Source organism: Pseudoalteromonas sp. TB51 (assembly GCF_000498055.1).
Lineage (GTDB): Bacteria > Pseudomonadota > Gammaproteobacteria > Enterobacterales > Alteromonadaceae > Pseudoalteromonas > Pseudoalteromonas atlantica.
Genome location: NZ_AUTO01000180.1, coordinates 1 through 57,671, shown reverse-complemented (window position 1 = coordinate 57,671; position 57,671 = coordinate 1). Strand labels below are relative to the sequence as shown.

Annotated in this window: 44 protein-coding genes and 4 pseudogenes; 15 read left to right on the top strand and 33 right to left on the bottom strand. The window is 39.9% G+C overall.

All coding sequences use genetic code 11. The features are described from left to right. Window positions 1-119: 119 nt before the first annotated feature. The 3 genes from L650_RS0109780 to L650_RS0109770 all read left to right on the top strand — a co-directional run bounded on the left by L650_RS0109780 (window position 120) and on the right by L650_RS0109770 (window position 2,281). Window positions 120-539 (top strand): MarR family winged helix-turn-helix transcriptional regulator, encoded by a 420-nt coding sequence (locus L650_RS0109780; RefSeq protein ID WP_004586326.1) that lies wholly within the window; start codon window positions 120-122, stop codon window positions 537-539. Window positions 540-620: 81 nt separating this feature from the next. Next, window positions 621-1,034 carry a S24 family peptidase gene (locus tag L650_RS0109775; protein ID WP_004586327.1) on the top strand — a complete coding sequence of 138 codons (414 nt, stop codon included), beginning with the start codon at window positions 621-623 and terminating at the stop codon, window positions 1,032-1,034. Further along, the gene (locus L650_RS0109770) at window positions 1,022-2,281 is read left to right on the top strand and encodes a Y-family DNA polymerase (RefSeq protein WP_029772993.1); all 1,260 of its coding nucleotides are present in this window, start codon (window positions 1,022-1,024) and stop codon (window positions 2,279-2,281) included. The genes L650_RS0109775 and L650_RS0109770 overlap by 13 nt, the downstream gene beginning before the upstream one ends. Before the next feature lies 1 nt (window position 2,282). On the opposite strand, the gene L650_RS0109765 is transcribed toward L650_RS0109770, so the two are convergent. The 6 genes from L650_RS0109765 to L650_RS0109740 form a co-directional block, all read right to left on the bottom strand. Continuing rightward, entirely contained in the window at window positions 2,283-2,750 is a 468-nt protein-coding gene (locus L650_RS0109765) for a hypothetical protein (protein WP_004586329.1), read from the bottom strand. A gap of 145 nt (window positions 2,751-2,895) precedes the next feature. Further along, window positions 2,896-9,195 carry a M4 family metallopeptidase gene (locus tag L650_RS0109760; protein ID WP_029772992.1) on the bottom strand — a complete coding sequence of 2,100 codons (6,300 nt, stop codon included), beginning with the start codon at window positions 9,193-9,195 and terminating at the stop codon, window positions 2,896-2,898. Window positions 9,196-9,384: 189 nt separating this feature from the next. Further along, window positions 9,385-9,900 (bottom strand): DUF4240 domain-containing protein, encoded by a 516-nt coding sequence (locus L650_RS0109755; RefSeq protein ID WP_004586331.1) that lies wholly within the window; start codon window positions 9,898-9,900, stop codon window positions 9,385-9,387. After that, window positions 9,900-10,091, bottom strand: a complete 192-nt coding sequence (locus L650_RS0109750) for a YwbE family protein (protein WP_004586332.1) — start codon at window positions 10,089-10,091, stop codon at window positions 9,900-9,902. Before L650_RS0109750 ends, L650_RS0109755 begins: the two co-directional genes overlap by 1 nt. A gap of 59 nt (window positions 10,092-10,150) precedes the next feature. After that, on the bottom strand, window positions 10,151-10,432 hold the full coding sequence (locus L650_RS0109745) for a hypothetical protein (protein ID WP_029772991.1): 282 nt from the start codon (window positions 10,430-10,432) through the stop codon (window positions 10,151-10,153). Window positions 10,433-10,435: 3 nt separating this feature from the next. Continuing rightward, window positions 10,436-10,648, bottom strand: coding sequence for a hypothetical protein (locus tag L650_RS0109740; RefSeq protein ID WP_004586334.1), 213 nt, complete (start codon window positions 10,646-10,648; stop codon window positions 10,436-10,438). Window positions 10,649-10,737: 89 nt separating this feature from the next. Between L650_RS0109740 and L650_RS0109735 the strand changes: the two genes are divergently transcribed. Beyond that, on the top strand, window positions 10,738-11,565 hold the full coding sequence (locus L650_RS0109735; RefSeq protein WP_004586335.1) for an ion transporter: 828 nt from the start codon (window positions 10,738-10,740) through the stop codon (window positions 11,563-11,565). A gap of 66 nt (window positions 11,566-11,631) precedes the next feature. On the opposite strand, the gene L650_RS0109730 is transcribed toward L650_RS0109735, so the two are convergent. The 18 genes and pseudogenes from L650_RS0109730 to L650_RS0109640 form a co-directional block, all read right to left on the bottom strand. Then, entirely contained in the window at window positions 11,632-12,747 is a 1,116-nt protein-coding gene (locus tag L650_RS0109730) for a DUF748 domain-containing protein (RefSeq protein ID WP_029772990.1), read from the bottom strand. A gap of 475 nt (window positions 12,748-13,222) precedes the next feature. Then, window positions 13,223-14,362 carry an aspartate-semialdehyde dehydrogenase gene (gene asd, locus L650_RS0109720; RefSeq protein ID WP_029772989.1) on the bottom strand — a complete coding sequence of 380 codons (1,140 nt, stop codon included), beginning with the start codon at window positions 14,360-14,362 and terminating at the stop codon, window positions 13,223-13,225. Between the two features lie 367 nt (window positions 14,363-14,729). Further along, the gene (locus tag L650_RS0109715) at window positions 14,730-17,447 is read right to left on the bottom strand and encodes a TonB-dependent receptor plug domain-containing protein (RefSeq protein WP_029772988.1); all 2,718 of its coding nucleotides are present in this window, start codon (window positions 17,445-17,447) and stop codon (window positions 14,730-14,732) included. 95 nt (window positions 17,448-17,542) lie between these two features. Continuing rightward, window positions 17,543-19,144, bottom strand: coding sequence for a hypothetical protein (locus L650_RS0109710; RefSeq protein ID WP_004586339.1), 1,602 nt, complete (start codon window positions 19,142-19,144; stop codon window positions 17,543-17,545). Window positions 19,145-19,444: 300 nt separating this feature from the next. After that, window positions 19,445-20,773, bottom strand: coding sequence for a CDC27 family protein (locus L650_RS0109705; protein ID WP_029772987.1), 1,329 nt, complete (start codon window positions 20,771-20,773; stop codon window positions 19,445-19,447). Between the two features lie 33 nt (window positions 20,774-20,806). After that, window positions 20,807-21,412, bottom strand: coding sequence for an energy transducer TonB (locus tag L650_RS0109700; protein WP_029772986.1), 606 nt, complete (start codon window positions 21,410-21,412; stop codon window positions 20,807-20,809). A 12-nt stretch (window positions 21,413-21,424) separates the two neighbouring features. Then, window positions 21,425-21,812, bottom strand: a pseudogene (locus tag L650_RS0109695) (ExbD/TolR family protein). A gap of 50 nt (window positions 21,813-21,862) precedes the next feature. Then, window positions 21,863-22,390, bottom strand: a complete 528-nt coding sequence (locus L650_RS0109690; RefSeq protein ID WP_029772985.1) for a MotA/TolQ/ExbB proton channel family protein — start codon at window positions 22,388-22,390, stop codon at window positions 21,863-21,865. A gap of 3 nt (window positions 22,391-22,393) precedes the next feature. After that, window positions 22,394-23,761 (bottom strand): MotA/TolQ/ExbB proton channel family protein, encoded by a 1,368-nt coding sequence (locus L650_RS0109685; protein ID WP_029772984.1) that lies wholly within the window; start codon window positions 23,759-23,761, stop codon window positions 22,394-22,396. A 10-nt stretch (window positions 23,762-23,771) separates the two neighbouring features. Further along, a complete protein-coding gene (locus tag L650_RS0109680) occupies window positions 23,772-24,524 on the bottom strand; it encodes a DUF3450 domain-containing protein (protein ID WP_029772983.1) in 753 nt (250 codons plus the stop codon). Window positions 24,525-24,756: 232 nt separating this feature from the next. Further along, window positions 24,757-25,371 carry a DsbA family protein gene (locus tag L650_RS0109675; RefSeq protein ID WP_029772982.1) on the bottom strand — a complete coding sequence of 205 codons (615 nt, stop codon included), beginning with the start codon at window positions 25,369-25,371 and terminating at the stop codon, window positions 24,757-24,759. Then, window positions 25,368-26,465: a GGDEF domain-containing protein gene (locus tag L650_RS0109670; protein ID WP_029772981.1), complete on the bottom strand. Its 1,098-nt coding sequence runs from the start codon at window positions 26,463-26,465 to the stop codon at window positions 25,368-25,370. The genes L650_RS0109675 and L650_RS0109670 overlap by 4 nt, the downstream gene beginning before the upstream one ends. 3 nt (window positions 26,466-26,468) lie before the next feature. Further along, window positions 26,469-28,359: pseudogene (locus tag L650_RS0109665) on the bottom strand (methyl-accepting chemotaxis protein). A gap of 247 nt (window positions 28,360-28,606) precedes the next feature. Then, window positions 28,607-29,860 (bottom strand): sugar MFS transporter, encoded by a 1,254-nt coding sequence (locus L650_RS0109660; protein ID WP_004586349.1) that lies wholly within the window; start codon window positions 29,858-29,860, stop codon window positions 28,607-28,609. An 84-nt stretch (window positions 29,861-29,944) separates the two neighbouring features. Then, a complete protein-coding gene (locus L650_RS0109655; protein WP_029772980.1) occupies window positions 29,945-30,832 on the bottom strand; it encodes a substrate-binding periplasmic protein in 888 nt (295 codons plus the stop codon). A gap of 90 nt (window positions 30,833-30,922) precedes the next feature. After that, on the bottom strand, window positions 30,923-31,435 hold the full coding sequence (locus L650_RS0109650; protein ID WP_004586351.1) for an RNA methyltransferase: 513 nt from the start codon (window positions 31,433-31,435) through the stop codon (window positions 30,923-30,925). Then, window positions 31,435-31,947: a YcgN family cysteine cluster protein gene (locus L650_RS0109645; RefSeq protein WP_029772979.1), complete on the bottom strand. Its 513-nt coding sequence runs from the start codon at window positions 31,945-31,947 to the stop codon at window positions 31,435-31,437. The genes L650_RS0109650 and L650_RS0109645 overlap by 1 nt, the downstream gene beginning before the upstream one ends. Window positions 31,948-32,042: 95 nt before the next feature. Next, window positions 32,043-33,884, bottom strand: coding sequence for a DUF885 domain-containing protein (locus L650_RS0109640; protein WP_029772978.1), 1,842 nt, complete (start codon window positions 33,882-33,884; stop codon window positions 32,043-32,045). Window positions 33,885-34,036: 152 nt separating this feature from the next. Here L650_RS0109640 and L650_RS0109635 point away from each other — a divergent pair, with 152 nt between their 5' ends. The 3 genes from L650_RS0109635 (at window position 34,037) to L650_RS0109625 (ending at window position 38,641) form a co-directional block, all read left to right on the top strand. Continuing rightward, complete coding sequence (locus L650_RS0109635) at window positions 34,037-35,308, top strand: metal-dependent hydrolase family protein (protein ID WP_029772977.1); 1,272 nt, start codon at window positions 34,037-34,039, stop codon at window positions 35,306-35,308. Between the two features lie 209 nt (window positions 35,309-35,517). Next, a complete protein-coding gene (locus L650_RS0109630) occupies window positions 35,518-37,935 on the top strand; it encodes a TonB-dependent receptor (RefSeq protein WP_029772976.1) in 2,418 nt (805 codons plus the stop codon). Window positions 37,936-38,089: 154 nt separating this feature from the next. After that, a complete protein-coding gene (locus L650_RS0109625) occupies window positions 38,090-38,641 on the top strand; it encodes a GbsR/MarR family transcriptional regulator (RefSeq protein WP_004586357.1) in 552 nt (183 codons plus the stop codon). Window positions 38,642-38,694: 53 nt separating this feature from the next. Here L650_RS0109625 and L650_RS0109620 read toward each other — a convergent pair whose 3' ends face one another. Together L650_RS0109620 and L650_RS0109615 are read right to left on the bottom strand one after the other, a co-directional pair. Further along, window positions 38,695-39,711 (bottom strand): lytic transglycosylase domain-containing protein, encoded by a 1,017-nt coding sequence (locus tag L650_RS0109620; protein ID WP_029772975.1) that lies wholly within the window; start codon window positions 39,709-39,711, stop codon window positions 38,695-38,697. After that, on the bottom strand, window positions 39,704-39,991 hold the full coding sequence (locus L650_RS0109615; RefSeq protein WP_004586359.1) for a YcgL domain-containing protein: 288 nt from the start codon (window positions 39,989-39,991) through the stop codon (window positions 39,704-39,706). Before L650_RS0109615 ends, L650_RS0109620 begins: the two co-directional genes overlap by 8 nt. A 155-nt stretch (window positions 39,992-40,146) precedes the next feature. On the opposite strand from L650_RS0109615, the gene minC reads away from it, so the two are divergent. Genes minC through minE form a run of 3 tightly spaced genes read left to right on the top strand, consistent with a single transcriptional unit; the run spans window position 40,147 to window position 41,934 of the window. Beyond that, window positions 40,147-40,854: a septum site-determining protein MinC gene (gene minC, locus L650_RS0109610; RefSeq protein ID WP_004586360.1), complete on the top strand. Its 708-nt coding sequence runs from the start codon at window positions 40,147-40,149 to the stop codon at window positions 40,852-40,854. Between the two features lie 5 nt (window positions 40,855-40,859). After that, window positions 40,860-41,669: a septum site-determining protein MinD gene (minD, locus tag L650_RS0109605; RefSeq protein WP_024031716.1), complete on the top strand. Its 810-nt coding sequence runs from the start codon at window positions 40,860-40,862 to the stop codon at window positions 41,667-41,669. A gap of 1 nt (window position 41,670) precedes the next feature. Further along, window positions 41,671-41,934, top strand: a complete 264-nt coding sequence (gene minE, locus L650_RS0109600; RefSeq protein ID WP_004586362.1) for a cell division topological specificity factor MinE — start codon at window positions 41,671-41,673, stop codon at window positions 41,932-41,934. An 85-nt stretch (window positions 41,935-42,019) separates the two neighbouring features. Here the strand turns inward: minE and L650_RS0109595 are convergent, their stop codons facing one another. Further along, complete coding sequence (locus L650_RS0109595) at window positions 42,020-42,742, bottom strand: outer membrane protein (protein ID WP_085065460.1); 723 nt, start codon at window positions 42,740-42,742, stop codon at window positions 42,020-42,022. 133 nt (window positions 42,743-42,875) lie between these two features. Between L650_RS0109595 and L650_RS0109590 the strand changes: the two genes are divergently transcribed. Both L650_RS0109590 and L650_RS0109585 read left to right on the top strand, forming a co-directional pair. Next, entirely contained in the window at window positions 42,876-43,715 is an 840-nt protein-coding gene (locus L650_RS0109590) for a LysR family transcriptional regulator (protein ID WP_223230561.1), read from the top strand. A 126-nt stretch (window positions 43,716-43,841) separates the two neighbouring features. Further along, the gene (locus tag L650_RS0109585; protein WP_029772973.1) at window positions 43,842-45,527 is read left to right on the top strand and encodes an RluA family pseudouridine synthase; all 1,686 of its coding nucleotides are present in this window, start codon (window positions 43,842-43,844) and stop codon (window positions 45,525-45,527) included. A gap of 190 nt (window positions 45,528-45,717) precedes the next feature. Here L650_RS0109585 and rnd read toward each other — a convergent pair. From rnd to L650_RS0109570, 3 genes and pseudogenes are all read right to left on the bottom strand, one after another. Then, a pseudogene (gene rnd / locus L650_RS0109580) lies at window positions 45,718-46,831 on the bottom strand (ribonuclease D). A gap of 51 nt (window positions 46,832-46,882) precedes the next feature. Next, window positions 46,883-48,535, bottom strand: a complete 1,653-nt coding sequence (gene fadD / locus L650_RS0109575) for a long-chain-fatty-acid--CoA ligase FadD (RefSeq protein WP_004586367.1) — start codon at window positions 48,533-48,535, stop codon at window positions 46,883-46,885. A 115-nt stretch (window positions 48,536-48,650) separates the two neighbouring features. Continuing rightward, the gene (locus L650_RS0109570; protein ID WP_029772972.1) at window positions 48,651-49,502 is read right to left on the bottom strand and encodes an alpha/beta hydrolase; all 852 of its coding nucleotides are present in this window, start codon (window positions 49,500-49,502) and stop codon (window positions 48,651-48,653) included. Between the two features lie 580 nt (window positions 49,503-50,082). Between L650_RS0109570 and L650_RS0109565 the strand changes: the two are divergent. Then, a pseudogene (locus L650_RS0109565) lies at window positions 50,083-51,374 on the top strand (alkaline phosphatase). Window positions 51,375-51,438: 64 nt separating this feature from the next. Here L650_RS0109565 and L650_RS0109560 read toward each other — a convergent pair. The 3 genes from L650_RS0109560 to L650_RS0109550 form a co-directional block, all read right to left on the bottom strand. Further along, on the bottom strand, window positions 51,439-51,768 hold the full coding sequence (locus L650_RS0109560) for a hypothetical protein (RefSeq protein WP_029772971.1): 330 nt from the start codon (window positions 51,766-51,768) through the stop codon (window positions 51,439-51,441). Window positions 51,769-51,836: 68 nt separating this feature from the next. Continuing rightward, window positions 51,837-52,541 (bottom strand): tRNA (adenosine(37)-N6)-threonylcarbamoyltransferase complex dimerization subunit type 1 TsaB, encoded by a 705-nt coding sequence (tsaB, locus tag L650_RS0109555; RefSeq protein WP_029772970.1) that lies wholly within the window; start codon window positions 52,539-52,541, stop codon window positions 51,837-51,839. Window positions 52,542-52,550: 9 nt separating this feature from the next. Beyond that, window positions 52,551-54,467 (bottom strand): ATP-dependent DNA helicase, encoded by a 1,917-nt coding sequence (locus L650_RS0109550; RefSeq protein ID WP_029772969.1) that lies wholly within the window; start codon window positions 54,465-54,467, stop codon window positions 52,551-52,553. A gap of 395 nt (window positions 54,468-54,862) precedes the next feature. On the opposite strand from L650_RS0109550, the gene L650_RS0109545 reads away from it, so the two are divergent. Both L650_RS0109545 and L650_RS0109540 read left to right on the top strand, forming a co-directional pair. Next, entirely contained in the window at window positions 54,863-56,146 is a 1,284-nt protein-coding gene (locus tag L650_RS0109545; protein WP_029772968.1) for a cation:proton antiporter, read from the top strand. Between the two features lie 133 nt (window positions 56,147-56,279). After that, on the top strand, window positions 56,280-57,671 hold a 1,392-nt coding region (locus L650_RS0109540), incomplete at its 3' end, for a c-type cytochrome (RefSeq protein WP_223230560.1).

The following is a 57,671-nucleotide window of genomic DNA, read 5'->3' as shown; positions in this document are numbered from 1 at the left end:
AATCACCTCGTTTAACAAAATAGTTAACTGCTTTTTAAAGCAAGCATTGCACAACGCCCCATTGGTTGATAAAATCAACTATAACAAACTAATTGATATTGTCAACCATTAGAGAGCTTATGAACACGCTTTTATCAAATACCCTATTTGAGCTGATGCAAAATTACCGCGTAACAATTCGCGAGGCTATTAACGCAGGCGACCTTGGTATTAATGCTATGCACGTGCGTTGTATACACATTATTGCCAGTACATCTAACTGTACCGCTAACGACATTGTGACTAAAACACAGCGCGACAAAGCCCAAATTGCCCGCTTAATTAAAGATCTTATTGCGTTAAACCTTATTAATAAGCAAGCAAGTGAGCACGACAAACGTTGCTTTATTTTGTCGCTCACCGAACAAGGCAATACATTATTTGATAAGTTATTAGCCTCTGAGCAGCAAATAAATGATCAAATGTGTAAAAACTTAAACCCGCAGCAAATCAAAGACTTTTTAGATACCGCGCAACAAATGATCAAAAACATGGCGTGATCTGTCTTTCATTTCTTGGCATAACTTACACAAAACGCATATACTGTACACTTATACAGTATATGCGTTTTAGGTTGTGTTATGTTTGTTATTCCCGTTTATATAGAAGCCGGTGTGTGTGGGTTTGAATCGCCCGCGGCGCAATACGCCGAGCTCGGTGTTTCTCTTGATGAGCTATTAATAAAGCACCCCGACGCCACCTTTATTGGTATTGCCTCGGGTAATTCCATGCAAGAGGTGGGGATTTTTGAGGGCGACTTACTGCTTGTAGACCGTGCTGAGCAAGCCGATAACGGCGATGTTATTGTTGCTAACTTAAATGGCTTATTTGTGTGTAAGCTATTAGATAAAACCAATGCGCGGTTACTCTCTGCATCGCCTTTACATAAGCCGGTACAACTAACCTCAGCTGATGAGTTTCAGTTAGAGGGAGTGGTTACACTATCGATTAGAATGCACCGCCCAAGCCCTGAGCTATTAAAATGTACGCCTTAGTCGATGCCGTTGCATTTTATGCCAGTGCCGAAAAAGTGTTCGACCCCGCTATTCGCTCTAAACCTGTGGTGGTTTTAACTAATAACGATGGCTGCGTATGTGCGGTATGCCCGATAGCTCGGCGCTTAAACATTCCTAAATTTGGCCCTTACTTTAAAGTTAAGCACCTGCTTGAGCAACACAAGGTGGTTGTACGTTCGAGTAACTATGAGTTGTACGCCGATTTAAGCGCCAAAATGATGAACGTAATTGGCCGCTTTTGCGACACACAATACATATACAGTATTGATGAGTCGTTTTTGCACTTTACTGGCTACACACCCCTTATACAAAACTGGCACGAGTACGGGCATATAATAAGGCGCACCGTTTGGCGCGAAACTAAACTCCCTGTGGGTGTTGGTTTTGGCCCAACCCCTACTTTGGCAAAAGCCGCTAACCATGCAGCTAAAAAGCTAAGCGGGTTTGATGGGGTGGCCGTTATAAATAACGAGCAAAGCCGCCAAACAATTTTACAAAGAATGAGCTGCGCCGATGTATGGGGCATAGGTAAGCGCCTAGCTAAAAAGCTTAATATAATGAACATACATACCGCGTGGGATCTGGCACAGCAAAACCCTAAAACCATGCGCCGCGCGTTTAGTGTGGTGGTAGAGCGTACCGTAAGTGAGCTAAATGGTATTGCGTGCTTAACATGGGACGATGTACGCCAAGATAAGCGAGAAATATATTCTACTCGCAGCTTTGGTGAGCGGATCAGTGAGCCAACTGCACTTAAAACCGCCCTTATTAACCACGTAACCACGGTTGCCAGTAAACTACGAGGGCAGCGCTCATTAGCAAAACAGCTTTATATATTTGCCGCCACTGGCAAACACGAAGACCGCTATTGTAAAAAGTCGTTTATATATAAATTTGCCACCCCCACTAACGATACCTGCGTAATGGCCAATGCCGTATCAGAAGTATTTACTCATATTTACCAACCCGGTGTACGGTTTTATAAATGTGGTGTAGGCGCTTTAGAGCTTACCTCGGTGCAGTATCAGCAAACTGATTTATTTAACCAAAGTGCCGATAACCCTAAATTAATGCAGTGTCTTGATACAATAAACAACCGCTACGGAAAAGGCATACTCACCCTAGCCAGCAGCAAACTAAATCAAGGCTGGCATATGAACAGAGATTACTTATCGCCCCAATACACAACGCGCTGGCACGATATACCGCAAATTCATTGCAAGTAAGTTAATCAACTTGCCTTGCAAATGTGCACTCTACTGCGGGGGTATTCTGCGTATATTTGAGCGTTGTAACACTGGTAAACTTAATGCTTTGTCTGATGGTTTTTTCATTATTGGGGTCAATACAGCGGCTCATTTTTAAGCTGTTATCGACACCATCACTTTTGTATTTATACGAGCTAGTTACAAAACAAAAATTTGGCTTTTTAGTTGTACGGGTGCCGTTGTGTAAACTTTCAAACGCAATATGCTCGCCTAATTTAAAACCCGCGTCTGGGTAAACTGGGTTAATTAAACTCAACTGACTATCCACACACAGTGGGGAGTTAGCAGTTACCACCTGGTAATCACCAAGCATTGTTTTTAATAACGGTATAAAACGGCTTTTATTACTCGGCGTAACAGTTTTAGCAAAAAGTACATTACTTAGAAATAAACAGCTCATACATAATAAAATTTTACGATAACTCATTAAAATTCCAACTCATTACTAATAAAAATAGCATAACACACTCAACTCTATACTTACTTAAAATACATTTGGTTCATAAAAGAAAAAGCCCCTTGAATACATCAAGGGGCTTTTATCAATATAAGAATATATTTATTAGTAAGTGTTACTTAAAGCACTGCGCTCTTGTGTACACAACAGAAAATGCTAAAAGCAACAACATGAAGGCTAATGAACCACCGCCACTGCCCTTTTCACTACTTGTGCCAGATGCATTAGTGACAGTCACAGCTAAACTTTGCTCAGTCTCACCTTCACCATCAGATACAATAAGCTTGAAGCCCAGCTCTGTAGTTTGCGACACACTCGGCGCTGTAAACTTAAGTGTGCTGGAGTCAACATCGTTAAGCGTCACTTCTACACCCATTGTTTGAACCCACTTAAAAGAAAGCTCTGAGGATTCTTTATCGGTTGCAGACGCTGTCACTGAAACTTCCTGACCTTCTTTAACCGAAACCGCAGATGTACTTAATTCTACACTTGGTAGCTGATTAACATGTAAAAAGCTAACGGTGTATACTTGCGTAAATTGCTCATAGCCATCTGATATCACTAACGTAATATCCGCATCAACCGTTTGCTCAAGCTCACCCACGGTAAGTACCGCTTTACCTTGAGTATCCTCAGCTGTAATGGATAACTGAGGGTGTTCAACACGCCATTCGTAAGATAACGTATCTCCATCAGGGTCAGTAGAGCCAGAAGCATCAAGCTCAATAGTAGCAAGCTCTTCTATTGTGGCCGGCATATCTACATCTAATACTGGCGCCTGATTTAGACTCTCCTGCGCTAGTTTTGCCACAACTTCAATAACCCCATTAACCTCTCCATCAAGGTCGAATGCGCTACCATCTGCGACTGCAAAGCTAAAGCAGCGTGAACACACTTGCTCATATACATTACCTGATAATACAGTGGCCGACTGCCAACCAGCAGCGGTTAGTACTCTTACTTGCATATCTGAGCTTAAAATTGCATTTACATACTCAGGTAGTGCAATTTCTGCGGTGCTTGATGAATTAGATAACGTAACACGAAGGTTAATTACATCACTTTTAGCTTGGAAGTGAGGTTCTATTATATCTAAATCTGAGAAATAAGTGCTTAGTGCTTGTTCAGAAATAGACATATCAGCAATATAACCCGCTGCTAGAGCCTCTTTAATGCTACCTACAGCTAAGTGATTAAACTCATCAATACTGTGAGCACTATCACCTGAAGCTAAGATAGCTGTATTAGTAGTAGAAGTGCTATCTAGGTAATCAGCAATACCATCTTTATCACTATCACCTACCCCTTCCTCAATATCAGGTATACCGTCGCCATCAGTATCTAGCTCAGGGTCATCAAATATAACGCTATCAACAATACGTAAACTAGTTTGCTTAGTTGCTAGTAGTTCATCACCTTGTTTTACACGTAAAGTTAAATCTATATTATTGGTTTGCTCAGAAAGATTTGCGCTAAATGAAACATCCCACTGTGAATCAGCTGTTTTATAAATGTAAAAATCAACACCTGCGGGGCCAATAAGCTCAAGTGATACATCACTACCTGTACTAGGTAAATTTACTAACTTAATTGTGGCATTAAAGTCAGGTAAAGAACGCTGAATAGTTTTATTAACTGCTTTACCATTTTGATAAAAATCAGTAATAAACTGCGCCTGTGCCGCTTCACTTAAGTACACTAGCTGGCTGTTATCATTTTTGTCTATAAACGCATTACCATTAGATAGGACACTAATACTTGCTGCGCTACCTACAAATTCTCGCTCTAACTCAAGCTTAATAGGTCCATACTGATTAGTAGTAAAATACTGGGTGCTATTATTAGCTTGTAAATGAAAGCTAGAGTAACCATATGGGTTAGCGCCGCTAATAAAAACATCTACAAGCACATTACCATTTTGATACACATACGTAGTAGGCTGAATACTGATTTCAGGGAAAATCATAGCCCTTACGTCGCCTGATACATGATTTCCAGCTTCATCAACAGCAGATACAGGAATAGATACATCGCCCGTTCTAAATACAAAGCTATCATCAATTTCCAGAAGCGTTATAGCTGAAACACTATCGTAAATAACACGACTATCTAAAAGTGCATTTTTTATAGCCGTGATCGTGCTGCCATAAACACTAAAAGTATACGGTTGGATAATCGGGGCAGTTGTATCAACAAGTGTGACTGTTTGTATAGCCGATGTTTCGTTACCAACATTATCTCGTGCAATCCATGTAATCTGGTGCTCACCAAGGGGTAAGTAAGACCCTGCGCTTGTGTATACTTGAGGCTCTAAATGGCCGTTATCTCTAGCCTCTGGAGTATATAGACCGGTAATATTAGTATTTTGTGAAGTCGCTTCAAGCGTAATCGGCTCAAGACTCGATATAAACTCAGGCGGACTATTTTCACCGCGGCTTACATCATCTGGGTGGCTATCTTCACTGTCTTGAACACCATCACCATCTGAATCTGAGCTAAGCGGATTACCCGAAAGTTGATACTCTTGTAAATTAGTCAAACCATCATAGTCGGCGTCATAATTAGCGTCGTAGGGTTCTAAAGCATTTAGCCCATATTCAACTTCCCAAAAATCAGGAATACCGTCCGAATCATAGTCGCTGGTGAGGTCTATATCTGCAGACCAGGTAATGTTATCAACTGATAACGGTTGCTGCTGAAGGTATAAGTCCTCATATTTAACTTTAATAATGTTAAAACCATCATCTACCGGTAACAATAAACGAGACTGGCTACCACGATTTACATCTATAGGGCTACCATTTAAGCTTATTTGCAGCGCTGGAGAGTCATAAACCAAATAGTCTAAATTAATAAAACCGGCTTCAAATAACCCCGCAATGGCAAACCCCCCAACCTTGCTAGTAGGCGTTAATGCTAAGCTAAGGCTTGCATCGCCCAAAGTTGACCAACTTGTATTAGCTTGCCAACCCCAAGAGTTAACGGCAAGTTCGGTAAACTTAGTCGGAAGAAGGCCATCTTCAAAGCTTTCATTTAATTGCGTAAAAGATTGCACTAATGATGAAGCATCGTTGGCTAGACTCTGAGAGTAAAACTCCTGAATATTTGTATAACCATCTTCATCGTAATCTAAATTAGCATCTGCAGCATCTAAAGGTAAAAGATCATTACTTACCTCATAGCCATCACTTAGTTCATCACCATCTGTATCTGCTGAGGTTGGATTTGTTCCTAGGTTAAATTCTTCTAGGGCTGAAAGACCGTCAGTATCAGCATCAGATGCAGCATCACTTGCATCAAGGCGATTTAATCCATTAACTAATTCCCAGTAATCTGGCAGTTGATCGTTATCAGTATCTGTTAAATCAGTTGGAGAAAATAAAGCAAAGTTATCAAGCCATACAGTATCGGCACCGAATGAGACAGAACCGTCTTTATAATATTTAAATTCAATATTATGAAGCCCTTCGCTTAGGTTAAGCACAATAGACGTTGCTTCTGTGGTATTTGAATTACCTCGGTCATTACGCTCAAAAACGGGTTGTCCATCAATAGTAATACTTAAAAAATCGCAGCAAGACTCTGATTCAATTTTATAATCGAATGCTAATACACTCTCTTCAAATAAACCTGTTACGGTGAAGCTACTAAACTGTGAATGACTAATAACGCCTGAGCGAATACTTTGTATACCGTCGGTCGCAAAATCATTCGTAATAAACCAAGGAGCACTAGAACCTTCGGCTTCAACCATCCAACTAGGTAGTGCAGAGCCTTCAAAGGAGGTAGTGAGGTTTAAAGCAACAGGGAAAGAAGTATCTGACTGCGGATCAGTGTTTGCTAAATACTCGGTTAGATTTGAAAATCCATCATTATCTGCATCTTCTGCTGCATCAGACGAGCTGGTTAAATCTAAACTATTATTGTACTCCCAGCCATCAGGGATAGTATCACCATCTGTATCAGGGTTATTTGGTAAACCCGCGTTTAAAAACTCTAAAAGGTTAGATAAGCCATCCGCGTCAGCATCAAGTGATGCATCTTCACTATTATTTATATCAAGACCATGCTGTAATTCCCAAGAATCAGACATACCGTCATTATCAGCATCAGGAAAATTAGGCCCTATATATAAATTATCTATATATACAGCATCTGCAGGAGTAGAAACGGACATATCTTTAGAATAAGTAAACTTAACAGTATTTAGCCCAGCAGGAACTTGGAAAGACGCCGCTTTCCACTGGCTTATGCCTGACTCATCTAAAACAACTGAACCATTAATATAAACAGTAAAATAGTCATAACCTACTTCAGTGTCTAATGCGTAGTTAAAGTTTACATAGCCTTGCTCGCTATTTAAAAAGCTAAACTCAACACTGGTTGATTGGTTGTCTGTAATGTCGTTATTAGTCAACACAAAGCCAGAATTTTCATTAATTTGAGTTGTTACCCAAGGCGTTTGTAAATTTGACGAAATAAGCAAATCTGGAACAGCTGCATCATCGAAGTCAAAGGTTGTTTCAGGAAAAACGACCGGCTCAGAGCTTGCGTCTGAAGGGTCACTGTTACCAAAGAACTCGATTACATTACTCCAGGTGTCTGAGTCTAAATCAAGTTGAGCATCATCTGCATTTAATGGGTTTAATGAAAACGAAACTTCCCAGCCATCAGGCATGCGGTCAAAGTCAGAGTCTGCATTGTTAGGTTCAGTAAGGTATACATTAACTTCATCATAATCTGATAGATCATCTGAGTCGGTATCCGTTGCATTAGGGAAAGTATTCGCTAAGTATTCTTCAAGGTTTGTTAAACCATCTTGGTCTAAATCAAGTCCAGCGTCATCAGCATTACTAGGATCTAATCCGTAAAACAGCTCCCAGTTATCATCCATTAAGTCGGCATCGGCATCTATAAACTGAATGTTATCGCAAGTAACGCCTACTTCATTAAATGCTGCAATGACATCGTTAGCTTCATACCTTAAATCAATAGCAGAATTTATAGCACCACAGGCTCCATCAATAAAATCACTAGAGTTAACCCAATAGTTTTGATTTGCAAAAAGCATTATCTCGAACGCTTTTTTAGGGTCCCAACCATCAGTGTTCGAAAGTAGGAAGAAAGCACGATTAAAAACACCACTACTAAAGTGAACATCCATACCTGAGTAATATTCACTTGCGTGATCAATCGAAAGCCCATCTAATGATGGCGTTTCAAAATAACGAAGTGCGGGGCTAGTTTTCGAAATATCAGCGCCAGATAACCAATCAGTCTCTGCGCGTAAAAAATACTCGGCTGTTTCACCCGCCATATCAGAAAAAGATTCGTTTATACCACCAGATTGTTCTGCATAAATTAAATTAGAGTTTTGACTAGTAAAACCATGGCTTACCTCATGAGATACAATATCAAGTGAAACCAACGGGTAAAACCTATCAGCGCCATCGCCAAAGGTCATGGCCTGACCATTCCACGTTGCATTTTCCCAGTTGTTACCACTGTGAACACGCATCAACAGTTGAAAAGTAAGCGGAGCCGTGTTGTACCACTGTTGATACATATCAAACACCGCAGTACCAAATGCATGGGCATCATTTAGTGGGGAGTAAGCTCCATTTACTTCTTTGTAGGTATTCCTATCACAGGCAAAAGAGTAAGCTTCACTTGGCTCAAAACCCGACTCCATGGTGACAGTTTTAACTTTCTCGTTTTCTAAAAAACACATCTCACCACGCTGCGTCACATCCAGTGCTTCAACGTCAGTGCCGTATTCATACTGCCCTGTTTTTGTATTACCGCCAGGGCCTGTACCCTGGGCACTTTTAATATTATTCCACTGTTTAAATACACTGTAATCAGATTCGCTTACTAAACCTATTGGCTTTTTTTCAACACCATTTTCAAATACATTTAATTCAATTAAGCGAACAAAATGTGCGACTCCGTTATCAATATAAACATAACGTTGGTTGTTTAATACTTGATAAGCGGTAAATTCATCAAGTTTAGCGTTTACTAAAATAGATTTAACCGCAGAAAATTCGTCAAACTGATTATTAGCCGTTTTATTTAAAGATATAGCATCGATATTTTTCGCAAAAAAACCACTTATGTGTTGATTGCTAGATTGCACTCGTATTTGCTGCCCCCAAATAGGCACACCTGCAAAAAACTGCTGCATCTTTTTAGCTGATGACCGAGTTTGTTTTGCATTTAAGGCTTGAGGCCTATCTAACTCAATAAAGTAAGAATGGGTGGATGCATGATTAGTTAAACCTACGCTTTGATTTAAAAGTAAGTTAACTTCTGATAAAGATGATTTGTTTACTCGTTGCGAAACCGCCGCGTGTGCACTTAGCGAATTTAAAAAGCAAAACGCTATCAATCCTGATGAGAGTGTTTTATACATAACATTCCTATGTCGTATATTGTTATATTCAGTGTTTGTTCATTTAAAAACACATTAATGTAACATAACTATTAACATAGAGTCATTTGAAAAAGTGAATAAATGGGTACGATTGTGAACAACTGTGAAAGGAAAATTCAAGATGGTGGCATTAAATGCAACCATCTTGAATGTTAATAACGTTGAGTACTACTGCCAGTATTTTGCAAATAATTGCGGATAGCTTTGTTTTAAAAACTTGGGTTTGTCTTTAAAGCGTTTACCTGCAGGTTGCTCGCCTGAGGGTACAAAAGGTAATTCGTCGTCGTTACGCTCTTCAAATAATAAACCGGCTATTAAGTCGTATTCATCAATATAAGGGTAAGGTTGCTCATTTAAATAATACACAGGGGAGCACTGTGCAAGTGAGTCGGCATTGCTTAATGCGTTATTAAATACCGTCTCCCCGCGGGAGATGAGCCAGCACCTAAATTCGCTAAAACCGTATTCGTCGTTACAGCCAGCCATAACAAATGCAGCACCAAATAAATCCCAGGTAAAACATTTGCGCATGTGAATACCAAAAAATTTATCAAAAGCAATGAGCTGCTCGTCGGTTAACTCGCTCAATTTAGCTTTTAAGTTGTCGCTTACGCTTTGTGGGTCGAGCCCTAACTCAGGCGTGGTCACTAAATCCCAAAATTCCTGCTCTGTTAACGCTGTCATTATAAAATCTCTTTTACTCGGCCGACTTGACCATCTTCTAGGCGTACTTTAATACCATGCGGGTGATTAGGTGATTTAGTTAATAAACGCTCAACTACACCTTGCGTTAATGTGCCGCTGCGTTGATCTTCTTTTAATACAATATTTACGGTTGTACCTGGTGTGATTTGCGAGCGCGATGGAACAGCCATGCTTTACATCCTAAAAATAATTTTGGTAATTATAACGTCCATAGCTAGGCAAACCAATGTTAATCAACTAAAAACGCTATTTGCTTAGCCGCTACCGGTAAGTTTATTTTGCTAAGCTCAGCGTGAATAATATCGACTAGCTGAGGAAAATGCGCTTCGGTGTCGTTATAGGCTATATCATCTTCAAAATAGCAGCTTATTTTTAGTGACTTTGCTTCATTTTTTAAATCAATGGTGTGTGTTAAATAAGCAAAACCATAATGAGTCGTTTTTATTTGTTCACAGGCGTTGGTGAGGGCTTGGCGTATTTGTTTATCACGCAATTTTTGTGTTTTAGTCATAAATTATTGTGTTTGTTCACTTTGCTGTTTTTTATACTCTTCAAAATTTTTATCTTGATTTTCAAGGCACTCGTAATATTCTTTATCGGCTTTATAATTACATTCATCTAAACGTGCTGATTGAATTTCGTGAAAGCGAGCGTCGGAGCTACACCCTGCAAGTACCGAAAATCCCACAAACAGCAATGCGCTTTTAGTTATTTGACTGATTAACATTAGAATTCCTTACACTTTCGTTATCGAAAGCAACAATATTATTGTATATTAGCGTCATAAAAACCTGACTTTGCATAGGACCCATAATTATGATGTCGCAGTTACAAAAGCTGTTTCAGCGTATAGACAAAAGCAAGATATTTCAATCATTTGTTATAGCTGTCATTGTTGTTTCTGCCCTCACCGTAGGTGCTCATACATATTCTCTTCACCCCACTGTAGAATTCATTCTAAATTGGATGGATGTAGGGATCACAGCTTTCTTTTTAATCGAGCTCATTATTCGCTTTATTGCAAGTAAAGGAATAAAAGACTTCTTTTCAAAGGGCTGGAATATATTCGATACCATTATTGTACTTGGCAGCTTATACCCAGCTGCAGGATCAACTATGTTACTTGCCCGATTGCTGCGTATATTTAGGGTACTGCGTTTAGTATCTATGATCCCAGAGCTGCGTTTGCTTGTAAATTCGTTGCTTAAAGCCATTCCGCAAATGGGCTATATAGCACTGCTTATGTTTGTTATTTTTTATATTTACGCAGCCATGGGCAGTATGATGTTTGCCGATATTAACCCGGTACTTTGGCAAGATGTATCCATTTCAATGTTAACGCTATTTAGGATAGCTACCTTTGAAGATTGGACCGACATTATGTACGAAACCATGGCGGTGTACGAGCTAAGCTGGATTTACTACCTCACGTTTATCTTTTTAACTGCGTTTGTGTTTTTAAACATGATGGTAGGTGCCATTTTAGAAGTAATGAGCGAGGAGCATCGTAATGCCCGTGAGCTAAAAGCGGATAATAACTCACTTCCTGCAACGCAAGGACAAGTGGTTGAACTACAAGCGCAAATAGCTGAGCTAAAAACGTTATTAAGTAAAACCTCAGATATTACCAACTCCAATAAATAGCTGATCTATTTTACTTGCTAAAACTTAAAAAGCCCTTTGTATTGAGTTAATACAAAGGGCTTTTAGTTACTCACCTTGTTGTTCTTGCGTGCTTTCAAACGAAATAACATTATCAACCTTCATTTTAAATGCTTCAAAAAACGCATTTTTTAATACCGAAACCACGGCTTCAAAAGTAGATACATCAGCGTTATCTAATTGCCCATCTATGGGCACCCGAGCAGCCACCAGCTTTGAATCATCGTTTTCTAATAGCGAGCTGAGTAAATCAATACTGCCTTCAAAAATAGCGGTAAATAGACCGTCATCATCTTTTTCTATATCTTCGCGCCACGAAAAAACACTTAAATCGTGCACACCCGCTTTTACATATCCATTTAAGTTATTATTGTTAGCGGCCAATTCCATTGCGCCATCTATTCCGCCGGCTTCAATGTCAAATGGGGTATACACTTTAAAAACAGTTTCGAGATTTTTAACCGAAAAACGCTGCACTTCAACATTAAAATCAAAATTAGCTTCATCACTAAAGGGGTCTAATTTACCATTTAAAGACAGCTTAGCTTCGCCCATTAGCTGCCCTTCTACTTTTAAACTCGTGACTAAGGTTTTAGAGAGGTTTTGTGCATTGGTAATATTGTTAATGTTAGCGTTTATATTTGATACGTAAGTAGGCTGCTCTCCTTCGCTGGTGGCGTTAACTAAGGTTACTTTACCATTGTCTATACGTAGCGTATCAATTGAAAAAGGCACGAGATCATTAGCAAGGCCTACCCAGGTGGTTTCATCTTTCACCTGTTGGTTTTGTTCAGCGGTAGTTGGGTCTTTATCGTAAATAACAATTTCTGGGCGGGTAAAAGCCATGTTGGTGACAAAATTACCGTTTAATAAAGCAGACCACGCAAGCGAAAAATCAAGTGTATCAATAGACAGTAACGGCTTAGGCACCTGCGTGGCATCTACCGCGTAAATTTCTACCTCATCAACAGCGTAAGCTCCTCGGTATAAGTACAAATCAACATCACCCACATGCCCTGTTATGCCTTGGGTTTGTTCAAGCTGCTGATTTACATAATATTGAACCGCATAAGGGGCTACTGCTCTGAGTAAAATTAACCCCAAGGCTGTAACTATTAAAGCATAAAACCATTTTTTGCGTGTATTTTTAAAAGTAGAAGCCATTATCTATCCTTATGTGAAGGCTTAGCATCTCGGCATAAGTAAAAAATACCTGCATAAGTGAATTAAGTACCCACAAAGCAGCTAAAACCGAGCGAATAAAGCTGTAATAGATTATTACGAGCAAAAGCTATACCAAAAAATGCAATGAGCCGAGTTAAGCAAGCTTAGTGAGCCTTTCGTATACTCATTAATTTTATGACTGCTCCAACAGAGCATAGGGGATGGCAATATTAATATTTATTACGTTTTTCCTAGGTATTAATGAAGCACAAACTTATATGCTTTATATACAGCGCGATCATATAGTGCTTTTATATACAGCGCGTTGCAGCACCATAGATAAAGCGTTGTAAATAGCAAAAACGAAAGCAAAACACGAAGGAAAAAATAAAGTAGCGTATGTAGTGCCGCTTAACTAAAAAAGGGGTTAGCAATACGCTAACCCCTTTTTAATATACACTTTTAAATGCAGAAATTATTCACCGTCTACAATGATGCGAAGCATACGACGAAGTGGCTCTGCAGCGCCCCATAACAGCTGATCGCCCACGGTAAATGCGCTAATGTATTTAGGACCCATGGCTAATTTACGAATACGACCAACAGGAATACTTAAAGTACCTGTTACTTTAACTGGGGTTAAGTCAGTCGCACTAATTTCGCGCTCATTAGGGATAACTTTAACCCACTCGTTATGCGAAGCTAAAATTTCTTCAATTTTTTCTATGCTAATGTCTTCACGTAATTTAATGGTCATCGCTTGGCTATGACAACGCATTGCACCAATACGTACACATAAACCATCAATTGGCACAGGCTGTTTAGAAGAGCCTAAAATTTTGTTCGCTTCAACCTGAGCTTTCCACTCTTCTTTAGATTGGCCACTTGGCATTGGTACGTCAATCCAAGGAATTAAGCTACCGGCTAGCGGCACGCCAAATTGGTCTTGTGGTAAATCGCTTGAAGCCATTTTTTCGCTCACTATTTTATCAATTTCTAAAATAGCTGAACTTGGGTTATCTAGTTGCTCGGCAACGCTTGAATGAATAGCGCCCATTTGTGCTATAAGCTCTTTCATATTACGAGCGCCGGCACCAGAGGCCGCTTGGTAAGTCATTGGGCTTACCCACTCAATTAGGTCTTGCTCAAACAAACCACCTAAAGCAAGTAGCATTAACGATACGGTACAGTTACCGCCTACAAAAGTTTTTACGCCTTGCTCTAAACCTTGTTCAATGACATCTTTATTTACAGGGTCAAGTACAATAATGCTGTCATCAACCATACGAAGGGCAGAAGCTGCATCAATCCAGTAACCATCCCAACCCGATTCGCGTAATTTAGGGTAAACCGCTTTGGTATAATCACCACCTTGACAGGTAACAATAATATCCATTTTAGCAAGTTCATTTACATCACTTGCATCTAATAACGGTTTTGCGTCGCCAGCAATATCAGGGCCGAGTTGCCCAGCTTGTGAGGTGGTGAAAAAGGTGGTGTCGATATGTGCAAAATCACTTTGCTGTTGCATACGTTCTAATAACACAGAGCCAACCATGCCACGCCAACCGACCAATCCTACTTTTTTCATTGTTTTTTCCACTGTTTGATTCATAAAAGATGCCTTAATACATTAAAAATTAAAATTCATTGCGTGAGAATTAATTTTTATTAAAACCAATCATATTAAGTTATTAATCATTTATAGCGGCAAATTAATAGCGAGATAACAAGCCATAAATTTTTATATGTAGCTGTTCTGCATCAAAAATTTATTACGCCGTTCGCGCTTTATTTAGCACACTAGAATGACTAGTTATTTAAGTTGATTAGTATAAAGCTAACCTAACACCCCAAGCGCCCTAAAACTAGTGAATAAAGCGAAACTTAAATATTTTTCATAGTCATAAAAAAGCCCTGTATTAAATACAGGGCTAATCGGTAGTTAGGTTTTATTATATCCCCCTTCCTTGGGAAGAAAATTAAAACTCGTAGCTGTAACTTAAATCAAACGTTACACCTTGCTCTTTTGAGCGCACTATAATGTCTGATTGTGTTACCTCTTGATCTTCGTCGAGTAAGTTTTTAACTTTAAACTTAATCTTAGAATTAAAGTCAGGGTAATAAGTATAAACTAAATCAAGTGAGTGAAATGGTTGCTCATACGCGTCATCTCTATTAGCAACACCCGCTGCTAAAATTCGCTCACCAAATACGTTATAAACTAATGAACTGCTGTGCATGCCATCTAACGAATCGTAGTTTAATTGTAAATTAACTACATACTCAGAGTGGCCTGTCATACGTTTTTTAGGATTAGTTAATGTCCCAGCAAGTGCTGGGTCAATAGACGCTTCAGAATCACTTAATGTGATATTACCGCTAGTAAATAGGCCTTCACTTACAAATGTTAAGTCTTGTAGCCATTCAGCTTCAATACCATAAACTTCTGCTGTTTCACCATTTATAAACGATGCTGAGTAATCTTCATCACCAATGTTTAAAACCGTTTCGATTGGCGCAGTAATATCTTTATAAAACGCCGCTACGCTAAATGAATTACCGGCTTGTCCGTAATATTCATAACGTAAGTCGTAGTTTTTAATTGGGCTACTTTTAATCCCCGTACGACCAAACGTTCTAATGTCGGTCAAAGGGTCATAATACGTAACAGGCACTACTTCACGAAAATCAGGGCGTACCACTGTTTCACCATAACCTAAGCGCACCTGGTAATCATCGCCACCTACATAGGTAACAGACAGTGCCGGGTACCAATCATCGGTAATCACAGAGCCTGCTTGAATTTTATCTGGATCGTAAAAGGTATTTAAATCGTCTTCATCAAAAATAAGGCTCGATGTACCGATAGAAGATTGTTTAAATTCTTCATAACGAATACCACCGCTTATTCTTATCCATTGATCATAAAACACATCGAAAGACGCATAACCTGCATCCACCTTTTGCGCAGCAATGTAATCATCGGCATCAGGGGCTGTTGGCTCATTAAAGTCAATTAACACAGCGTTATTATCAATAAAGTCGTCAGTTAAAAAACCACTATTATTAAGCGCATCAGTGCTACCGTCGTTTATTGAAATACCTGAGCCACCACTGTTGTTTATAGCAAAGCTTGAGGTATTAAATATTCGGGCTCTGTCAGAAAAATCGTAACCAACTTTAAACTCAACTTCCATAGACTCAAAGCTAAGCGGCAGCGTCAAGTTACCACCGTACGATTTAACACGCTCTTCCATATTGGTGTATGACATAATTACACGGTTATCATCCCCTGTAATAGTTGAGCCGGCATAGCTGCCATCACTATTATAAGTGTCACGAAACTCAAAGTCGGCACTAGTAGGTATATCAGTCGTTGCTTTAGCTTCGGTGTACTGCCAATCGGCACCAATACCAAAATAATCTAAAAAGGTATGTTGGCCCATAACTTGAGTAATGTTTAATTGGCGTTCTTCGTAATTAAACTCATGATTACGGTTTGCAATCCCATCACCCGCAATACTAAACGTAGAACTCCCCGCAGGGCTTTGCGAAATAGCAATTTCAGACTCATCTTCATTATCAATAATGTAAAGCTGTTGAGCAGAAATACTGTGCGTACCTAAACGGTATGACAAGCTCAATGAACCGTTATAACTTTCGGTTTCAGTTGTCACTTGCGAATTTTTGACTGTGTTGTAACACGAGTTACTCACATCTTCACTGGTCGCTAACGACGTTGTACAATCAACATTGCCTTCTTCGTTTTCTAAATCTTGGGTGATAACTGAGCTAAAACGTTCTTCAAAATCCCATTCGTTTTTGTAAGCACCTGCCAGTAAAAACCCAACCTTGCCACCAAAATAGCTCTCTTCAAAACTATCACCATAATGGGCTTTAATATTATAACGCGGGTCTAACGACTCTTCTTTTAACTCATAATCGCGAGGAAGCGACTTTAAAAGTGCGTTATTAACAGCGGTTGCTTGTTCTGCACGCGTTAAATCGCCATCTTCAAAGCCTTCACTACTAACAATATTGCCAATACTAAAATCACCACGGTATGTTGAAATAGCCTGTGATAACTCACTTGGAATGCCACTTTCGTTACGATTGTAGGTAAAGCCATTACTTGATGCCGTATCGTAACCTGCACCCACTTCAATGCTTGCTGTAAATTCACTCGGTGCGGTTTTAGTTCTAATATCTATATTACCGCCACCAAACGCTGCTGGCATGTCTGGAGAGTAAGCTTTTTGAACGGCCATACTTTCAATTATACTTGCAGGGAAAATATCCAGCGGAATAACGTTACGGGTTAAATCTGGGCTTGGGATGTAAGCGCCATTTAAACGCGCACTAGAGTAACGCTCACCAAGGCCCCTAACGTAAATAAACTTACCATCAACAAGCGTTAGGCCTGTCACTCGACGAAGCGCAGATGCTGCATCGCTGTCGCCCGTGCGTGATAATTGTTCAGAGCCTAAAATATCGGCAACAAAGGCTTGGTTTTTACGTTCTTCTACAACTGCCGCAGCGCTCCCTTGTAAACGCGTACCTACAGCAACAACTTCTTCTATTTCTTGTTCGTTTGTTAACTGTTCATCGGCTTGTGCAGCAATTAAGCTAGTCGAATGAGCGACTAAACCTAAACCAATTGCCCAGGTAATTTGATTGAGTCTATGCTTTTTAGACATGAGATAATCCTAATCAGGTTATACAAAAGAGGCGCCTGACGCTTAAATAACAAGCCACAAGGCGCCTTTAATCAGAGGTTATAATGGTGTGCTATTTAGTCAGCATTTGCTGCTGTAACAGCCGCTTCAACCCATTTATACCAGCTAGAGTCTGTATCCTGATCCGATACCGCACCAATGTAGTTTACGCTTTCAAAAAATGAATCGCTTGTGCTTAAGTCTGTTGCAGTAACCGTTACTTCTGCAGCTGCTGTGTTCGTTGCAAAACCGTTATCTGCAAGTACGGCAACATCATCAGTTAAGATTTGGTTAGCACCGTCATTTTCAAACCACGCTGTTTTTGTTTGACCTTCTAATGGGCCGCTTGCAAACGTATCTGTATCTGTAAAGTTTGCAGAACACGCCATTACAGAGCTTGTGAAAGAGATTTTATCTGCTTGTGCTTCACCGTCGCCTGAGAACTCAATACATTGCGTGTTAGTTGCGTTTTGCTTAACGATAACAGTGTTGTAAATGCTTGAATTAAATTGGTCATCAAACTTGTAAGCTTGTGAAGGGTCGTCATCACGTACCGAGTTACCATCGGTAGTTACAACCGTTACATTGGCAACCGTTGGGTTAGATGGAGACACTTGCTCAGTAGAAGAACCTTTAACACCATCAGACTCAAAGCCATTGTTACCCATGTTAACAACAGTGCCGTCATTTAGTGTCACAGTACCGTGTTGAATAAATAAGTACTGAGCTTTACCTTGCCAACCTGCGTCAAAGTCAAACGAATCATCTTGAGTATCTGTTACCGCTACGTGTTTAAGCGTTGTAGCACCACCAAAAATTTCAATACCGTCATCAAAACCTTGGTGAATGTGTAGGTAATCAAACTCAGAACCAGAGCCAACTGCATTTAGTGTTAGTGAATTCAAATCATCGCCTTCACCACCAACGCGAGGGCCTGAACCTGCGTACCAAATTTTAGCCCATTTAATATTACCGCTAGAGTCTGCATTATCGTTACCACCAAAGTAGCTTGTAATACCTTCAGAGGCTACGTTACACGTACCACCGTCACGCTCTGCATCAGTACATTGGTCAGTAATGCCGTTACCATTAATAATGATGCCGCCCCAATCTGCGTAGCGTGCGCCTTCGCCTGCTGTATCAAAACGGTCAAACGCGTTTGCAGAAGTAAATACAACCGGCTTTTCTTCAGTACCTACTGCTTGAATTTTTGCACCACGTGCAATACGTACAATTGCTTCACCTGAGCCAAATGCTAAAACGGCACCTGGTTCAACAGTCATTGTTGGACCATTTGCTGGTACTTCAAAGCCATCTACTGTGCTGCCGTCTTCGCCAATTTGTAATGCATCTTCAAAAACGTGAACACCGCCATCAGGTAGCTCAGCGAAAGTAATGTTACTTGTGATAGAAATTGTTTTGCTTGCAAACGAGTCGTTGTATAAACAATCAATGCCACTTACTACGCCTGTTACCGTACCTGCATCTGATTCGTAGCTTGCACAAACAGCTTCTTCTTCAGTTGTTGAACCAGTTGTATTGTTTGAATTATTAACACTGTTATCTGTTGACGAGCTGTTATCGTTTACAGTAGGTGTAATTTCGATATCGCCGCCACAGCCAGCTAGTGTCATTGCAGTTGCTACTAGGCTGACCTTAAATAAATCAGATAATTTCATTGTTCACTCCGTTAAAGTATTTAATTATTTTGTTAGTGCATTAAGTAAAAACTTAAGTCACTTTAAGGCACGATACTCATGCATTAAGGTGACCTGAGTTATCGGATGCAAATAAGATACTGTAGAGATATGACAAAGCAGTTACAGTTTAGTAACCATAAGATGACAATAGTAATTAATTTAAATTCAACAACTTAAACACTTTAACAACGAAAAAAACCGCCCTAAGGCGGTTTTGGTGTCGCGATTATGAAATAGGTAAACGCTTCTTTATTTGTAAAATAGCGTTAGGGTATAAAGTTAAAGTAACGCGGCTTTAAGTGTTTGCGCATGCACTTTTTCACGCTTAACATATTTAATCCACTGCTTTGCTAAACGTTGTGATTTATCATGCTTTTGGGCTTGTTCAAACGCTAAAATAGACGCATCAAAATTTTGCATATTGTACTGTGCCATACCTAGCGCAACGTAAGCGTTTGATTCAAAATCAAGGCCGCCTTTATCAAGCGCCTTACGCGCAGCATCAGCCGCTTCTTCGTATTGCTCAGTGTTAACAAACACTTCTGCTAGGCGTTGATCGTACTTACCATGCTCTGATAGGTCAGCCGCTTTTGCAAAGTAGCTAATCGATTTTTCATCTTCTTTAGCTTGAATCATGGCCTCTGCAATAAAGGCATAGTTTTTCGCTGATTTTTCTACAATGCCTTTTTCTATCGCATCACTCATTGTTTTAGCTGCTTTGTATGCCAGGCCGTTATAAAGGTAAGTTTGCGATAACTGTCGTAAATCAGACTTGGTTTTTAAAAAGCCTTGTTGATACGCCGCTTCGATTACTGCTAGTTGCTCTTTCTCTTTGCCGGTTTCTCCGTACATACCAGCTAGCTGAACCCAATACTCTGGTTTATTGTAAAGTTTAACCATGCGCTCAAGCACTGCCACTACTTTATCTGTTTGATTAAGTGAGTAATACATAGCGCGCTGTAGTACCAGCCAGTTTTCTTTAGGGGTTTTACCTTCGCTGTCGCTAAGAGCAATAACTTGATTAATGTACTCAAGCCCCTTTGGGTATTCTTTTAACTGGTAGTAAGTTTGCGCTCTAAGTAAGTAATACCCTTCTGTAATAGGTTTGGTATTTATTTCATCCCACTTATCTAAAAACGCGATAACTTTTTTATACTCGCCGTTGGCCATTGCAAGCTGCGCTAGGCTAAACGTGGTACTTAAACGTAATGATTCAGGAATAGCCTCCTCGGCTACCACTTTTTCAAACGAGGCAATGGCTTTTGGTAAATCATTTTCGTTGTAATAAATAAAGCCATAAAAGTTATGCATCATCGCAATTTCGTACGAGTTCATACTTGAAGCTCGCTCTTGAATGCTATCAAGTGCTTCAAGGCCGGCTTTTACATCGCCATCGTCAGCGAGCTTTTGCGCACGAGCAAGCTGGCTATAAACCTTTTCGCGCAGTGCAGGTACACGCTTTGTTTTTTGTTCTTGCTCTGCATGGGCAGTTGCTACGTTTAGCCCCGGCACAAGGCTTAGTGTACTTGGCACAACAATACTTGCACTGATCGCGGCAGTGCAAAATAATGCCAGTTTTAAATTTTTAGCTGTAGGTAGTAATTTCATAATCGCCTCGCTATTTCATCAAATTAAGATAAGTTAACCATTAATTTGGAAAGATATTTTGTTTTGAACACCCGCCACTTCAACGGCTTCACCATTTACTACGCGCGGTTTATATTTAAATTTAAGTGCGGCATCCATCGCTGCTCTATCAAACAGTGACTCAGGGACCGCTTTTACTACTTGCGGGTCACGTACAGTACCTTGCTTAGTTACTGTAAATTCAACAATTACATAGCCTTCAATACCACGCGACAAAGCACGACGCGGATACACTGGAGCTACTTTTACAATGGGTAGGTATTCACCATCACTTGTTTCAAGCGCTAAGCCACCCGCTAGGTCAACGTCGCTGCCTACATCCGCACCAAAATCAAAATTATTACTGGCCGCGTTTGCATCATTATTTTGCATTTGCGGCGACTCCATAGGCGGTGGTGGCTCTTTTGGTGTAGGTGGCTTTTGCGGTTTGCGCTCTTTCTTTTGTACCGTTTCTTCTTTTTTCAAACGTACAAAGTCTAAAACATTTCCTTTTACTGGCTCCGACATGGCACCTTCACCACCGGTGATCAGAGCCTGCATGCCTAAAAACAGCATAAAGGTCACTACACCCGCTACTATTAATGCTACTAAATATCGCAACATGGCTAACCCTTAAGACGCATCTTGTGCAGCAATCGAAACATCAAACGCACCTGCAGCACGCGACGCATCCATTACTTTGATTAACATATCAGTGGTGGCTTTTTTATCAGCTTGAATAACCACGCTCCCTTGTGGGTTTTCTGCTTTTAAACGTTCGATATTGGCTTGCACTGCACGTACATCGATTTGACGTTTATTAATCCAAATCTCGCCTGTATCAGAAATAGCCACTAAAATATTAGCGCGTTCTTTTTTAACCGCTGTTNCCGGCTTCTTTAACAAACGAGGCGGTAACGATGAAGAAAATAAGCATGATAAATACAACGTCTAACATAGGGGTCATGTTAATTTCTTCAGCTTCGTCTTCTTGTAATAGATTTCCTAACGGGGCTCTCATTTTATTCTCCTAGGATGAGCGACTCTATAAGCCGCTTATCAAAATGTTACTTAATGGTCTAAAACCATGCTGTCTTCAAGTAGTTCAACTTCGCGCTTGGCTCTGCGCTGTAAAAACGTAGAGGCAAATACACCCGAAAGTGCACCAACCATACCTGCCATGGTTGGAATAGTTGCTTTAGAAACACCTGATGCCATAGAGCGCGCACTACCCGTACCGGTAATTGCCATTACATCAAATACTTCAATCATTCCCGTTACTGTGCCTAACAGCCCAAGTAGCGGACACAATGCAACCATTACATTTATCAGTGCTAAGTTGGTGTCTAAACGCATTGAAGCACGTGAAATCATCGCCTGGCGTATTTGCTCAGCATTCCAGCTATTGCGCTCTGCACGGTTTTTCCACTGCGCTTTTACGTTTTGTTTGTAACTACGAAAACCTTTGAAAAAATAAATAAATCGCTCGAGTATCAATAACCACATCGCGAAGATTAACACCCCGATGACCAAGAGGACTTGGCCACCAGTGTCGAGAAAATCACGGATAGCATTGATTGAGTCAATCAATAGCACCATGGTTTATGCTCCCTTCTCGCTTCGCTGTGCGATAATACCTGCGCTTTGCTCTTGAATAGTAAGCAAAATATTTTTAGCGCGTGTATTAAGTAGGGTGTATAAAAATACCGTAGGAATTGCCACAACTAGGCCTAGCACCGTTGTTACCAATGCTTGCGAAATACCACCAGCCATTAGTTTAGGGTCACCTGTACCAAATAATGTTATTGCTTGGAAGGTGTTAATCATACCGGTTACTGTACCTAGTAAACCTAGCAATGGCGCCACCACCGAGATGATTTTAATAAGCGTTAAATTACGCGTTACTTTTGGCATTTCACGTAAAATAGCTTCGCTTAATTTAAGCTCTAATGTGTCGTGGGCAACATCAGGGAATTGATCTTTAACTTTCATTACGCGGCCAAGTGGGTTGTCATCGCGTGCTACATCATCTTTAAGTTGACGACGAATTTTACCGCCCATAATCAGTAATGAGAAAAAACGTTCAAGTGAGATAAGTAAAGCAATAACACCTACACCTAAAATAACGTAACCGACTGTGCCACCTTGGTGTACACGCTCTTCGGTATCTGGTGCTTGCACTAATAAACCTAAAATTGAGCCACCCGTTGGGTCAAGTGCAAACTGCACTACACCATTTTTTGCATTTTGTAACTCCTGTGCAGTTGCAGTAAAACGTGCGACAGGCTGGCGATTTAACTCGCTTAAGGTATTTGTTACTGGGTTAAATTCTAGGTATTTACCGTTAGAGATTAAGTTAAAAGCACCTACACGTACCACTTCTTGTTGTGTTTTTTCACCACCTTGTACAATTACATCGGTAGTAAAGCGGCTTACTTTACCTTGCTCTGTCATTTCGCGTTGTAGCTCAAACCATACTTTTTCAATATCTTCGATAGAGGCAAGCTTTGAAGTAGAGCCCATTTTTTGTGCTAGCTCATCCATAAATGTGCTACGACCCGCAATTTCAGCTGATACCACAGAGGTAGCGAACTTATTGCTAGAATCACCAGCAACTTGCTGAAGCACACCAAATAACTCTTTTAAAGAACCCATTCGTTTAGACAGTGTTTCTGTTAAGTTAGCAAGTTTAATTTCGTTTTCTTCAAACTGTGTTTCTAAGCGCTCAGACTCAGCAAGCATTTGATTACGTTTTGCTTGTGTGTTGTTAAGCATTTGCACTTGTTCGTTTTGGCGCGCCATAAATTCTTGTTCGCGTTGCTTGTTTTGCGCGCTTTGAGCCGATTTGCCTTCTTCAAGTGTTTTTAATAGTGAGTCTAAGTCCATAGGCTCAGCTGCCACACTAGCGCCTGCAAAGCTTAGGCTTGCAGCAAAAAGGGCCATTTTTGTCATTTGAGTAAACAGTTTCATCTTCAACCTCTTATTCTGCTGCGTGTACTGGCAGAGTTAACATATCTGGGGCAAGTTGCTTACGTGCGATACGTAAACCTTTGTTGATTTGGCTAATTGTTGAGTCTGGTAAAGTAACAAACGATTTTGTTTCTTCATCCCAGCTACCAGCTTGCTTACCATCACGTGTTAAATAAATAAGCTCTAAGCGGCCAATGCGTAAAAAGTCTACTTCACGCTCTTTACCGTCTACCGTTAGCAGTGAGGTGTAAGCTTCAATAGTGCGTCCATAATCAACTTCTACTTGGTATGCTTCTAATACGCGGCGGAATTTTTCGCTTGAGTTAATATCTGCACGGTCCATCATGGCGTTTAAAGAGCTAATACGCTTAGTGCGCTCTTCTTGCAAAAATGGCACATCAAGTGCTACAAATTGCTCAAGCCCTTCAATCATGCGCAGCATTAGTGGTGTGATCTGACGTTCAATAATAGAGACCTGATCCATTGAAAGGTTAAGTGACTCCATTTCTTCAATTTGGTTATTTAACTGTTTAGTTAATTGCGCGTTATAAACAGTTAAACCATCAATTTCTTTATTAAGGGTTTTAAACTGTTGAAGACGTCCTTGTATTGAATCAGCAATCTTGTCTATTTTTGTTTGTGATTGCGCAGCTGATTTATTTATTTCACTGCTTTTATCGATAACCTTTTCTAAATCATTGGCATGTACTGCAGCACTTGCTGCTACAATACCAGCTAAGATCAATGGTTTAACGCCTTTCATCGCATACACCTTTACTCGTTAATTAGCGGATTTGCTAGTTTGTTGTTTTAGCCTAAACTGACTTGTTTTAGGCTAAAGATTTTCAATGAGTGAAATTGTATAGATGAATAATGACAGGCATGTTGCGCAAAAAAGTCTATTTTGTTACAGCTGTAACATTTACGTCTTATATTGGGGTGTTTATATGCAAAGCGTGTATTAAAGCAGCAAATACACGCATTTTGGCTAGTTGTTAAGCTAATAAAGCGTTAATTGTGTTTAGTGTTTGCTGGTGATCGGTGTAATTTATTTTAATTGCAATGGCTTTATTATCAGTTATTAATACTAACGAAGGAAAGCCTTGTATTGGCAAACTTGCACTAAATGCTAACTCCTCGTGTAATTTTTGATTCAAAGCCTCTGAGCAAAGTTCCTCGCTAAACTGTTGTTTATCAAGGCCTATTTTTTCAGCCAAGGTAATTAGAGTACTTTCATCAGATGGGTTTTGAGCATGTAAATAATAAGCATGTTGAATTGCCTCTATCATTTGTGGCTCTTTATTATGCGCTCTGGCAATAATCGCCGCTCTGCAGGCTGGGTAAGTAGAGCGCCTTGGCTGACAAACCTGCCAAAAATCAAAATTAAACTGTGTGCCCAACATCGCACTAATTTTATACCACGTGCTTTGGAGCATGGCGCGTATATTTTCTGGCATGGGCTCTTGGCTATCTGGAGCAAGCCCCCCTACTTTGTATTCTATAGTCAGCTGCGAAGCTAATGCGGCTTTTAGTTTTAACCACGTCGGTTTATATCCCCAGCACCAACTGCACATAGGGTCGTGTACATATATAAGTTTAGTTTGAGTCATAGTGTTCCTGTGTGATTTGATACAACTTTGTTACGCCCTTGCTCTTTAGCTAGGTACAGGTATTCGTCTGCTTGTTTAAGTGCACGGCTGTAATGATCCACATCATCAACCTGTGCCACACCAATACTACAGGTAATAAATACCCGTTTATTATCGCTGGTTAAAATAGCTTGTTTTGCGACACATTGTCTAAAATCATCGGCTAATTTTGTAGCCACTGGGGCTGTTTCTTTAGGTAAAATCACCACAAACTCTTCGCCTCCATAACGGGCTTTAACTGCGGAGCTTGGAAATTGTGAATCAAGTAATTTGGTAAACTCTATCAATACTGTATCGCCAAAATCATGACCATAGGTGTCGTTTAGTCGTTTAAAATAATCTAAATCAAGTAATAAAATAGAAAACGGCAAGTAGTTTTCGGGCGTTTTAGCGGCTAATTTTAAAAAGTGAGCGGTGATGAAACGCCTGTTCGCGCCACCCGTTAACTGATCTGTATAGGCATCTTGCGTTTGCGCAAGGGTTATATCAGCAATTGCCAGGTGACTTTTATGCCTGAAATATTCACCTATAAACGAAAAAATAAACACCAGTGTAAAAGAGGCTAAAAAACGAGACTTTTCAATACCGCCATAGTTAACTTGGCCAAAATCAGGCCCGTATAAAATAACACTGCAGCACAATAATAAGCCTAAGCCAAGCCTGCAGCCATGCTTTACACCTAAAGAGGCAAAACACACTACAGGGTAAAACATTAGCCAATAAAGCGCAGTATTTTCTTTTCCGCCGGTATACGTAAGGGCCACACACATAATAAACACTATACACATACTTATAAGTGCAACCATTTCCAGCTTGGCTGTTTTTATAAAATAAAAAGTGCCGCTAATAAGGGTAATATTAACCGCTATTAACGACGTGGTAAGAATAGGCGAATACACCGTGTAGTTAAACACCACCAACATAGAGATAACAATAATAGCAATGGCTATCATGGTGAATAGTGAAAATGCTTGGCGCTGTTTATCCGAGCTATACACCTTATCTATGTTAATAAGGCTTAACCAACTTTGTCCTGTAACCGATTTTTTTGGCATATTTTAAACTCTAAACTTTTGAACCATTTGCTCTAAATCACTAAATTGTTGTTTAAGTTTAGTACATTCATTGAGGGTGTTTTTTAAATTTTCTTGGCTTTGTACCGATAACTCACTCATGCTTGTAATGTCTGCGTCGAGCACTTTAACAAGGTCGTTTTGCTCAACAGTGGCATTGGCAACACTATGATTAGCACTGCTAATTTGTTTTATTGACTCTATTATTTGGCCCATTAACACGCTCACACCTTCAGCGTGCTCTACGCTTTTTTCACTGTCTTGAATGCTTGTTTTCATCAGTTCTACCGCTTGGTTTGAGCCTCTTTGTAATTGCCCTACGGTATCTTCAATCTCTTGCGTTGATTGCTGAGTACGATGTGCTAATTGGCGTACCTCATCAGCCACAACAGCAAAACCGCGCCCAGCTTCGCCTGCTCTTGCAGCTTCAATTGCCGCATTTAAAGCAAGTAAGTTGGTTTGCTCGCTCACACCTTTAATCACCTCAAGCACTTGCCCAATACTAATTGTATGCGCGTTAAGGCTATTAATAGTGTGTTGCGCTTGTTCCATATTGGCTGATAACTGATGAATACTATTAACGCTGTGCAATAAGGTTTGCTGGTTTTGTGTTGAATGATCATCTGCATTTTTAGCAATTACAGAAGCGTCACTGGCGTTATTAGCAATAGCCATAGCCGATTGCGAAAAATTATTAACCGCCATGGCCACACTATCAGTACGTTTTGTTTGGTCATGGTGCATGGCTAATGAAGAATGTGTTTGCGACACCACGCTGGCTATTACGCTATCGAGTTGTTTAGTCGTTAATTTAACGTGTTCAATAGAGTGCTGAATTTTTTCAATAAAAACGTTAAACGAGTGACTAATTTGGCCAAACTCATCATTGTTTTCAACCTTTAAACGTTTGGTTAAATCGCCTTCGCCTTTTGCAATATCTTCTAGTGCATCATTTAGGCGCGCCATAGGTTGCATTAAGTAACGCAGTAAAAATTGCATAAACACAATAATGGCCACAATTCCCACTAACATATAAATAAGCGCGTTAACACCAAAGCGAGACACCTCTGCATAGGCTTGGTTTTTATTAATAACGACACCTAAATACCAGTCAACATTGTCTATGCCACGTATTTTAGTGAACGATATCAACTGCGGCTCAGCCGCTATATCATATTGTGTAAATGCGCTATTAAGCGCGGTAGATTGGCCAAATAATTCGGAGGTGTTTTTTAAATTAAGTTCGCTATTAGGATGGCTTAGCACTTGGCCATTTTTATCTACTAAAAAAGCATACCCTAACCCTAAAAAATCAATATCGTTAATTATTTCAGTCACTGCGTGCATGTCTATATCTGCACCCGCTACACCACTAAAGCGGCCATTGCTTTGAATGGGCACAACNGGCAGATATAGTCAGCTCGTTGGTGGTTACATCAATATACGGGGTGGTAAATGCGGTATAGCTTTTATTTTCAACTAACTTATACCAAGGGCGCGAGGTGGCATCAAAATCAGAAGGTAATACAATGCTTTGATCGTTAAGTATAAATAAACCACTTGGTTTACCTATATACGTATTTTTAAAGCCACCAGCGTATTTAGCAGTATTAAGCTGGGCAAGGGTTAACTGTTTTGGATCACTGTTTTTATGAGTTTGCGCAATCGATTTTACTATGGTGAGTTTAGCGTTAAGCCAGCTTGCAATGTTTTGTGAGGTAGATTCTGAATTTTGCTTAAGGACTAAATCGAGCTGCTGTTGCGTTTGGTTACGCATGGCGATGTAATTATTTATAGCAAATAAACCCAGTACAATAACCAGTACCATAGATGCTGCAATAGTCACTTTTGAGGTGAATTTAAGTGAGTTAAGCATGACTGCCCTTTTTTATTTTTTTGTTATTAATTATATTTTTAGCAAAAATTTAAAGGTATGTCGTCGTTAATGAGGTAGATAAGCAGGTTATGTACTTAAAATAAGAATAAAGAACCACCTCTATTCACTATACAGTTGTAAAAACCACTGCTTTTTAAAAAACAAACCCGCACTTGGAACGTTCCTATAAAATGCTAATAAAAAAGCGACTGAATACGTATTCAGTCGCTCTTTCATCGGGGGGTATTTACCACTTTTTAGCTAAACGAACCACGTTTAAGCCATACCAAGCAATAAATACATAACACACTAGCGGAACAAAAAAGCTTTGCTGAATATTAACAACATCAGCAATGTAACCTTGTAATAACGGCACCAAGGCACCCCCTACTATTGCCAAACACAACCAGCCAGAGCCTTTACTGGTTAATGAGCCTAAGCGCTCTATCGCTACAGAAAAAATAGTCGGGAACATAATTGAGTTAAATAAACCAATGGCCAGTACCGCGTACAGGGCTACATTGCCTTGCGTAAATATAGTCACAAGTAATAAGGCAATTACCATACAAGCATTAAATGCCAATGCTTTAGATGGCGCTATTTTTTGTAGCGCAGCAGAGCCAATAAAGCGGCCAACCATGGCTCCGCCCCAATAGTAGCTGATCAGTGCAGCAGCAGCGTGCTCTTCCAGCCCAGCTATATGTGCTTCACCAAAAAAGTTAACTAAAAAACTACCAATAGCCACTTCACCACCGACATAACAAAATATAGCAAATACGCCCATTGTTAAATGAGGTGCCTGTGTTAGTGAGCGAGTTTCATTAACCGGGTTATTTTCTTCTTTATGGCCTTCTATTTCAGGAAGCTTAATAAAGGCAAATACGATAGCAATAATGAGTAAGGCCGCCGCTAACATTAAATAAGGTACTTTTACAGATTCAGCAGAAGCAGCACTTGCCGCTAATGTACCTGCGGTACCAAAAAACAGGATACCTCCAACATACGGGCCTACTGTTGTTCCTAAGGCATTAAGCGCTTGCGCTAAATTTAGCCTAGATGAGGCGGTTTTTTCTGGCCCTAAAGCAGCTACATACGGGTTCGCAGAAACCTGCAAAACAGTTACACCAGCAGCCAGTACAAATAAAGCACCTAAAAACAACCAGTATTCATGCACCACTACCGCAGGGTAGAACAACATACAGCCAATTGAGGCAACCACTAGGCCAGTTAGTATGCCTTTTTTATAACCTAATTGTTTAACCAAAATTCCAGCTGGAATAGAGACAATAAAATAGGCGCCAAAAAAGCAAAACTGTACGAGCATTGCTTCAAAGTAAGTTAGGTCAAAAACGCCTTTCAGACGAGGGATTAGTACGTCGTTTAAAACGGTAATAAAACCCCATAAAAAAAACAGTGTGGTCATTGCAGTCAGCGGTAACAGGTAATTTTTATTTTGTTGCTCTTTGACCGCAAATGATTGATTGGTATTTATTTCACTCACGTCATTTTCACTCCATTAACAAGTTGAAAATGATTTTACACGTTTGCGACATAATATAAGTACAAAATAATTGGAACGTTACAATTAATCGCATTCATTTAATAAGGCCTGTTTCATCCTTTGGGTTTCGCCGCTATTTTTAAATTTATATAAAGCAGTATTAATATCTTCTAATACAGTGAGCCAGTTTGGTGTTTTTTTACTTATCGCAAAATATAAAGGGTTATATTGAATTGCCTTGCTTTCTGGTTCAATAGCACTAAGTAGGGTCTGTTTTTCGCTATCGGGTAAAGCGGCATATTTTACCGAGTAAAGTAACACAGCGGGGTCGCCTATAATTAAATCTACACGCTTTGCCGCAAGTAACTTTACCAGCTGTAAATCATCAACGGCATTAATGATGATAAATTCGTTGTTATCCATCATGGCATCAAACTCAGGGGTATTTTGATACCCTCTTACAACACCAATACGCGAGCCTTTAAGCGACTTTAAATTGCCATTAAACCTGTCGGGCTCGCCTTTGCGTTTTAAAAAACCTATGTTACCGCCTTCAAACGAATTAGAAAGCCCTAAAAGCTTACGGCGTGTTTTACCTTCTATGTAATCAGATGGCGCGGTGTCTTCAATATAATACTCTGGCATTAACACATCTGCTTTACCGAGCTCCACAGAACGAACAGCTCTCGCCCAAGGAACAAACTCTATATAAGCACTATAACCAGCGCTATGTAGAATCGCCGTACTAAATTGATATACCCAGCCTTTGTTACACAGCTTATTCCCTATGTAAGGCGGCCAGTCTAATGTAACCACATGAATTGTTTGATTGCTGTTTGGCGTGCTAAATAGGTAACCCGATTTATAGCGCTCACCTATTACAGTGTGACGAGTACCATCTTGCATGTAGGTCACAGGAACCTCAGCAAAACAATAAGATGAAAAGAGTATGAGGATTAAAAATAAACGCATAATTAAATTTCATTTATAATATGTTCCTAAAGTGTAGAACTTAGTACATAAAGTAAAAGAAATTTTAATTAAAATTACAGCAGTGGGGGCTTAAGCTTTTACCCACTTCATTTTATTATTGGTATCGCGAGAATTAATAATAGTTGAGTCGCTGCTCTCCACCCCGCCAAGTTTGGCTAAACGGTCGTAAAGTACCACATTGCAGGTGGCCGCAAGGTTCATACAACCAATTGTAGGTACGTAAACCACTTCATCGCACCATTTTAAAACCTCTTTTGGTACTGAGCCGTCTTCTGGCCCAAATACATAAAATGCGTTTTCAGGGTGTTTAAAATCAGGTAACGCAGTGGCGCCTTCAATCAGCTCAATAACCACAACCTTTGCGCCTTCAGGTTTTACACTGAGTAGGTTATCAGTGCCGGTAAGTGCAATACGCTCAACAACATTTTTAGTGTCGGTATGAAACTTTTTAGCATTTAAGTAGCGACTACCGGTAAAAAATACTTGTTTAGCGTCATAGCAACCCGCGGCACGTAAAACGCCGCCAACATTTGTCGGGCTTTTTGGGTTAATTAAACCTATTACAGCCTTAAGCTCGCTCATTAGTCGCAATCCTTTGTTGGCCACTCAGCAATGTATAAATCAAAGTCATCGAGCTTTACGTCACAGTCTTTTACGGTTTTATTTTTAACAGAAATACCAAGCGCATGCATTTGGGTTTTGTCACCCTGATTTAATAGCGGATGCCAAGAGGCTAAACCTCGCCCCTCGTGAAGACGGCGATAACTACAGCTTTGCGGCATAAAAAAGATATCTTTAAGGTTAGCTTTGGTCAGTTTAACGCAAGAAGGGACAAGCGTTTGGCGGTTTTCGTATTCGCTACAACCACAGGTATTGTTATCAAGGTATTGGCAAACAATGTTGGTGAAAATAAGCTCTTCGCCTTCACGTAGTTGGTCGGTGGCGGTAAATTCGTCTTCATCTTCACTGTCAATAAAGGTATTTAAACAGCATTTTCCGCAACCATCACAAATCGCTTCCCATTCGTTTTGGTTCATATCGGCTAAGCTTTTTTTAAGCCAAAACTGTGTATTTGCTAACTCTTGATCAAACATAATTTACTCGCGCCCCTAAAGAGCGCGCATTCTAACGTATTGCTACAGCGTGCGCAAAGCCCGTGCCTTTATTTGTACGGGCTTTGTGCGTTTTGCTATTTACTGGCAGCAACCCAACGTTTAATTTTTTCCTCTAAAATAGGCATCGGCAAGGCGCCATCAATCAATATTTGCGTATGAAACGCTTTAATATCAAACTTATCACCTAACTCTTTTTTAGAGTAGTCACGTAATTGTTGAATTTTAAATTGCCCCAATTTGTACGACAGTGCTTGGCCAGGCCATGCAATATAACGCTCAACTTCTGCTATCACATCGCTTTTAGCCATTGACGAATTTGCCAGCATGTAATCGATACCTTGCTGTCGAGTCCAGCCTTTTGCATGAAAGCCTGTATCAAGCACTAAGCGCATTGCTCTAAGTTGCTCATCGGCCAAACGCCCGTACCACATATAAGGGTCGGTAAATAAACCCAGCTCTTTTCCTAGGCTTTCTGCGTACAACGCCCATCCCTCTGCAAATACCGTGTAGCCACCAAATTTTCTAAAATCTGGAAGGCCATCTATTTCTTGTTGTAAAGCAATTTGAAAGTGATGGCCTGGCGCGGCTTCGTGTATAGAGAGTGTTTCTAATAAAAATTTTGGCTGCGCTTTAAGGTTATAAGTATTGATGTAAAAAATACCTGGTCGAGAGCCATCAGGTGCCGGCGCTGCATAAGATGCACCCGCTGCAGATTGAGCTCGATAAGGTTCAACCGCTTTTACAACATAAGGGGCTTTAGGCGCAACATCAAACAGTAAAGGGACGCGCGCATCTATTTTTTGTTTTATATCTTCATACGCTGCAATTAATGCCTCTGGCGTATCGTAATAAAATTGGTCCGAATCACGTAAGTGCTGAAAAAATTCATCCAAAGTGCCGTTAAAACCTACCTCGTGTTTTACTTTTTTCATCTGACTTAAAATACGCGAAACTTCACTTAAACCAATCTCATGTATTTCATCTGCAGAAAGGCTCAACGTGGTATTTTTTTTAATTTGATATTCATACCAAGCTTTACCATTAGGCAAGTCACTATAACCTACCGTTTTTCGGCTTTGAGGAATGTATTGATTGGCTAAAAAGTCGCTCATACTTTTATATGCAGGCACTAATTGCTGCATAATAAGTGCTTTATATTGCGCCGTTATTTGCTGCTTTTGCTGTGCAGTAAATGAGGCTGGTAAGTTTTTAATTGGCCCCCAAAATAACGAATCCTCTGTATTTTTAACCACATGCGCAGCAAATTGTGGCTGAAGCTTTTTAGCTAATGGTTTTGGTAAGGTAATGCCCGCTTTGATCCCCTTCGCCATCGCGCGCTCTACACTGCTGAGCCAGGAAATAAAGCCTTCGCTTCGTTTTATAAAATTATTGTAATCTTCTACGGTATTAAATGGCTGCGCACTTTGCCCCGAGCCAAAACCTGCAAAGGTATTATGCGCTCCCGCCATTTGGTTAATAGGCAGCATATAACTTGGAAATTGCATTCCCTCTAAATTAAGTGCTAGGTCTCTTTGTAATATTTCATAGCTGAGTAACGCTTGCCCTGTTAACTGCGACTTATCAATAAGTGTTAAACGTTGTTGATACTTTTTGTAAAACGCGGCTTTTTTTGCCCTATTCTTTTGGGTAATAGCGGGGGTAAACTTATCATTAAATTCACTGCGACCACTATAAGTTGCATTAATAGGTTTAAAGCTGAGTAACTCGTTGTAGTACTGTGCTACAAGTACATCTAATTGCTGCTCATAAGAGAGCTCTGAAACAATAGCTGCAGGTGCGCTTGACGTGTTTAGCTGTGCACTATTGCCAGTGTTATTACTGGTTTGTGTGTTCATACAGCCACTTAAAGCAAACATAACGCCACTGGCAACTAAGGCTAATTTAATTGATTTCATGGTAATCCTTTTTAGTATCGTCAGTCGATTATGCGCATTTAACCTGCGTTAATAAAGAAATTACGATAAGTGGCGATTAACCTATTATATTTACACTTTTATATTAGGTTGTTACATTTCAATTAATTAAAACGCCACCAGAAGAAAAAACAATGAATAAAAAGCTACTCAGCGCCTCCGTTGCACTTATGTGTTTAGGAAGCTTTAACGCGCAAGCCCTTACTTATATATCTGCTAAAGCCATGGTAGATGTTCAAACAGGCGAGGTTATTCAATCGCCGCTGATCACCATTGATAATGGGGTGATCACAGATGTTACACAAAACAAAAAGCCGAGCATGAGCAAAAACGATCAGCATATTGATTTACCCGAGCTCACTTTAATGCCGGGCCTTATGGATATGCATGTACATTTGACCAGCGACCCTACGGTATCTCGAAGTGAGCGTTTAAGTCAGTCGGTACCGCGCATGGCCATTAAAGCCGCGCACTTTGCTAAAAAAACATTGCTTGCTGGTTTTACTACCCTCAGAAATGTAGGAGCCGAGGGCTATAGCGTGATTGCAGTGCGTGATGGTATTAACGCCGGAGATATTGTAGGCCCGCGTATTTGGGCAGCTGGCCCTTCGCTTGGGATCACAGGCGGACATTGCGATAATAACCGTTTACCACCAGAGCTAAAATACACTTCAACAGGGGTAGCCGATGGTCTATGGGCTGCACGTGTAAAAGTACGAGAAAACATAAAGTATGGCGCTAATGCCATTAAGTTTTGCGCCACGGGGGGCGTTTTTTCTAAAGGTACAAAAGTGGGTGTACAGCAGTATTCATTTGAAGAAATGAAAGCAATTGTAGATGAAGCCCACATGCGTGATTTACCTGTAGCCGCTCACGCACATGGCACAAGTGGTATTAAAACAGCTATAAAAGCCAGCGTAGATAGTATTGAACATGCCAGCTTTTTAGATGATGAAGCCATCGCACTTGCTAAAAAACATGGCACGTGGTTATCAATGGACATTTATAATACAGAATACACACTGAGTTATGGTGAGCAAAATGGGGTAGATGAAGAAAACCTCAATAAAGAACGTCAAGTGTCTAAAAAGCAGCGCGACAGCTTTAACCGCGCAGTAAAAGCCGGTGTAAATATGGTATTTGGTACCGATGCTGCTATTTACCCTCATGGCGATAACGCCAAACAATTTAGCCGTATGGTTAAATTTGGCATGAGCGAACTACAAGCAATACAAGCTGCCACCATTAACAGTGCAAAGCTATTAAAAATGGATAATAAACTGGGTCAGCTAAAATCAGGGTTTGCAGCCGACATTGTTGCCGTAAAAGGTAATCCACTTAAAAATATCTCTGTGCTTGAGCGCATTCCTTTTGTTATGAAAGCAGGCGTTGTTTATAAAAAATAGTCACTAATTAATGTATTATTTTACAAAAGCATGAAAGCTTACACTTTCATGCTTTTTATTTACCGCATTAATTTAACCTTAAATTTACTTTTTAGAACAATAACTCACCTACTACGCAATTAATTTCACTCTTTTAGAATTTTTTATTCACTTAACGAATAATAACTATTACTATTCGCACACTTCATGGAATGCGAATAATTATCAATATGAAAAAGTTCAAATACTCTCTTGTTACACTTGCGTGTTTAAACGCATCATTAGCGGTTGCTGCAACAACGGCTGAAAAAGGCATTGAGCGCATCAGCGTTTACGAAAAGCAAAACCAAGTTGTAATGAGCTCAGGCCTTGCAACTAAATCAGACATGTCGTTAATGGAAACACCGGCACCGGTTGTTATTATTGACCGTGAACTTATAGAGTCACAAGGTGTAGACAGCCTACAAGAGCTTGTACGTAATGTAAGTGGTTTAACTCAAGCCGGTAATAACTATGGTATAGGCGACAATTTAGTCATTCGTGGTCTTGATGCTAATTACACTTACGATGGTATGTATGGCGGTGCAGGCTTAGGTAATACATTTAACCCAACTCGTTCACTCACTAATGTTGAGTCGGTAGAAGTACTTAAAGGCCCTGCTACCGGTTTATATGGTATAGGCAGTGCTGGTGGTGTTATAAATCTGATAGAAAAAAAGCCTGAGTTTGAAGAAAAACATAAAATATCTGCCGAACTTGGCCAATGGGATAGTTATTCACTTGCCTTTGATAGCACCAATGCGATTACCGATGACCTAGCGTATCGCGTAATGGCTAAAACGGCCTCAAGCGATGGCTTTCGTGATTTAAAAGAAGACCGCGACGAAATATATACCTCGCTTAAATACATACTAAGTGACAAGCAAGATATCATGCTCTCTGCTGCCTATATTAAAGACTCAATTGCAGTAGATTCTATTGGCCACCCTATTCGAATTTATAATGCAGAAACCGCCAATGGTTTAACTGCAGGTGAAGTAATTGGCGCAGATTTAGTAAATGACCCATCTGGTAATGGTGTTCAATTAACTGCGGCTCAACAAACACAATTGGCAGATTCGCTTTCATCAACCGATGGCCTTACCCCGTACAATTTTGGTACTAACGGTATTACCTCTCCTATGGCGGATGATAATGAAGGTGAAGAGCTTCGCTTTAAGCTAACCCATAATTACTTTATTACAGATGATTTATTTTTAAATCAGCAGTTACAGTACCGTAACTACACATCAAGCTTTGCTCGTCAAACTGGCGCGTTTAATTATGTGTATTCAACACGCGATGGCATTATAAATAACGACCCGCGTGCCCCGTTAGTTGAAGACGGTGTGCTTTACCCGTTTGCAGCGCGACGCCAAGAATACCGCCAAGTAGAAGCTGATGAAAAGTCATGGCAGTATTTCTTAGATTTACGCTATGACTTTATGTTAGGCGACGTGGATAACGAATTACTGGTTAATGCAAACTACGAAGACAGAGACATTCGCTTTAAACAGTATTCTATTTACGACGCAGACAAAGTTATTTACGACAGCGAAGGAAATGTACTTTACCAAGGCACGCTTCCATACATTTATGACATGCGCTCGCCAAATTGGCCAACAGGCAGTTTTGATGACTACGACCCGCTAAAAACCAGTGACTACAATAAAAAAGTACAAGCGTGGGGCTTAGGTATTCAACACGTAGGCTATATTACTGAGCAGCTTACAACTCGAGTTGGTGTTGCTTATAATCGCATTAAGCAAACATATGAGCACTATGGTGTAGATGAGCGTTATAGCTCAAGTCGCGCTGAACCAACGCCTGAAGCAAACACATCAGACAGTGGCTTAACTTATAACTTAGGCGCAACCTATCAACCTACTGAAAACTTTAGCGTGTTTATTAACCACGCTAAAGGCCGTACTGCCTATAGTGTATTAGGTTCAGTAGCAGGTACAGAGGCCGACCGTGAAGACTCTGAGTCTATCAGTAACGATTTAGGCTTTAGATTTAAAGCATTTGATGATCAACTTTTAGCATCACTGGTAGTATTTGAAAGCGCGCGTACAAACCTTGAATACACAAACCCACTGTATGAAGCCGGTGTGTCTGGGCCTGATGTAGTAGAGAGCTACTACGATGGTGAAGAGCAAACCAAAGGCGTTGAACTCGATTTAAATGCGCACTTAAACGAGCAATGGAAAGTAAATGTAAACGGCGTATACCAAGATGCCCGCGATAAATCTAATCCAAATAGCAGCAGTTACGATACACGCCAAAAAGGCGTACCGTATGTAACGGCAAGTACGTGGGTTACCTACTACGCCGATATGTTTAACCTACCTGAGGCTGTTAACATCAGTGGCGGTATTACTTTTGTAGATAACAGAAGCACAAACTCTAGCTCGTTTAGTATTCCTGATGGCTATGTACCAAGCTACACGGTGTACGACGCAGCAGTTTCGTACACCACTGATAAGTGGCACATGCAGCTTAATTTAAACAATTTATTTAATAAAAAGTACTACTCTAAAGCCATGTTTTTAGGTGGTATGCCAGGCGAAGAGCGTAATGCAAAACTAAGTTTTAGCTACACACTTTAACCCTGCCTAAGCAATTAATTTACTCCTACTAAAAGTAGGAGTAAATTAAACTTAATCTTGATTTAATACTCTACAAAAGATACCAGGCTAAACGTTGCTATAATTTATAAGCGTGCTAGCATTACTTTCTGAATTTACTGAAACTTAAAAAGCTATGAGTCTATCTGAAAAAAACTTAGCCTTTGTTATGCACTGTGGTGAAATGGGCAGCCGTTGGGGTTTCAATCGCACGATTGGCCAAATGTGCGGTTTACTGATCATCACCAAAGAGCCCATGACCGCAAATGAGATTGCCGATGCGCTAAGTATCTCGCGTGGCAATGTAAGCATGGGAATTAAAGAGCTCCAGTCATGGCAATTAATTAAAGTGCATCATATCCCTGGTGATCGTAAAGAATATTATGCCCCAGCGGGTGAGATTTGGGATATGGCTAATCGCGTATTTGAAGAGCGTAAAAAGCGTGAAATAGACCCTACCCTAAGTTTGCTGCGTGATAACCTTTTAGACGAAGCAAACAACGAAGAAGAGCGCTATGCACAAAAGCAAATGGGCGAAATCCACAACCTACTCGAAACGGTTACAAAGTGGTCTTCAGAGTTACAACGCTTAAGCCCAGAGCAGCTTAATAAGCTAATGAAGCTTGGTTCAGGAATTGGCAAGGTTATCGATTTAAAAGATAAAATATTTAAAAAAGAACATGATTAAACAAATAAAAAAAGCCGCATAGCGGCTTTTTTTATTACACAACAGCGTATAAATTATATTTTTGGATAACCAATTCTATCTGATAGATAGCCCACGCTGGTGGCAAAGTAATATGAGCGGTTCCAGTGCATAAACACTTTGTAGTTATCGTACGCTAAGTACATACGCCCATTAATGTCATCAGGCATTACCAGTGCAGCGCGTACATCAACATTAGGTAAGTCAGAGCCGTCAGCTTTGCGTACACCCAGAGCTTGCCAGTCTGCAAGCGATCGCTCTGAGTCGTTCCAATATTCTAACCATTGCTTACGTGTTTTAGTGCCACGTTTTAGCACGTATTTACTGTCAAAATTGTCAGGTAATTTTACCTGGCGACCCCAAGTTAGTGAGTCATTCCAGCCTTCTTGTTTTAAATAATTGGCAATCGATGCAAATGCATCCTCTTTGGTGGTCCAAATATCTTTACGGCCGTCGTTATTGTAATCAACGGCGTAGGCGTTAAATGAGGTAGGCATAAACTGAGTTTGCCCCATTGCACCAGCCCAGGAGCCTTTAAATTTATCAAGCGAAATATGGCCTGACTTTAAAATATCTAATGCTGCCCAAAGCTGGCGCTTATAAAGTGCTTCACGACGACCATCAAAGGCAAGCGTCACTAGCGATGAAATAACATTATGGCCACCTTGTATTGTGCCAAAGTTACTTTCAAGGCCCCATAATGCCACTATAAAGCGTGCTTGTACGCCAAACTCTTTTGCAACTTGTTCAAGTACATCTTTATTTTCTGCGTAGAGTTTACGTGCACGATCAATTTTCCATTGCGGTACACGTTTTGGTAAGTAGGTTTCGAGGGTTTCTTTAACCTCTGGCTGGTTTTTATCAGCCGAAACAACTTTTTCTTTGTATGAGGCAGTCGCAAATGCATCGTCTATTAACTTGCTATCGTACCCTTTAGCAATGGCCTCTTGTTTTAAGTCACTTAAATAAGTTTGAAATTCGGCCTGCGTTTTAGCAACTACAGAGCCACTTAAACACACTGAGCATAAAATTACGGCTAACTTTTTAATCACTATCAACTCCGTTTTCTTTTCGTAATTGGCTAAGTAAATTTTCTTCCGGCGGCGGAATTTGCAAATAGTAACCCTTGTCTGGGTCAGCTAACGCTGCTTTTACTGTTTCAAGGTCGGCACCGCCTAAATGATCACGCTTTGCTAAATTGATAATCATTACATAAATAGGTTGACCAAACATAGCCAGTAAAGGTTCAGGCACTTTACTAAAATCATCTCTTTTTTCAACAAATAAGAAGGTATCCGCTTTTTTCTTACTTTTATATACCGCAGTGAGCATAATGGCCCTATTTAATCTTGCTTAACATTGCTGCACACTATAACATGAGAGTAATAATAAGTTAGAAAAATTAGATTAGAAATTTCATTAAAGGCCTTATTCAGCCTACGTTTATCTAAAATTAATTTCTAATCAGACAAATCAATTGAGCGTGTATGTCGGAACAAATTTTTGAGCTAAAAGGGAACCTTTTCACGTTGTCAGTATTGCATCTTTATAGCACTGATATCGCCCTTCTAGCAGAACAGTTGTATGTAAAAATAGCCCAAGCTCCTCGTTTTTTTGAAGGAGCGCCTATTGTTGTTAATTTAGAAGAAATTAAAAACAGCTCACTTGATTTTGTACATTTAAAATCTCTTATTGAGCGTATGAGCTTTAATGCTGTAGGTGTTTGTAATGGCTCAGATGAGCAACACACGCAAGCTAAAGCCGCTGGCCTTTCTGTACTAAATTACTCGCAAGATGCTAAAAGCGCACCCGTTAAACAAGAGGCGCCTAATACCTCTATAGTTGAAAAAAACGTGTACCTACCTGCGCAAGTAATTAATGGCACGGTACGCTCAGGGCAGCAAGTTTATGCAAAAGACAGAGACTTAATTGTACTTGGTGCAGTTAGCCATGGTGCAGAAGTAATAGCCGATGGTAATGTGCATATTTATGGCACCTTACGCGGGCGTGCTATTGCAGGTGCAAAAGGGATTAAAGACGCCTGCATTTATTGCCAAAAGCTCGAAGCCGAATTGGTTTCAATTGATGGCAATTACTGGATCAGCGACTCATTACAAGGTGAGCACTGGGGCAATGCAGTACAAATACAACAAAAAAACGAATCATTAGAAATTTCAGCTTTGGTTAAAGGATAAATCTCATGGCAAAAGTAATTGTCGTTACCTCTGGTAAAGGCGGTGTTGGTAAAACAACATCAAGTGCTGCAATAGGCACCGGTTTAGCTTTAAAAGGCTATAAAACAGTTATTATCGATTTTGATATTGGCTTACGTAACCTAGATTTAATTATGGGGTGTGAGCGCCGCGTAGTATACGATTTTGTAAACGTAATAAACGGCGAAGCCAACCTAAATCAAGCGCTTATTAAAGATAAACGCGTTGAAAAATTATTTTTACTACCCGCATCACAAACACGTGATAAAGACGCCCTTACCCGTGAAGGCGTAGAGCGCGTTTTAAACGAACTAAAAGAAGACTTTGACTACATTGTGTGTGATTCACCTGCAGGTATTGAAGCCGGTGCAATGATGGCGATGTACTTTGCTGATGAAGCAATTGTAACAACAAACCCTGAAGTATCTTCGGTTCGAGATTCAGACAGAATTTTAGGTATTTTACACAGCAAATCAAAACGTGCTGAAGAAGGCCTAGAAAATATTAAAGAACACCTATTATTAACACGCTACAACCCTGAGCGAGTTGAAAAAGGTGAAATGTTATCGGTAGAAGATGTTAAAGATATTCTGTCGATTCCTTTACTTGGTGTTATTCCTGAGTCGCAAGCGGTATTAAGTGCGTCTAATTCAGGCCAGCCAGTAATACTTGATGGTGATTCAGATGCAGGGCAAGCATACGCTGATGCAATCAATCGCTTACTCGGTGAAACAGTCGATTTTCGCTTCTTAGATGTTGAGAAAAAAGGCTTATTTAAACGGATTTTTGGAGGTTAATGTGTCTTTACTTGACTACTTCCGCTCAGAAAAGAAAAATAGCGCGTCATTAGCAAAAGAGCGATTGCAGATCATTGTCGCGCACGAGCGTTCGCAACGCGGAACACCGGATTACTTACCACAATTAAAACAAGATATTTTAGATGTGATCCGTAAGTACGTAAATGTAAACACTGATGCAGTGCAGGTACAGTTTGATCAAAACGAAGATGATTTAGCGGTACTTGAGCTCAACGTGACATTACCTGACGAAGAAAAAAAGTAGCACAACTAAAAGCGGCATTTTAAATGCCGCTTTTTGCTTTACACACTCACTACATGTATGTGGTGCAATATTTTGTGTTTTAAATTTAAAAGTTTACACGTAAACCAAGTAAAAACTCATGGCTTGCTGCACTGTCAATTTTAAAGCCATCGGTAAATGCATCTTCCCCCGTTTGCACATCACCAAATTCAATGTATTGATACTCTGTGTATAACGACATAGTTTTAGTTATTTGATAGTTAACCCCTGCGCCAATATTCCATGTAAATTCGGTTGAATCGTCATCAGCATACGCATCGTAATAGCCATCAACATTTCCATCGAATGCGTCAAAAGCGCTAATGCCTGCACCACCTAATTTTGCAGAATAGCTGTTATCAGCAACCCCTAACCCCGCTTTAATATAAGGCGTAAACACGGTGCTGTTATCAAAATCGTAAAAGCCTTCAATTGTATAAGTGGTGGTTTTTAAATCCCCCTTTAATACATACTGCTCACCTTCACGTGCACCCACGCCAACTTTTGTATCGCTATAATCGGTGTCATGATAGCTAATACGCGCCTCTACTCTAAATTGAGGATTGAACTGATAACCTAAACCAATACTGCCTACACTGCCCTCACCGGCATCAAATTCAGATGGAAAATCGCTATCTACGGCAATATTGTTACCAATGGCTTGAGAGTCATTTGCTTGCGAACTATAGCCTACATGTGCAGTTCCATAAAACCCCTCTGCACTAGCTAAAGTAGGCGTGGTACACGCTAAAGCAATTGCGGCAACTATAGTTTTTTGTAATGTGTTCATTGTTATTCCTTATTTTTTAACAACCAAATTATTGGGCTGTAAGGCTAATGTTGAATTCGCAGCTAATATAACTTTTCGATACACAAGCGAATAGATACAATAACGGCACAATACAATTCCGACTTTCAGAACAATGATTAACTATTTACGACACATGGCTATTTTTGCCAAAGTGGTTGCTGGCGGTTCATTTCGTATTGCAGCTAAGGAGCTTGGCATAGCACCTTCACGTGTTAGCCATAGTGTTTCTGACTTAGAACAGTTTTTAGGCGTCACTTTATTACATAGAACAACCCGTAAATTGTCGCTTACCCCTGAAGGTGAAAAATTTTACGCCCACGTAGAAAACATAACAAAACACGCAGAGGCAGGTTTGAACGAAATTAACTCTGTAGGTGATGAGCCTATAGGGTCTTTAAAAATATCGCTGCCCGCCTTTTTAGCAAGCTCCGAAATTTCAGCCGCGATAGCAGAATTTGTGCAAACCTACCCAAAAGTGAACTTGTCTCTTAATTACACAGACCAAGTAATAAATATAATGGATGAAGGACTCGATTTAAGTATTCGAGTTGGCTGGCTTGAAGACAGCTCACTCATGGCGCGTAAAATTGGCGAGAGTAAACGCTTTTTAGTTGCTTCAAGTAAGTACGCGAGTAGGCATCAGCCCCCTACGCACCCAAACGATTTAAAACAGTGGGATTGGGTTCATTTTAGTATGCGCGGCAGCACTGTAGATTTTACCTCTCCAAATGGCGAAGTGGTGTGTATTTGTGAAAAGTCGCGCGTAAATGTAAATAGTGCGCTTGCAATAAGTCACTTTGTATCTGAAAACTTGGGTCTTGGCATATTGCCCGAAAACCTAGTAAAAAAACAATTAGCACAAGAAGAGCTCATTCACATTTTACCTAACTGGCACTCAAGCCGCTTGGTTACTATGCGGTATGGCCAAATAATGCACGCAGAGAAAACCTAACACTATTATTAGTACGCTTTTTAGCTAAGCGCGGTTTAATAACCGCAGAGGATTAAGCAAGTACCCCTTAAGTGAATATGTTATTATGGGCCCATTACTTTGCTTTATGCCTGCTATTACTTTGCTATGTTAAATCACGCTTCTTGTTTTACTTTATTTGATTGCTCTGTAGATTCTATACCGCTTCCAGATAAATTTACGTTTCCGTTTTACTACCAGCCTCATCCGTTATCTGTTTTAGCCGCAACACAATTGCAGCAGCAACTTGAAACGCATTTACCGTACAAGGAAAATGACAGCATCAATACAACAACGAATGATGGCAAAATGTTTGGTGTACTGGTTGTACAAAACCAGCAACAACAACTTGGCTTTTTAGCGGCGTATTCAGGCCAGCTCGAAAATTTAAATACCGATGTAAAATGCGTGCCTAATGTATCTACAATGGCACTGGAAGATGTGGGTTATTTAAAAGAAAGTAAAATAATTAACGAGATAAATGCGCAAATACATGCCCTAGAAAATGCAAGTACATTGAATAAATTAACAGCGTCATTAAATGCCGATAAAGCCGCGTTTGATCAGCAGTTACACGCTCAACAAAGCGTAATGCAAGCCAATAGAAAAACACGTAAAAAAGCGCGCAGTGCACTTGCAATTGAGCAAAGCCAAGCAATAACGCCTGAGCAACAAGCAAGCTTGAATGAATTGGCCAAACAAAGCATAGAAGATAAAAAATACTATCAAAGCATAAAAGATCACTGGCATGATAAAATAACTCAGCAACAGCAGGCGCTTAATGCCCTACACGACGAAATAAAACAGTTAAAAAAACGCCGTAAAGTTTTATCTAAAAACTTACAAAAGCAAGTGTTTGCACAGTACCAGTTTTTAAATGCAGAGCATGAAGTTAAAGATCTCAATGCCATATTTGCAGCATTGCCAGAGCATACTCCGCCATCAGGTGCTGGAGATTGCGCTGCGCCCAAGCTATTACAATACGCTTATCTTAATAATTTAAAGCCAGTGGCTATGGCTGAGTTTTGGTGGGGGCCCGCACCTAAATCAGCAATACGCCAACATAAAAACTATTACCCTTCTTGCTACAGTAAGTGCCAACCTATTTTATCGCACATGTTAAAAGGCCTCAGCATAGAAGATAACCCGCTACTCGTTAACCCTGCTGAAGGTAAAACGCTGCCGATAGTCTATCAAGACGATGATATTGTTATTGTAAACAAACCCAGCGAGTTTTTATCTGTACCAGGTGTCAATATTGAAGATTCTGTGTATTTACGTATTCAAACGCAATTTCCGCACGCTACAGGCCCGTTAATTGTGCACAGACTAGATATGTCTACATCAGGTTTATTAGTGGTGGCGCTCAATAAACGAGCCCACAAAGCACTACAAAAGCAATTTATTGCCCGCACTATTGATAAACGTTACATTGCGCTGGTTGATGGTATTGTGCCTAAGGACAGTGGCAAGATAGAGCTGCCATTGCGACTTGATTTTGACGATAAGCCACGCCAGCTTGTTTGTTATAAAAACGGCAAACCCGCACTTACTACATGGCAGGTGCTTGAACGTAAAAACAATATTACACGCCTACAGCTCTACCCTAAAACGGGACGCACTCACCAGTTAAGGGTACACTGCGCTCACCACTTAGGGCTGAATATGCCTATTATTGGTGACACACATTACGGTAAAAAAGCCAACAGGTTACACTTACATGCCGAGTATTTGGCGCTAGATCACCCCATTACACATAAGCGTTTAACGTTCAGCGTAGCGCCCGATTTTTAATACCAATTCGCATAATTAAGTGATCTATTTTGAGGATGGAAAAACGTGTTGATAGCAAGGCAAAAAAATCGCTATTTAGTTGTTCTAAATGAGAATTTTTTAACGCAGATAGCGACACGTTTAGCCCCTAAAAATGATTAAATATTATTGCGAATTGGTATAACATAGCCTGTTAGCTTAAAAAGTGGGTTTAATTATCCCACTCTTTAAGTGCGTCTTTAACAAAACTGTAGCGCCAAGAATTAAGTAAATCAGGTTTAATATGATTTACCTTTTGCTCATCGGTGAGTTTCCAATTCCAGCTAATAAGCTGATTAATTTGCTTTTTAGAGGCCATTACATCCTCTGGTATACCCTGCTCTTTTGCCACTTTAGTGATTTTTTGTTTAATATCTTTAGCTACTTTTTTATAAGCCGGAAAATCAATTAAACGTTTAAGCACAGGCGGATGCTCATCAACCGGGAGTGCTTTGGCCTTTTCAATACACTTTAGTATTTCGACTCCAGAGCGGTTTACTTCCATCGACTCAACACCCGGAATTTGTCTCAGCGTATTTAAGCTCGAGGGCCCACGTTTAGCAATTTCCGTCATGTTGTGCTCTTTAAGCACAAAGTTAAGCGCTAAATTTTTACGAATAGCTTTATTACGACGCCATACAGCTAATTCTTTTAATACCGCGAGCTCGTGCGGTTTTAGTTGCCATGCGTTTTTTATATCTTTGTAAAGCAGCTCATCTGGAGTTTGAAAGGCGCGTTTATTTGCAATTAACTCGCTCTCATTTATGACAATATCAAATAACTCAGCTTTATTTATACGCTCAATTATTAGTTCAAAACAAGGCAGTAAATGAAACGTATCAGCGGCTGCATAATCGAGCTGCTTTTTAGTTAATGGGCNGCGATTCACTTTTGTCTATTTCTATGCCTAATAGCTCTTTTACCATTAGCGCAAAGCCCATACAGTTGCCTTCGCCTAAAAGCTGAAGAGCAAATTGTGTATCAAACAATGGAGCGGGTACAAAGCCTGCATATTTTTGAAATACTTCAATATCTTCTGAAGGTGAATGCAACACTTTCAGTACTGATGGATCTTGTAATATTTGCCAAAATTCAAATAACGAGAGTTCGGCCAGTGGATCTATAAGGGCAAGATGCTCGCCATCATATACTTGAATAAGTGCAACTTCAGGGTACAAAGTACGGCGGCGCATAAACTCTGTGTCTATGGCTAAAATAGGCTTGTTTTTTATTTGCTCAACAAAGGTATTGAGTTGATTTTGTGTTTCGATCAATTGGTATTGCACTTAATCTCCTACAATAAAAAAGCCGGCTAATGCCGGCTTTTTTATAGTTTACTAATCTTTTAGGGCTCTTCTGAGAATTTTACCTACATTTGTTTTAGGTAACTCATCCTTAAACTCAACGAGTTTAGGCACCTTATAATTAGTTAAATTATCACGACAGTGATTTATTATATCTTTTTCAGTTAAAGAAGGGTCTTTTTTAACAACAAAAACTTTAACTTGTTCGCCACTTACATCGTGCGGGATACCAATAGCCGCGACTTCTAGTACGCCGTCGTGCATGGCAACCACTTCTTCTATCTCATTTGGGAACACATTAAAGCCCGATACAATGATCATGTCTTTTTTGCGGTCAACAATATAGAAGAAGCCTTCATCGTCGTATGTGGCAATATCGCCGGTAGCAAACCAGCCATCTTGCAAACATTCTGCGGTTGCATCTGGGCGGTTATAGTAACCTAGCATAACTTGTGGGCCTTTAACCCATAGCTCACCGGGTTCACCTTTTGCCGCTTCTTCTCCGTTTTCAAGCATTAGCTTAATTTCGGTATTAGGAGCAGGTAAACCAATAGAACCATTATAAGCTTCTAAATCGTACGGGCTTACAGTTACAAGCGGTGCACACTCAGTTAAACCGTAACCTTCCATCAATTTAGAGTTAGTCACTTTTTGCCACTTTTCGGCTACAGGACGTTGTACCGCCATGCCGCCACCTAATGACATTTTTAAATGACTAAAATCAAGCTCTGCAAACCCTGGCGTATTAAGTAACCCGTTAAACAGGGTATTTACACCGGTAATAGCAGTAAATTTATGCTGATTAAGCTCTTTAACAAATGCTGGCATATCACGTGGGTTTGTAATTAATACATTCAAACCACCGTATTTCATAAACGTTAAGCAATTAGCCGTTAACGCAAATATATGATAAAGCGGTAATGCAGTAACAACAACTTCAGTACCACGGTCTAATACTTTATCTAAACAGCCAGATACTTGCTCAAGGTTACCAACCATGTTGCCATGACTTAACATCGCCCCTTTAGATACGCCGGTTGTACCACCTGTGTATTGTAAAAAGGCCAGATCAGATAAGCTCATTTCTGGGCGCGTATACTTTGCAGGGTCACCTGCTAACACATCTGAAAACTTAATTGTATTTGGTAGGCTGTAGCTAGGTACCATTTTTTTTATGTATTTAACCACAAAATTAACGATATGCTTTTTAATACCACCCACCATGTCGCCCACTTGGGTAACAACAATGTGTTTTACATCCGTTTTTGCAAGTGCTTTTTCAAGCGTGTCTGCAAAGTTAGCCAATATAAAAATAGCTGACGCGTCAGAGTCTTTTAATTGATGCTCAAGCTCTCGTACTGTGTAAAGTGGGTTTACGTTAACCACCACACACCCTGCACGTAAAATACCTAAAATAGCGATAGGCGTTTGTAATAAGTTAGGCATCATTACGGCAACTTTGTCGCCTTTTTTAAGACCTAAATCATTTTGAATATACGAGGCAACACGTTGTGTCGCTGTATCTATTTCATCATACGATAATGTTTTACCCATATTCGTAAATGCAGGTAAATCTTTGTAATCGGTAAAACTTTTTTCGAACACTTCGAGTAACGAGTTGTAATGCTCAGGATCGATTGTTTCAGGCATACCTTCTGGGTAGCGCTTAAGCCAGATTTTTTCCACTCTTAGCCCCTGTTTATAATTATATTTTTATTAACCTTAATCTAAGTAAGGCACTTTAACAATTGAGCAAATACTCTAATGCAGGAATAATCCCACATTTGGCGCTAATTTACAATTAACATGCACCATTTTGCAGCATAAAGGCTTGAATATGCTCAAAACATAACCCACTGCTTTGCATATGGCAATGATGCCCGCCATCTACATTAATTACCTTCAAGTTGTTGTAATAGCTAATATACTTGGCCAAATTTTGTTTTACAAACGAATAACCTTGGTTACCTAAAATTAATTGGCTTGGTGCAATTAATTGTTTTATTGCACCAATACATTGCGCTTCATCAAACCTAAAACCTGAGTGATTTTTAAGCTTAGGGTCTGTTGTTAACTCATACCCTAGTTCACTTTGCTTAATATTACGACTCATCAATAAGGTGATCAGTTCGTTATTTAAATCTGTTGTATTTGCACGCGCATCGATAATCGCTGATTGCGATTTATAAACGCGCTTTTTTTTATTGTAGGCGCGCTCTCTGTTCAGTATCGCCCCTTTTAATTGCTCACATACTTCATCACTGGGGGTTGTAACACAGCCAATCCCTTCAATAAAGGTAACTGAATGCACATACTCACTAAAACAACTAGCAAATAAACCAGCCACCATTGCGCCCATTGAATGGCCGACTAAATGTACTTTTTTTGCCCCTAAGCTCTTTATAAGTTGGTACACATCGTCAATATAATCAACAAAATAATAATGAGCGTCCTGTGCACGCCAATCAGATAGCCCATGCCCAGCAAAGTCAACACAATACCAAGTATGCTGCGGGTTAACTTTATCTAGCATAGGTGTAAAACTATTACTGTTATCTAGCCACCCATGCAAGGCTATAACCAGCTCATCGCCAGTGCCTTTTTGTAAGCCACGCAATGTTATATTTCTTGTTTTTATTTCAAATGGCTGCAACAGATACCTCTTTTTAACGTGCGACATTATTTATAACATACTAGTTGTCAGACCTCTAATACCAAAAGTTTTTATATTTTTTATATTTATAAAGACCACTTTATTTGTAAGGTTAACTTTTGAATTTTAATTATGTATTTAATTTCAACAACTTAAAATATTTTAAGTTTCATTAATTCAATAAATAATTACAAACAGAGCTTAAATACTCTTCAGGTAGGTAATGTATACCACTATATTCATTACGCTATAATTAACATAACCTAAAAAAATGGCTGTATTGTTTTAGTGACAATTAGCCAAACCTGTTTATGTACTTTGCTTTTTATTCTTACTTCATTTCATTATTATACGAGGGCGTATTGAACTTTGTGGATTGAAACTTGTTCAATCTACGGGCGGTTAAATCCTGTTACGAGGTTTGTAACCTTGTGGGCTGAGTAAAAACCTAGCAAAAAATTTAATCGCCTTAGAAAGAATTTTTGGGCAGCGCATGTTTGGTATTTATGCTGCAAATTCAACACGCCGTAACCATATACAATTGTGGTGCTATTTAAACAGCACATTCATAGGAATAAAAATGAAAAACCAACTTAGCTTATTAGCGCTTTTATGTGCATCTACCAGTGTTTATGCAAGCGATGCACCTAAAAATGTAATTTATATGATTGGTGACGGGATGGGTCCTGCCTATACAACCGCTTATCGTTATTTTAAAGATGATCCAACCACCAAGCAGATTGAAACAACCGTATTTGATACTATTTTAACAGGCATGGCGCGTACTTACCCTGACGATCACACTTATGTTACCGACAGTGCTGCAGGTGCAACCGCACTGAGTAGNGCGGCCACAAAAGTTATAATGGTGCTATTGCAGTCGATACAGACAAAAAGCCCGTTAAAACCATGCTAGAAATAGCAAAAGAACGTGGTATGACAACGGCATTAGTAGCTACCTCGCAAATTAACCATGCCACCCCAGCTAGTTTTGCTACACATAACGAATCACGTCGAAATTACGATGCCATTGCTAATGAATACATAGATAACAAAATTGCCGGTAAACTCCCTGTTGATTTAATGCTAGGCGGCGGTACGCAGTATTTTATTAGAGAAGACCGTAACCTCGTAGATGAATTTAAAGCAGCTGGTTATCAATATAGCGATGATATAAAAAGCCTTGGTCAGATCACACAAGTACCGGTACTTGGCTTATACGCCCCAATGGGCCTGCCATTTGCGCTTGATGCTAATTCAAACCACTTAACGCAACTAACAGCTAAAGCATTTGATTTACTCGACGGCCAAAATGAAGACGGCTTTTTTGTCATGATTGAAGGCAGCCAAATTGATTGGTGTGGACATGCTAACGATGTAGCCTGTGCCATGGCCGAAATGGATGACTTTGCACAGTCGATTGAAAAAGCAAAAGCCTATATTGATAAAAACCCTGATACTTTATTAGTGGTTACTGCAGATCATTCAACTGGTGGGTTAACCCTCGGTGCGCACGGACAATATAAGTGGGATACAGAAGTTATTAAAGGCGTTAAAGCAACAGCCGTTGAGCTAACAAAGCAATTACTCGCTGCTGATGACCTAGAGCCTATTTGGCGCGCCAACACAGGTATTGAATATACACCGGCTAATAAAGTAAAACTTGAACAAGCGAAAAAAATGGGCGAAACAGCGCTTAATTTAGCCATTAAAAGTATTATTAGTGATGCCAGCTTTACTGGTTGGACAACAGGCGGACACACCGCTGTAGATGTTCAAGTATTTGCCTACGGTAAAGGCAGTGAACACTTTAACGGTGCTCAAAATAATACAGATATTGCCGATAAACTAATTGGCTTTATTAAACAGTAGCCATAAGCTTACGCAAAAAGCCCGAACCAGTGTTCGGGCTTTTTATTTTTTACTATTACTGGGGCTAAGCGTATATATCGACGCCTATTAAATCTTGTACTTCGGCGCGACGCTCTAAATTTGCAAATTCTGTATATGTTGAAATTGCTTTACTCACCGTTGGGCTTGGTTGGTCATAAATAGTTTGGCTGTACTTTGCGTTACTAGTGTTTTGACTAAAGTATTGATTAGCAAGCTCTACACCCGCTTTACTACTTTTTACATAATCTGTGTTTGTTTTTTGACTGGCGCTATCATCCGCTAAACCTTGCGGTTTAGAGGGTATAATTTTTGTAGAGGTAACCTTTGCAGGAATATCCCCAGTAAAAAAACCAGCGCCAATTGGCAAAGTCATAGATAACTTCCAACAACAAACATATTAAAAATTATGATTTAAAAACACCCAATTTGCAACTCTTGTGCTTATTCGCGACCCGGTAGTTTTTTCCATGTTACTGTATCGCGCACATATTTAGGTTGCGCATCACTTGCTTTAACAACCTCGCCCTTTAAAAAGGGCGTGTCTACATGGCTAAGCATATAGCGAGCATCTGGCAATGTAATGGCTGTATTTATGGTTATATTGCTAACGTTTTTAAGTGCATCAGGGTAACTTTTAAATCCCGTGCCAACGGCAATCGCGTGTAACTCTTCACTGCTTATATGCTCTTTGCTTAATAAATCAGGTTTTATAACACACTCTTCATTTACTAACTCCATGCGTGCGTTATTTACTTGGTATTGGGCAAAATAAATTTCTCCCATGCGCGCATCTATAGCTGAATACACTACTGGTGCCTGCGTTTGTTCGTACGCTTGCTGGGCCATAATTGCCAAGGTTGATACGCCCACTAATGGTAAATTGGCTGAATAAGCTAACCCTTGTGCAATAGCAACACTAATGCGTACACCGGTAAAGCTACCTGGCCCTTGGCCAAAGCCAATAACGTCTAAGTCTTTTAATTTACACTGTGCTTTATTAAGAAGCTCATCAACTAAAGGGAGTATTTTTTGACTATGTTGCTGTGGGCATTCTTCAAAATGATGAAATGTTTGGCCCTCAAAGTGTAAAACTAAAGATAACGCTTCGGTTGAGGCGTCTAGGGCAAGAATATTACTTTTAATCATTTTAGTACTCTAGTTAATGTGTTTTAAAAATGTGTTTGCATCTTCTAAGCTTCGCGTGCGGCGCATCGGCGGTAAGCTTTTTAAAAATACTTGGCCATATTGGCGCGTTACTAATCGGTTGTCGCAAATAACCAGCACGCCTTTATCTTTGTTATCTCGTATTAAACGCCCCACGCCCTGCTTGAGCGCTATAACAGCTTGCGGTAACTGTATATGAGCAAACGGGTCTTTGCCTTGCATTTGGCAATCTTGCATTTTGGCTTGCAGTAATGGGTCATCCGGTGCTGCAAAAGGTAACTTGTCAATAATAACACAGCTTAGCGTGCTACCACGTACATCAACCCCTTCCCAGAACGAGGCAGTACCTAACAATACCGCATTACCATGGCGCGTAAATTTTTCCAGTATTATACGCTTAGACATTTGCCCTTGCATATAAACTGGGTAGTCCATTTGTGTGGTTAAACCCTCAGCCACCAAATGCATCATTCGGTAACTTGTAAACAGCACAAAGCAACGCCCTTTAGCCGATTTAATCAGCTCTAGGGTTAATTTTATAATTGCATGAGGCATATTCTCTGCATGCGATTCTGGCAAATATCGTGGTAAGCATAAAAGCGCCTGATTAGGATAATCAAAGGGGCTATCAACCATCATACTTTGCGCAGGAGTAATACCTAAGCTTGCATTAAAGTGATCGAGCTTATTATCAACCGATAACGTGGCTGAGGTAAATACAAACCCTGCGCCGGTGTCTTTCATCATTTGAGCAAATTTAGCAGAGACATTAAGGGGCGTAATATTAACCGTTAAATAGCGCCGCGTGGTTTCGTACCAATAGCTAAAGCCCGTTTGTGCGGTATCAAAAACACGCTCTAACTGACCTTTAAACGCTAATGTACGCTCAAACGGATGCTCTATTTTATCACTTCGCTCTAGGCATAGTTTTAATACCTGATAAACAAAGTCTAAATCGCTAATTACCCGATGCAGCGCTGCGCAAATTAATTTATCACTGAGCTTTTCGCGCCAATCACCTCGGCTACCATCTACACCAAACTGTAAACGTAAATCAGCCACACTGGTTTCTAGCTTATTAAGGCTTTTTCCAAGTTGCAGCATATCGGGAATTTCTGCACGGTAAATAGCGCGTAAATCGTTAATTAAATCCACCAGCTTTTTAGTGCTAATACTTTCACCAAAGTAGTCACTGGCAATTTCGCTAAGCTGGTGTGCTTCGTCAAAAATATAAGCGTCGGCAGTAGGCATAAGTTCGGCAAAACCGGAGTCTTTTACTGCCATATCAGCAAAAAATAAATGATGGTTTATAACCACTACATCCGCTTCGGCTGCATTTAAACGCGCTTTGCGTATATAACATGATTGAAAGTCTGGACACTCTTTGCCTAAACAATTATCGGCTGTCGAATTAACATAGGGCAGTACCTTGGCGTCTTCTTCAATACCAATACAATCGGCTAAATCACCCGAGTGTGTTTCACTGGCAAATTTTGCAACCATAGCAAGTTGATGCATTACATCAGGATCGTCTGTTGGTACATGGGCTACATGTTGGTTTAGCCTATAAGTGCACAGATAATTAGCGCGCCCTTTTAACAATGCGGTTTTTTTAGATGCATTAAGTGCTTTTACTAGCTGAGGTAAATCGCGGTGGTATAACTGCTCTTGCAAGGCCTTAGAGCCTGTAGAGATAATTGTTTTACCTTTAGATTTAAGGGCAGGCGCTAAATAGGCAAACGTTTTACCTGTACCAGTGCCCGCTTCAACCACTAACTGCGTGCTATTTTTTAATGCATCGTTAACGGCAACGGCCATATCAATTTGAGGTTGGCGAGGCGTGTATCCATCTAAAGATAACGCTAACGGCCCGGTTGCACTAAACAGCTGTTTGATAATACCAGTCACTTTACAAAAAATAATAGCGAGATTTTACGTAAGCCTGGCTATAAGGGCAAGCCAATTGAAATTAGAGTGTCTTAAAAAATGCAGGAAAAACCAACTCCACAATTTGTATACATATATTTACACTAAATTACACTATTAGCCGCGCCCAATAGCTACGTTTACTTTATTTAATTAACGGCAGTAATCAGCCATTATGTTGCCTAGGCAACTTTGTATTAATCTCCTCATTACAAGCAATAACACCAGTAAATTTGCATTAACTATATGTCTCCTAAAGACATAAAAAAAGTGCTAAAAGCCCCATAAATACTGTGACACAGCCTAGTCACAGGAGTAATATACGGCTCGTTTAATTCGCTCTTTTTTGTTCTCTAAAATAAATTTAAGGTTAGCCAATGAATGCTTGGTATCTCATTTGTTTTCTCTCTGCTATCGCAATTTTTATTGCTTATGCAAACCAGTATGTTCTTAAAATGCAAACAACGATTGCTATAACAACAGGCTCGGTTGTTATATCGTTGTTATTAATTATTTCAGTTAAGTTATTAGGCGATACAACTGCATTAGAAATGACGCAAGTTGTAGCCAGTATTAATTTTAATGAATTGCTTTTAAAAGGCATGCTTGGATTTTTGTTATTTGCAGGTGCTTTAGAAATTAACCTGTTGGCACTGCGTAAACAACGATGGGAAATAACCGCTTTAGTTTTGTTTTCTACCGTAGTCTCTACTTTTTTAATTGGCTATTTAAGTTTTTATATTTTTGCCGCTCTTGGCTGGCCCGTCCCTTTTATTTATTGTTTACTTTTTGGCGCCTTAATAAGCCCAACCGATCCAATTGCTGTACTGGCAATTATTAAACAATTACGCGCCCCTGAAGGTATTTCGGTACAGGTAGAAGGCGAGTCTTTATTTAATGATGGTATTGGTTTGGTAATTTTTACTACGCTGTTTTCTGTTGCATTTTTTGGCACCGATGCCAACCCAGCCGACATTGCAGAGCTGTTTTTTGTTGATGCCATAGGTGGAATCGTGTTTGGCTTAGCAATGGCCCTTGTGGGACACTTTTTAATTATTAACTGTAAAGATGTAAATATACGCCTATTAATAACCTTAACCATTCCAACTGCGGGTTTTGCCGCTGCCAATGTATGGGAAATATCAGGTGCGCTTGCCATGGTAACCAGTGGTATTATTTTAGGTAATATTACTCGCGCAAAAGCAACCGAGCGCACAGGGCCTGAAAACACGCGCTATATTAAAGACTTTTGGCACGCCACCGACAGCTTTTTAAACGCTTTGTTATTTTTGATTATTGGTATGCTGATTGTCACTATGCCAGTAACAATGGGTGAAATTGGCTTAGGCCTTGTTATGATCCCTGCTATTTTATTAGCACGTTTTATTAGTGTTGGTGCGCCATTTGTAATATTTAAGCGCTTTAAAAACTACGACAAACACAGCGTTAAAATTTTAACTTGGGGTGGTTTACGTGGCGGTTTAGCATTAGCTATGGCTGCAGCTATTCCTCGTGATCAAGTATTTATATCAGGCAGTGATCTGCATGATTTAATCGTTATTGTGACCTATGTTGTGGTTATATTTTCTATTATTGTGCAAGGTTTAACTATCTCTCCTCTCATTCAAAGCAGTATTAAATCTGCCGAGCAAAATCACTAAGTTTTCTTTATTAAACCCGCAGTCTATTCACTGCGGGTTAGTTATTTATGGGGGATTATTTTTAGCACGGCTTTATTTATTTTAAGCGTAATAAAAATAGTTTTAATTTTAAATGTTTTTTATAAGGCTAATTATGTCCAGTAAGTATACAAGTGTTTTTTCGTTATTTTATGGCATTACACGTCGCCACGTTTTTCTCTTTCCTTTGTTCTTACTCACTTTTTTATGTTTTTCTGCTTTTGCCTCAACGCCTGCTGAGCAAGCTAAGACTAAACAAATATCACAACTTGCAGAGTACGTAGGGGTTGATTACGTTGGCGCGGTGCAAAAAGGCGAGGTAGTCAGTAAAGACGAATTTCAAGAAATGTCTGAGTTTGCAAATTTAATAAGCACGCTAGCCACACAGTTAAGCAGTGCTAATAATCAATACAGTCATATAAAAATACAAGCTGGCGCCTTACATAACACCATTATAAATAAACAAAGCGTACAAAGTGTTCGTGCTGCCAGCTCAAAGCTTAGGGAGTCTTTGCTTGAATTTATGCCGCAGCTTTCTTTGCCTTCATCTTTATTACCCCTGAAACAAACAAAGGCACTTTTTGCAGAAAACTGCTCTATGTGCCATGGCATAAATGGACAAGGTGATGGACCACTTGCTAAAGGTTTAACACCACAGCCCACCAACTTTATGGATAAAGAGCGAGCCACAAATCGCACAATTATGGGATTATATGAAGCTGTATCCAACGGCATAGACGATACGCCAATGGTTGCTTTTAGCCAATTTAATGAGCAACAACGTTGGTCACTCGCCTTTTATGTAGGCAGTTTAGCTTTTCAAGATATAACTAAGCCGCAACACAATAACCAGATAATCAGCACTTCAGACATCATTAATCTTAATCCTGCGCAGCTTTCACAAAATCAATCCCCTGCCCAAGTTCAATTTATTAAGTGGCTGCGCGGTAATCCAGAACACTTATTTAAAAACAAAGCTCAGCCACTTAGCGTTGCACGCTCGCAACTTATTGCAGCGCAAAATGCACATGCTAATGGTGAGTATGCCAAAGCCAGCGAACTGGCTATCAGTGCCTATTTAGATGGCTTTGAGCTGATAGAAAATAACTTAAATGCATACGATGAAAGCTTGCGTAAAAGCATTGAAGTACAATTGATGAACTTACGTAACACATTCAAAAATGAAAAAAACACCGAGCTTGTCAGTGCTCAAGTTAATGCTGTACTTGCACAATTAACAAAAGCAAACAACCTACTTAATGACACCACACTCAGTGATGGCGCCTTGCTATCAGCCAGTTTAGTTATTTTGCTGCGCGAAGGCCTAGAGGCACTATTAGTTGTTATAGCGCTAATGACCGTACTTATAAAAACCAAACGCCAAGATGCGCTTAAATACGTTCATATTGGCTGGGTAATGGCCCTCATAGCAGGTGGTTTAACATGGGCAGCAGCGCAAACATTAATACAAATAAGTGGTGCAAGCCGCGAAGTTATGGAAGGTATA

Bases quoted from the DNA above. Each gene is read 5' to 3' on its own strand.
- L650_RS0109595 (WP_085065460.1), bottom strand. From the start codon at position 42,742: ATGAACACATTACAAAAAACTATAGTTGCCGCAATTGCTTTAGCGTGT.
- minD (WP_024031716.1), top strand. From the start codon at position 40,860: ATGGCAAAAGTAATTGTCGTTACCTCTGGTAAAGGCGGTGTTGGTAAA.
- L650_RS0109560 (WP_029772971.1), bottom strand. From the start codon at position 51,768: ATGACTTTGCCAATTGGCGCTGGTTTTTTTACTGGGGATATTCCTGCA.
- L650_RS0109670 (WP_029772981.1), bottom strand. From the start codon at position 26,465: ATGCCAAAAAAATCGGTTACAGGACAAAGTTGGTTAAGCCTTATTAAC.
- L650_RS0109730 (WP_029772990.1), bottom strand. From the start codon at position 12,747: ATGGCTTCTACTTTTAAAAATACACGCAAAAAATGGTTTTATGCTTTA.
- L650_RS0109635 (WP_029772977.1), top strand. From the start codon at position 34,037: ATGAATAAAAAGCTACTCAGCGCCTCCGTTGCACTTATGTGTTTAGGA.
- L650_RS0109770 (WP_029772993.1), top strand. From the start codon at position 1,022: ATGTACGCCTTAGTCGATGCCGTTGCATTTTATGCCAGTGCCGAAAAA.
- L650_RS0109685 (WP_029772984.1), bottom strand. From the start codon at position 23,761: ATGAAACTGTTTACTCAAATGACAAAAATGGCCCTTTTTGCTGCAAGC.
- L650_RS0109645 (WP_029772979.1), bottom strand. From the start codon at position 31,947: ATGTTTGATCAAGAGTTAGCAAATACACAGTTTTGGCTTAAAAAAAGC.
- L650_RS0109585 (WP_029772973.1), top strand. From the start codon at position 43,842: ATGTTAAATCACGCTTCTTGTTTTACTTTATTTGATTGCTCTGTAGAT.
- L650_RS0109625 (WP_004586357.1), top strand. From the start codon at position 38,090: ATGAGTCTATCTGAAAAAAACTTAGCCTTTGTTATGCACTGTGGTGAA.
- L650_RS0109775 (WP_004586327.1), top strand. From the start codon at position 621: ATGTTTGTTATTCCCGTTTATATAGAAGCCGGTGTGTGTGGGTTTGAA.
- L650_RS0109630 (WP_029772976.1), top strand. From the start codon at position 35,518: ATGAAAAAGTTCAAATACTCTCTTGTTACACTTGCGTGTTTAAACGCA.
- L650_RS0109740 (WP_004586334.1), bottom strand. From the start codon at position 10,648: ATGTTAATCAGTCAAATAACTAAAAGCGCATTGCTGTTTGTGGGATTT.
- L650_RS0109690 (WP_029772985.1), bottom strand. From the start codon at position 22,390: ATGGTGCTATTGATTGACTCAATCAATGCTATCCGTGATTTTCTCGAC.
- L650_RS0109655 (WP_029772980.1), bottom strand. From the start codon at position 30,832: ATGCGTTTATTTTTAATCCTCATACTCTTTTCATCTTATTGTTTTGCT.
- L650_RS0109780 (WP_004586326.1), top strand. From the start codon at position 120: ATGAACACGCTTTTATCAAATACCCTATTTGAGCTGATGCAAAATTAC.
- L650_RS0109735 (WP_004586335.1), top strand. From the start codon at position 10,738: ATGATGTCGCAGTTACAAAAGCTGTTTCAGCGTATAGACAAAAGCAAG.
- L650_RS0109615 (WP_004586359.1), bottom strand. From the start codon at position 39,991: ATGCTCACTGCGGTATATAAAAGTAAGAAAAAAGCGGATACCTTCTTA.
- tsaB (WP_029772970.1), bottom strand. From the start codon at position 52,541: ATGATTAAAAGTAATATTCTTGCCCTAGACGCCTCAACCGAAGCGTTA.
- L650_RS0109545 (WP_029772968.1), top strand. From the start codon at position 54,863: ATGAATGCTTGGTATCTCATTTGTTTTCTCTCTGCTATCGCAATTTTT.
- L650_RS0109680 (WP_029772983.1), bottom strand. From the start codon at position 24,524: ATGAAAGGCGTTAAACCATTGATCTTAGCTGGTATTGTAGCAGCAAGT.
- L650_RS0109710 (WP_004586339.1), bottom strand. From the start codon at position 19,144: ATGAAATTATCTGATTTATTTAAGGTCAGCCTAGTAGCAACTGCAATG.
- L650_RS0109715 (WP_029772988.1), bottom strand. From the start codon at position 17,447: ATGTCTAAAAAGCATAGACTCAATCAAATTACCTGGGCAATTGGTTTA.
- L650_RS0109650 (WP_004586351.1), bottom strand. From the start codon at position 31,435: ATGAGCGAGCTTAAGGCTGTAATAGGTTTAATTAACCCAAAAAGCCCG.
- L650_RS0109675 (WP_029772982.1), bottom strand. From the start codon at position 25,371: ATGACTCAAACTAAACTTATATATGTACACGACCCTATGTGCAGTTGG.
- L650_RS0109755 (WP_004586331.1), bottom strand. From the start codon at position 9,900: ATGACAGCGTTAACAGAGCAGGAATTTTGGGATTTAGTGACCACGCCT.
- asd (WP_029772989.1), bottom strand. From the start codon at position 14,362: ATGAATCAAACAGTGGAAAAAACAATGAAAAAAGTAGGATTGGTCGGT.
- L650_RS0109640 (WP_029772978.1), bottom strand. From the start codon at position 33,884: ATGAAATCAATTAAATTAGCCTTAGTTGCCAGTGGCGTTATGTTTGCT.
- L650_RS0109705 (WP_029772987.1), bottom strand. From the start codon at position 20,773: ATGAAATTACTACCTACAGCTAAAAATTTAAAACTGGCATTATTTTGC.
- L650_RS0109765 (WP_004586329.1), bottom strand. From the start codon at position 2,750: ATGAGTTATCGTAAAATTTTATTATGTATGAGCTGTTTATTTCTAAGT.
- L650_RS0109745 (WP_029772991.1), bottom strand. From the start codon at position 10,432: ATGACTAAAACACAAAAATTGCGTGATAAACAAATACGCCAAGCCCTC.
- L650_RS0109590 (WP_223230561.1), top strand. From the start codon at position 42,876: ATGATTAACTATTTACGACACATGGCTATTTTTGCCAAAGTGGTTGCT.
- L650_RS0109750 (WP_004586332.1), bottom strand. From the start codon at position 10,091: ATGGCTGTTCCATCGCGCTCGCAAATCACACCAGGTACAACCGTAAAT.
- minC (WP_004586360.1), top strand. From the start codon at position 40,147: ATGTCGGAACAAATTTTTGAGCTAAAAGGGAACCTTTTCACGTTGTCA.
- L650_RS0109760 (WP_029772992.1), bottom strand. From the start codon at position 9,195: ATGTATAAAACACTCTCATCAGGATTGATAGCGTTTTGCTTTTTAAAT.